55 protein-coding genes, 2 tRNA genes and 1 pseudogene (1 of these 58 only partly in view) are annotated in these 53,010 nt (G+C 36.3%); 15 read left to right on the top strand and 43 right to left on the bottom strand.

Annotated features, from left to right (window positions below; genetic code table 11):
- Positions 1–786, bottom strand: a pseudogene (locus tag WBG21_RS05245) (hypothetical protein); the annotation flags it as partial.
- A 287-nt stretch (positions 787–1,073) separates the two neighbouring features.
- Between WBG21_RS05245 and WBG21_RS05240 the strand changes: the two are divergent.
- Together WBG21_RS05240 and WBG21_RS05235 are read left to right on the top strand one after the other, a co-directional pair.
- Positions 1,074–1,146 (top strand) — tRNA-Gly (locus WBG21_RS05240).
- A gap of 159 nt (positions 1,147–1,305) precedes the next feature.
- Positions 1,306–2,058, top strand: a complete 753-nt coding sequence (locus WBG21_RS05235) for a carboxypeptidase-like regulatory domain-containing protein (protein WP_340075527.1) — start codon at positions 1,306–1,308, stop codon at positions 2,056–2,058.
- Positions 2,059–2,060: 2 nt separating this feature from the next.
- On the opposite strand, the gene WBG21_RS05230 is transcribed toward WBG21_RS05235, so the two are convergent.
- Positions 2,061–3,392, bottom strand: coding sequence for a sialidase family protein (locus WBG21_RS05230; protein WP_340075525.1), 1,332 nt, complete (start codon positions 3,390–3,392; stop codon positions 2,061–2,063).
- Here WBG21_RS05230 and WBG21_RS05225 point away from each other — a divergent pair.
- The 4 genes from WBG21_RS05225 (at position 3,384) to rpe (ending at position 8,132) form a co-directional block, all read left to right on the top strand.
- A complete protein-coding gene (locus WBG21_RS05225) occupies positions 3,384–3,935 on the top strand; it encodes a DUF6702 family protein (RefSeq protein ID WP_340075523.1) in 552 nt (183 codons plus the stop codon). The two genes, WBG21_RS05230 and WBG21_RS05225, sit on opposite strands and share 9 nt — an antisense overlap.
- A 71-nt stretch (positions 3,936–4,006) precedes the next feature.
- Positions 4,007–6,301: a M1 family metallopeptidase gene (locus tag WBG21_RS05220; RefSeq protein WP_340075521.1), complete on the top strand. Its 2,295-nt coding sequence runs from the start codon at positions 4,007–4,009 to the stop codon at positions 6,299–6,301.
- Positions 6,302–6,393: 92 nt separating this feature from the next.
- Positions 6,394–7,257, top strand: coding sequence for a sigma-70 family RNA polymerase sigma factor (locus WBG21_RS05215; protein ID WP_340075519.1), 864 nt, complete (start codon positions 6,394–6,396; stop codon positions 7,255–7,257).
- A 212-nt stretch (positions 7,258–7,469) separates the two neighbouring features.
- Positions 7,470–8,132, top strand: coding sequence for a ribulose-phosphate 3-epimerase (gene rpe, locus WBG21_RS05210; RefSeq protein ID WP_340075517.1), 663 nt, complete (start codon positions 7,470–7,472; stop codon positions 8,130–8,132).
- 90 nt (positions 8,133–8,222) lie between these two features.
- On the opposite strand, the gene WBG21_RS05205 is transcribed toward rpe, so the two are convergent.
- The 8 genes from WBG21_RS05205 to WBG21_RS05170 all read right to left on the bottom strand — a co-directional run bounded on the left by WBG21_RS05205 (position 8,223) and on the right by WBG21_RS05170 (position 15,876).
- Positions 8,223–8,636, bottom strand: a complete 414-nt coding sequence (locus tag WBG21_RS05205; RefSeq protein WP_340075515.1) for a CBS domain-containing protein — start codon at positions 8,634–8,636, stop codon at positions 8,223–8,225.
- 89 nt (positions 8,637–8,725) lie between these two features.
- A complete protein-coding gene (locus WBG21_RS05200) occupies positions 8,726–10,003 on the bottom strand; it encodes a cryptochrome/photolyase family protein (protein ID WP_340075513.1) in 1,278 nt (425 codons plus the stop codon).
- 11 nt (positions 10,004–10,014) lie between these two features.
- The gene (locus tag WBG21_RS05195) at positions 10,015–11,430 is read right to left on the bottom strand and encodes an SDR family oxidoreductase (protein WP_340075511.1); all 1,416 of its coding nucleotides are present in this window, start codon (positions 11,428–11,430) and stop codon (positions 10,015–10,017) included.
- A gap of 134 nt (positions 11,431–11,564) precedes the next feature.
- On the bottom strand, positions 11,565–11,987 hold the full coding sequence (locus WBG21_RS05190) for an SRPBCC family protein (RefSeq protein ID WP_340075509.1): 423 nt from the start codon (positions 11,985–11,987) through the stop codon (positions 11,565–11,567).
- A gap of 67 nt (positions 11,988–12,054) precedes the next feature.
- Positions 12,055–12,345 carry a DUF1272 domain-containing protein gene (locus WBG21_RS05185; RefSeq protein WP_340075507.1) on the bottom strand — a complete coding sequence of 97 codons (291 nt, stop codon included), beginning with the start codon at positions 12,343–12,345 and terminating at the stop codon, positions 12,055–12,057.
- Positions 12,346–12,350: 5 nt separating this feature from the next.
- Positions 12,351–13,187 carry a hypothetical protein gene (locus tag WBG21_RS05180; protein WP_340075505.1) on the bottom strand — a complete coding sequence of 279 codons (837 nt, stop codon included), beginning with the start codon at positions 13,185–13,187 and terminating at the stop codon, positions 12,351–12,353.
- A gap of 690 nt (positions 13,188–13,877) precedes the next feature.
- Positions 13,878–14,807, bottom strand: coding sequence for a hypothetical protein (locus WBG21_RS05175; protein WP_340075503.1), 930 nt, complete (start codon positions 14,805–14,807; stop codon positions 13,878–13,880).
- A 364-nt stretch (positions 14,808–15,171) separates the two neighbouring features.
- Positions 15,172–15,876, bottom strand: a complete 705-nt coding sequence (locus tag WBG21_RS05170; RefSeq protein ID WP_340075501.1) for a hypothetical protein — start codon at positions 15,874–15,876, stop codon at positions 15,172–15,174.
- Positions 15,877–16,019: 143 nt separating this feature from the next.
- Between WBG21_RS05170 and WBG21_RS05165 the strand changes: the two genes are divergently transcribed.
- Genes WBG21_RS05165 through WBG21_RS05155 form a run of 3 tightly spaced genes read left to right on the top strand, consistent with a single transcriptional unit; the run spans position 16,020 to position 17,224 of the window.
- Positions 16,020–16,634 (top strand): hypothetical protein, encoded by a 615-nt coding sequence (locus WBG21_RS05165; RefSeq protein WP_340075499.1) that lies wholly within the window; start codon positions 16,020–16,022, stop codon positions 16,632–16,634.
- Positions 16,621–16,842 carry a hypothetical protein gene (locus tag WBG21_RS05160; RefSeq protein ID WP_340075497.1) on the top strand — a complete coding sequence of 74 codons (222 nt, stop codon included), beginning with the start codon at positions 16,621–16,623 and terminating at the stop codon, positions 16,840–16,842. Before WBG21_RS05165 ends, WBG21_RS05160 begins: the two co-directional genes overlap by 14 nt.
- A gap of 1 nt (position 16,843) precedes the next feature.
- Positions 16,844–17,224: a protein-export chaperone SecB gene (locus tag WBG21_RS05155; RefSeq protein WP_340075495.1), complete on the top strand. Its 381-nt coding sequence runs from the start codon at positions 16,844–16,846 to the stop codon at positions 17,222–17,224.
- Positions 17,225–17,727: 503 nt separating this feature from the next.
- On the opposite strand, the gene WBG21_RS05150 is transcribed toward WBG21_RS05155, so the two are convergent.
- The 16 genes from WBG21_RS05150 to mraZ form a co-directional block, all read right to left on the bottom strand.
- Positions 17,728–17,801 (bottom strand) — tRNA-Arg (locus WBG21_RS05150).
- Positions 17,779–17,970 carry a GIY-YIG nuclease family protein gene (locus WBG21_RS05145; RefSeq protein WP_340075493.1) on the bottom strand — a complete coding sequence of 64 codons (192 nt, stop codon included), beginning with the start codon at positions 17,968–17,970 and terminating at the stop codon, positions 17,779–17,781. The genes WBG21_RS05150 and WBG21_RS05145 overlap by 23 nt, the downstream gene beginning before the upstream one ends.
- 176 nt (positions 17,971–18,146) lie before the next feature.
- A complete protein-coding gene (locus WBG21_RS05140; RefSeq protein ID WP_340075491.1) occupies positions 18,147–18,596 on the bottom strand; it encodes a GatB/YqeY domain-containing protein in 450 nt (149 codons plus the stop codon).
- 115 nt (positions 18,597–18,711) lie between these two features.
- Positions 18,712–20,622, bottom strand: coding sequence for a cell division protein FtsZ (gene ftsZ, locus WBG21_RS05135; RefSeq protein ID WP_340075489.1), 1,911 nt, complete (start codon positions 20,620–20,622; stop codon positions 18,712–18,714).
- Positions 20,623–20,645: 23 nt separating this feature from the next.
- Entirely contained in the window at positions 20,646–21,971 is a 1,326-nt protein-coding gene (gene ftsA / locus WBG21_RS05130; protein ID WP_340075487.1) for a cell division protein FtsA, read from the bottom strand.
- Between the two features lie 3 nt (positions 21,972–21,974).
- A complete protein-coding gene (locus WBG21_RS05125; protein WP_340075485.1) occupies positions 21,975–22,691 on the bottom strand; it encodes a cell division protein FtsQ/DivIB in 717 nt (238 codons plus the stop codon).
- Positions 22,681–24,033, bottom strand: a complete 1,353-nt coding sequence (gene murC / locus WBG21_RS05120; protein WP_340075483.1) for a UDP-N-acetylmuramate--L-alanine ligase — start codon at positions 24,031–24,033, stop codon at positions 22,681–22,683. The genes WBG21_RS05125 and murC overlap by 11 nt, the downstream gene beginning before the upstream one ends.
- Before the next feature lies 1 nt (position 24,034).
- Positions 24,035–25,120: an undecaprenyldiphospho-muramoylpentapeptide beta-N-acetylglucosaminyltransferase gene (murG, locus tag WBG21_RS05115; protein WP_340075481.1), complete on the bottom strand. Its 1,086-nt coding sequence runs from the start codon at positions 25,118–25,120 to the stop codon at positions 24,035–24,037.
- Positions 25,107–26,309 (bottom strand): FtsW/RodA/SpoVE family cell cycle protein, encoded by a 1,203-nt coding sequence (locus tag WBG21_RS05110; protein ID WP_340075479.1) that lies wholly within the window; start codon positions 26,307–26,309, stop codon positions 25,107–25,109. Before WBG21_RS05110 ends, murG begins: the two co-directional genes overlap by 14 nt.
- A gap of 16 nt (positions 26,310–26,325) precedes the next feature.
- Positions 26,326–27,684 (bottom strand): UDP-N-acetylmuramoyl-L-alanine--D-glutamate ligase, encoded by a 1,359-nt coding sequence (gene murD / locus WBG21_RS05105; RefSeq protein ID WP_340075478.1) that lies wholly within the window; start codon positions 27,682–27,684, stop codon positions 26,326–26,328.
- 9 nt (positions 27,685–27,693) lie between these two features.
- Positions 27,694–28,929 (bottom strand): phospho-N-acetylmuramoyl-pentapeptide-transferase, encoded by a 1,236-nt coding sequence (mraY, locus tag WBG21_RS05100; protein ID WP_340075476.1) that lies wholly within the window; start codon positions 28,927–28,929, stop codon positions 27,694–27,696.
- Between the two features lie 10 nt (positions 28,930–28,939).
- Positions 28,940–30,403: a UDP-N-acetylmuramoyl-L-alanyl-D-glutamate--2,6-diaminopimelate ligase gene (locus WBG21_RS05095; protein WP_340075474.1), complete on the bottom strand. Its 1,464-nt coding sequence runs from the start codon at positions 30,401–30,403 to the stop codon at positions 28,940–28,942.
- Positions 30,400–32,412, bottom strand: a complete 2,013-nt coding sequence (locus tag WBG21_RS05090) for a penicillin-binding protein (RefSeq protein ID WP_340075472.1) — start codon at positions 32,410–32,412, stop codon at positions 30,400–30,402. Before WBG21_RS05090 ends, WBG21_RS05095 begins: the two co-directional genes overlap by 4 nt.
- A 7-nt stretch (positions 32,413–32,419) precedes the next feature.
- Positions 32,420–32,737 carry an FtsL-like putative cell division protein gene (locus WBG21_RS05085; RefSeq protein WP_340075470.1) on the bottom strand — a complete coding sequence of 106 codons (318 nt, stop codon included), beginning with the start codon at positions 32,735–32,737 and terminating at the stop codon, positions 32,420–32,422.
- The gene (gene rsmH, locus WBG21_RS05080; RefSeq protein WP_340075468.1) at positions 32,734–33,639 is read right to left on the bottom strand and encodes a 16S rRNA (cytosine(1402)-N(4))-methyltransferase RsmH; all 906 of its coding nucleotides are present in this window, start codon (positions 33,637–33,639) and stop codon (positions 32,734–32,736) included. Before rsmH ends, WBG21_RS05085 begins: the two co-directional genes overlap by 4 nt.
- Complete coding sequence (gene mraZ, locus WBG21_RS05075) at positions 33,617–34,084, bottom strand: division/cell wall cluster transcriptional repressor MraZ (protein ID WP_340075466.1); 468 nt, start codon at positions 34,082–34,084, stop codon at positions 33,617–33,619. Before mraZ ends, rsmH begins: the two co-directional genes overlap by 23 nt.
- Positions 34,085–34,356: 272 nt before the next feature.
- Between mraZ and WBG21_RS05070 the strand changes: the two genes are divergently transcribed.
- Positions 34,357–35,121 carry an alpha/beta fold hydrolase gene (locus WBG21_RS05070; RefSeq protein WP_340075464.1) on the top strand — a complete coding sequence of 255 codons (765 nt, stop codon included), beginning with the start codon at positions 34,357–34,359 and terminating at the stop codon, positions 35,119–35,121.
- Positions 35,122–35,131: 10 nt separating this feature from the next.
- Positions 35,132–35,743 carry a ribosome biogenesis GTP-binding protein YihA/YsxC gene (gene yihA, locus WBG21_RS05065; RefSeq protein ID WP_340075462.1) on the top strand — a complete coding sequence of 204 codons (612 nt, stop codon included), beginning with the start codon at positions 35,132–35,134 and terminating at the stop codon, positions 35,741–35,743.
- A 141-nt stretch (positions 35,744–35,884) separates the two neighbouring features.
- Here yihA and WBG21_RS05060 read toward each other — a convergent pair whose 3' ends face one another.
- Both WBG21_RS05060 and WBG21_RS05055 read right to left on the bottom strand, forming a co-directional pair.
- Positions 35,885–36,196, bottom strand: coding sequence for a hypothetical protein (locus WBG21_RS05060; RefSeq protein WP_340074309.1), 312 nt, complete (start codon positions 36,194–36,196; stop codon positions 35,885–35,887).
- 313 nt (positions 36,197–36,509) lie between these two features.
- Complete coding sequence (locus WBG21_RS05055) at positions 36,510–36,695, bottom strand: hypothetical protein (RefSeq protein ID WP_340075460.1); 186 nt, start codon at positions 36,693–36,695, stop codon at positions 36,510–36,512.
- Between the two features lie 108 nt (positions 36,696–36,803).
- Between WBG21_RS05055 and WBG21_RS05050 the strand changes: the two genes are divergently transcribed.
- Positions 36,804–37,283, top strand: coding sequence for a helix-turn-helix domain-containing protein (locus WBG21_RS05050; RefSeq protein WP_340075458.1), 480 nt, complete (start codon positions 36,804–36,806; stop codon positions 37,281–37,283).
- Positions 37,284–37,295: 12 nt separating this feature from the next.
- Here the strand turns inward: WBG21_RS05050 and WBG21_RS05045 are convergent, their stop codons facing one another.
- From WBG21_RS05045 to gldB, 5 genes are all read right to left on the bottom strand, one after another.
- On the bottom strand, positions 37,296–37,508 hold the full coding sequence (locus WBG21_RS05045; RefSeq protein ID WP_340075456.1) for a hypothetical protein: 213 nt from the start codon (positions 37,506–37,508) through the stop codon (positions 37,296–37,298).
- Complete coding sequence (locus tag WBG21_RS05040) at positions 37,501–38,082, bottom strand: hypothetical protein (protein ID WP_340075454.1); 582 nt, start codon at positions 38,080–38,082, stop codon at positions 37,501–37,503. Before WBG21_RS05040 ends, WBG21_RS05045 begins: the two co-directional genes overlap by 8 nt.
- Before the next feature lie 385 nt (positions 38,083–38,467).
- On the bottom strand, positions 38,468–38,614 hold the full coding sequence (locus WBG21_RS05035) for a hypothetical protein (RefSeq protein WP_340075452.1): 147 nt from the start codon (positions 38,612–38,614) through the stop codon (positions 38,468–38,470).
- 366 nt (positions 38,615–38,980) lie between these two features.
- Complete coding sequence (gldC, locus tag WBG21_RS05030; protein WP_340075450.1) at positions 38,981–39,316, bottom strand: gliding motility protein GldC; 336 nt, start codon at positions 39,314–39,316, stop codon at positions 38,981–38,983.
- Positions 39,316–40,275, bottom strand: coding sequence for a gliding motility lipoprotein GldB (gene gldB / locus WBG21_RS05025; RefSeq protein ID WP_340075448.1), 960 nt, complete (start codon positions 40,273–40,275; stop codon positions 39,316–39,318). Before gldB ends, gldC begins: the two co-directional genes overlap by 1 nt.
- 114 nt (positions 40,276–40,389) lie before the next feature.
- Here gldB and nadE point away from each other — a divergent pair, with 114 nt between their 5' ends.
- Both nadE and WBG21_RS05015 read left to right on the top strand, forming a co-directional pair.
- Positions 40,390–41,181: an NAD(+) synthase gene (gene nadE, locus WBG21_RS05020; RefSeq protein ID WP_340075446.1), complete on the top strand. Its 792-nt coding sequence runs from the start codon at positions 40,390–40,392 to the stop codon at positions 41,179–41,181.
- 156 nt (positions 41,182–41,337) lie between these two features.
- Positions 41,338–41,970, top strand: coding sequence for a response regulator transcription factor (locus WBG21_RS05015; protein ID WP_340075444.1), 633 nt, complete (start codon positions 41,338–41,340; stop codon positions 41,968–41,970).
- Between the two features lies 1 nt (position 41,971).
- On the opposite strand, the gene dnaG is transcribed toward WBG21_RS05015, so the two are convergent.
- The 8 genes from dnaG to rsgA all read right to left on the bottom strand — a co-directional run bounded on the left by dnaG (position 41,972) and on the right by rsgA (position 50,445).
- Entirely contained in the window at positions 41,972–43,948 is a 1,977-nt protein-coding gene (gene dnaG, locus WBG21_RS05010; RefSeq protein ID WP_340075443.1) for a DNA primase, read from the bottom strand.
- Between the two features lie 66 nt (positions 43,949–44,014).
- Positions 44,015–44,992, bottom strand: a complete 978-nt coding sequence (locus WBG21_RS05005; protein ID WP_340075441.1) for a polyprenyl synthetase family protein — start codon at positions 44,990–44,992, stop codon at positions 44,015–44,017.
- Positions 44,993–45,027: 35 nt separating this feature from the next.
- Positions 45,028–46,071, bottom strand: coding sequence for a dual-specificity RNA methyltransferase RlmN (gene rlmN, locus WBG21_RS05000; protein ID WP_340075439.1), 1,044 nt, complete (start codon positions 46,069–46,071; stop codon positions 45,028–45,030).
- A gap of 86 nt (positions 46,072–46,157) precedes the next feature.
- Positions 46,158–47,207 (bottom strand): tRNA preQ1(34) S-adenosylmethionine ribosyltransferase-isomerase QueA, encoded by a 1,050-nt coding sequence (gene queA / locus WBG21_RS04995; RefSeq protein WP_340075437.1) that lies wholly within the window; start codon positions 47,205–47,207, stop codon positions 46,158–46,160.
- 92 nt (positions 47,208–47,299) lie between these two features.
- On the bottom strand, positions 47,300–48,535 hold the full coding sequence (locus tag WBG21_RS04990; RefSeq protein WP_340075435.1) for a 3-phosphoshikimate 1-carboxyvinyltransferase: 1,236 nt from the start codon (positions 48,533–48,535) through the stop codon (positions 47,300–47,302).
- Positions 48,536–48,641: 106 nt separating this feature from the next.
- On the bottom strand, positions 48,642–48,968 hold the full coding sequence (locus WBG21_RS04985; protein ID WP_340075433.1) for a nucleotide pyrophosphohydrolase: 327 nt from the start codon (positions 48,966–48,968) through the stop codon (positions 48,642–48,644).
- A 16-nt stretch (positions 48,969–48,984) separates the two neighbouring features.
- Positions 48,985–49,437, bottom strand: a complete 453-nt coding sequence (gene dtd, locus WBG21_RS04980; protein ID WP_340075431.1) for a D-aminoacyl-tRNA deacylase — start codon at positions 49,435–49,437, stop codon at positions 48,985–48,987.
- A 54-nt stretch (positions 49,438–49,491) separates the two neighbouring features.
- Positions 49,492–50,445 (bottom strand): ribosome small subunit-dependent GTPase A, encoded by a 954-nt coding sequence (gene rsgA, locus WBG21_RS04975; protein WP_340075429.1) that lies wholly within the window; start codon positions 50,443–50,445, stop codon positions 49,492–49,494.
- 99 nt (positions 50,446–50,544) lie between these two features.
- On the opposite strand from rsgA, the gene WBG21_RS04970 reads away from it, so the two are divergent.
- Positions 50,545–50,997 carry a hypothetical protein gene (locus WBG21_RS04970; RefSeq protein ID WP_340075427.1) on the top strand — a complete coding sequence of 151 codons (453 nt, stop codon included), beginning with the start codon at positions 50,545–50,547 and terminating at the stop codon, positions 50,995–50,997.
- Between the two features lie 100 nt (positions 50,998–51,097).
- On the opposite strand, the gene WBG21_RS04965 is transcribed toward WBG21_RS04970, so the two are convergent.
- Complete coding sequence (locus tag WBG21_RS04965) at positions 51,098–52,180, bottom strand: bifunctional 3-deoxy-7-phosphoheptulonate synthase/chorismate mutase type II (protein WP_340075425.1); 1,083 nt, start codon at positions 52,178–52,180, stop codon at positions 51,098–51,100.
- Between the two features lie 14 nt (positions 52,181–52,194).
- A protein-coding gene (locus WBG21_RS04960) for a prephenate dehydrogenase (protein ID WP_340075423.1) crosses the window boundary here: on the bottom strand, positions 52,195–53,010 show its 3' portion. 45 nt of this gene lie beyond the right edge of the window; only the last 816 of its 861 coding nucleotides appear in the window; the start codon falls outside the window, past its right edge; the stop codon is at positions 52,195–52,197.

The following is a 53,010-nucleotide window of genomic DNA, read 5'->3' as shown; positions in this document are numbered from 1 at the left end:
CTGAGGACCAGTTTCACCTTGGGGACCTTGCGGACCTGTTTCTCCTTGTGGGCCTTGGGGACCTGTCAATCCTATCGGACCCTGAGGGCCAGTTTCACCTTGGGGACCCTGGGGACCAGTCTCTCCTTGAAGACCTTGGGGGCCTGTTTCTCCCTGTGGGCCTGCTAATCCATTTACAATATTCTTAATACCCACTTCATCTGTATAGGTATAGGTACCGTCACCGTTATCTACTAATGAAGTAATCGTTTCCTCTACAGAACCACCTCCACTACTTAATGTTATTGTATTTCCTGATTTTGTTATGTACTGTAATTCATTCTTAGCATCATTATCAGCATCATTTATATCGAATGTAATATCGTTCCCATTCCCATTCGAAAATGTATATACGCCATTTTTATTGTCTGTGATAGACGCTTTATTGATGATTGTTTCGTTTCCTATTCCATCAATATATGAGAATGTACCATCAGTATTATCTACAACAAAGGCTTCATTGTTTGACACGATCAAGCCTTCGCATAATGATTGCCATTGTTGTCCATTATACTGGAAAACACACTTTTCATCTATGTTATAAACCATTGCACCGGCAAGTGGTGCGATAGCGTTCATTTCTATAGTAGATACCCTGGTAATAACCAACACTTTGTCGACACTCTCCAATTCTATAAGTGAATTGCTATTTATTATACTGGGATTGTCACCTACTTTGACTTGTGCAGCAGTAAAATTAACAGTCAAAAAAACGGTTACAATTGCTATTGCGTATTTTAGTTTCATAATAGATTAGGTTTAAATTCACTTCAAAATTTGGCAAATTTGCCGCAAATGTTAGTATTTTTCGGAGTTTTGCAGTTTTCTGTAGACGAATGGTAGGAGTTATTCGTTGAATTGAAATTTTAAATATTATGGGTTTACCGTAATTATATTATTTATTAACAATAGTTTTTTTGTATATTTTTTCTTTATTTATTGAAAATGAGTTTGTTGAAAATCATTTATAAATGACTTTTAAGTAAGAGTATGTTTTATTAATTATAGTTTTTATATTTGTTCTACCTAGTATTGCGGGAGTAGCTCAGTTGGTAGAGCGTCAGCCTTCCAAGCTGAATGTCGCGAGTTCGAACCTCGTCTCCCGCTCTTTATAATATCGGACAATTATTTATTGTCCGATATTTTTCTATAAAAACCTTGGGTTTTGTAGCTTTAAAAAACGCTTTTTTAGTAAATTTATAAGGAGGAAGTTGTGTTATACCATAAACTTTTAATTTCTTTACATATTGCTAAACTACATTTTTAATGAAAAGCCTTGTTATTTTACTCTTATTGCTAATAAGCCCTTTAGTGGCTGTTTCTCAGGAAACAGACCGTGTTATACTCAGAGGCCAGGTATTGTACCGCAACAATAATATTCCCAATGAAAATGTTATCAACGTTACAGCAGAAAAAGCAACTATTACTAATGATCGTGGCGAATTTGAAATTATGGTCAAATTAGGTGACGAACTTATTTTTTCAGCAGTAAACTACCAGATAAAATCGGTCATCATTACTGAAGCCATTCTAAAAGCACGACGATTGGTAGTAGAAGTAAATGAAAAGGTAACAGAATTGGATGAGGTAGTGGTAGGTCCTGAAAATAGGGAAAAATTCCTCGAATTAAAAGAAGAAGAGTTTAAACAGTACAATTATACCCAAGACCGTTCTACGCGGGTAGAGAATGCTGCATTGCCACAAAGTGTAACCGGCCTCAAGAATGGATTGAACGTAATTAATATTTTCAAAGCGTTATTTAAATCAAATCAGGAAAAAAATATACCGGAGGAAAAACAAATCAAGATGAGCGAAGTACTCCGCTATGTATATGAAGATACTTTTTTTACTGAAAGTTTGCATATCCCTCCGGGAAGAATTGACGAGTTTTTGTATTACTGCGATACAAAAATGCCTGCACAAAAACTCTTAAAAAAGGACAATGAATTTGAGTTAATTGATTTTTTAGTGACGCAAAGCAATACATATCTGAGTATTATCCAGCCTAAGGAAAAATAACTTTATTTATCTTCTATCAAGGCAGTCCAAACACTTAATTTCCCTTTTTCATAACGTGTCCATACAGGGCGCACGATGCCATCATATGCATAGATATTATTATAATCCCCAAAAAACACCCCCGATATTACAGGCGTAAATGGTTTTTCTGAAATTGTTTTAGAAACAAATGTTTCCCCTCCATCATAAGATACACTTAACACCACATCTGTCTGATTGTCCTTATACTTACTCCTGTCATAATAGACAATATATACATACCCTGTTTTGGGGTCAACACTCATCCATGTTAAAAATTGATGGGTTGTTGTATTATCTGTATTTACTCTAAGCGGATCACTCCAGGTAATCCCTCCGTCAGTAGATTTTGCTATAAAGACATCCGTATTGTTTTTTCCATTCCTTTGGTCTGCCCAATTCACATAAATAGTTCCTTTATATTCACTATTGCTTATATCTACAGCCGTTACCGGCATGCCATTGCTCCGTCCAAGCCCCGGAATGTCATGTGCCCATCCTTCAGGTTGTTCTGAGACAATGATATCTTCATCCAACCAGGTTTTCCCTCCATCAATACTCTTATCAAAGTAAATCATATTATTGTATGCCCATGCCACATATATAGACCCATCATCAGCTACGGCAGGGACTGCTCCCTCTACCGTTTGATCATCATCAATAGAATTCCCATCAAATTGGTTAATTGCTACAGGTGTTGTCCATGTAGCACCTTTATCTGAAGACAATGAAAACAGTATTCGGGTTTTGTCTTTAGGATCAGCACTGGCATATTGATCAAATTCTGTCCAAGTGACATATATTTCATTTGTTTCTGGGTTGATTGCCGCCCATTCTTTATCCTGTTCTTTGGCATTGTTTAACCCAACTCCGGCACCATCATTCCATGTTTTTCCTCCGTCATCAGAACGTTGTATTACAATCCGGTCCAATACATTTTCACTATGCCAATTGGTACCATCCGGATCAGATAAATGCAGGTAATAAAAATGCCCTTCATTATCTGCCACAATACAAGGGTCTCCCCAAACACCCATAGAAGAAACCAATCTATCTGTTTTCCAGGTTTTTCCTCCATCATTTGAATAATGAACATAATCGACTATAGAACCTGCAACTATATTTTCTGTATTAGTAGGGTTTATATAAATGCTAGGCTCACATGGACCTAACCCTTGGCCATTAGATTCATAAATTTTAACATTTTCATAAGTAGTTTTTTGGAATGCTTTTTGTTTACTTTGAACAAAATTAGGTTGCCCTTTACAAGCAACTATCACAAAAGCAACTAATAGTATTGAGATTCTATGAGTCATTTATCTATATTTTACGTCAAAAATAAGCTTCATATCCGACATCTGAAAAAAATAGGGTTTTTACTGCTTATCATTCCGCTTCTTTCTTTTACAATTTTGCATAAGTTTTATCTAAGTGTAACTCAAGTTGATTATTCCGAAAAAGACCGTGCCTTTCAAATGACATCCCGGATATTCATTGATGACCTCGAAAGATTGATTGAGGAGCGTTATGGAGTGCCTCCAAAGCTAGCCACTCCAAACGAACACAAAAGTGCTGATTTTTATATTGAGAAATACCTAGCTAGCAAAATGGTTATGAAAATAAACGGGCAACAAGTAAAATTGAATTATCTGGGAAAAGAATATGACAACGATGTTATAAAATGCTACGTAGAAGTTAATAATATTAGCTTAGATACCATTCAGGAGGTAACTATAACAAATAGCATATTGTTTGAACTTTTTGAAGAACAACAAAATATTATCCATTTCAAAATTAACAGTCTCCGAAAAAGTTTCATTCTTATCAAAGGAAATGATAAAGGAGTGTTAAATTTATGATTATCGTCCATTTAATATATAAAATTTACTTATTTTTCGCCATTAGTTAACCCCTTTTATACTTATATAATATGAAACTATTCAGATACTATTTATTAGCTAGTTTATTCCTATTTGCAGGCATTGTAAATGCACAGGAAAAAGAAAAACCGGAACGAAAACCGGGCCATTTAAATACCAGCAAGTTCAAGCAACTTTATGAGGAGTTTGCTACTCCCAATATGTACCGGACAGCATCCGGAGCTCCGGGTCCTGCGTACTATCAGCAAAAAGCAGATTATAAAATGAACATTGAGGTAGATGACAAAACCCAAAAGCTTTATGGTACCGAAACAATTACGTATACCAATAATTCTCCTGATGTTTTAGAATTTTTATGGGTTCAATTAGATCAAAATGTGCGAGCAAAAGACTCTAAATCCCCTCTAAGGGACAGTAATAGTATGCAATTGGCAGAAACACCTGAAGGGTTTGTTAATAATTACATGAAAGAGCCTTTTGATGGGGGGTTTAATATTGAATATGTAAAGGATGTCAATGGAAAGTCTTTACCATATACCATCAACCAGACGATGATGCGAGTGGATATTCCCCAACCTCTAAAGAGTGGTGAAAAAGTATCTTTCTCTATTAAATGGTGGTATAATATCAACGACCACACTACTAATAGAGGTAGGTCTGGTTATGAGTATTTCCCAAAAGATGGGAATTATGCCTATGTAATAGCACAGTTTTTCCCAAGAATGGCTGTTTATAGTGATGTAGAAGGATGGCAAAACCATCAGTTTTGGGGAAGAGGGGAATTTGCATTGCCCTTTGGAGATTATGAGGTAAGTATTACGGTTCCTAGTGATCACATTGTAGACGCTACCGGGGTATTAACCAATAGAAAGGAAGTATTTTCCCGTGAAATGATGCGCCGTTATGAAGCAGCTAAAAAATCATATGATAAGCCTGTTTTTATTGTTACACAAGAAGAGGCAGAAGTTGCAGAAAAATCTTTTTCTAATAAAAAGAAAACATGGAAGTTCAATGCTACCAATGTTCGTGACTTTGGTTTTACCTCTTCCCGAAAATACATATGGGACATGATGGCCGTGAAAATAAATAATAAAGATGTCATGGCTGTTTCCTTATATCCAAAAGAAGGCAATCCTCTTTGGGAAGAATATTCTACAAAAGCGGTAGCACATACATTAAAATCGTATTCTGCGCATACTTTTGATTATCCATACCATAAAGCTATATCGGTACATGCCAGACGCCAAGGGATGGAATATCCCATGATTTGCTGGAATTATGGACGTCCTGATGAGAATGGGAATTATTCTGACCGTACTAAATATGGAATGATCAGTGTAATTATTCACGAAGTAGGACATAACTTTTTCCCTATGATCGTAAACTCTGATGAGCGACAATGGGGCTGGATGGATGAAGGTTTGGATACTTTTATGCAATATATGGCCGAGCAAGAGTTTGGAGAAGCGTATCCCGAAGCCATTGCACCAAACACCAGCTACCCTTCCAGAAGGGGACCCGCAAGTAAAATAGTACCCTATATGGCCGGCGAGCAAGATTTTATAGCCCCTATTATGGCCAATCCGGAGAATGTTTTTTCATTAGGAGCAAATGCTTATGGAAAACCGGCAACAGGGTTAAACATTTTAAGGGAAACGATTATGGGAAAAGAATTATTTGACCATGCTTTTAAAACCTATGCACAACGTTGGAAATTTAAGCATCCTACTCCTGAAGATTTTTTCAGGACTATGGAAGATGCTTCGGCAGTTGATTTAGATTGGTTCTGGAGAGGATGGTTTTATTCTACTGATTATGTTGATATAGGTGTAAAAGAAGTTAAAAAATATTATGTTTCTACCAAACCAAGTGAAGAGATGCAACAATATATGGCTGAGCGAAACCTGACTGAAGCTGATATGCCTCCTCTGGTTTATTGGGAAAAAGAAACTATCGAAAATTCAAATAACACTAATACACCTGAGAATATTACTACACTACAGGAATATATGATGGATAATTTTTCTGTTGAAGAAAGATCCAGTTTAAAAACTCCTAAATACTTTTATGAAGTTACTTTTGAAAAGCCGGGAGGAATGCCAATGCCATTGATTGTTGAGTATAAGTATGCTGATGGAACTAGTGAAAAAATAACGTATCCTGCAGAAATATGGCGTAAAAACGATGCTGAATTTACACGTGTAATTGCTTCAGAGAAAATGTTGGAAGGCATTATAGTAGATCCCAATGAAGAAACTGCAGATATTGACACTACTAACAATTCTTGGCCCAAAAAAGAACAAGGAACAGACTTTGATAAGTTCAAAGAAAAAATAAAAGGATAAAAAAGTTTCCTTTTTTGTAACATTTTTGCAACACTGTACGTATAACTATATGCGTACAGTGTTTATTTTTTAACAAAAAAGACTTTCATTAAATGAGACAGCTCAAAATTACAAAACAGGTAACCAATAGAGAAACTGCTTCCTTAGACAAGTATCTTCAAGAAATAGGGAAAGTGGACCTGATCACCGCAGATGAAGAAGTAGAGTTAGCACAGCGAATCAAAGCAGGTGATCAGCTTGCTTTGGAAAAATTAACAAAAGCCAATTTACGTTTTGTAGTTTCCGTAGCCAAGCAATACCAAAATCAAGGCTTAACGCTTCCTGACTTGATAAATGAAGGAAACTTAGGGCTTATTAAAGCTGCTCAACGGTTTGATGAAACCCGAGGGTTTAAGTTTATATCTTATGCGGTATGGTGGATCCGCCAATCTATTTTACAAGCATTGGCTGAGCAATCACGTATCGTGCGATTGCCCCTGAATAAAATTGGGTCTATCAATAAAATAAACAAGGCGTATGCTTTTCTAGAGCAAGCACATGAGCGCGTACCCTCTGCTGAAGAAATTGCTAAGGAACTGGACATGACGATTAATGATGTAAAGGAATCCATGAAAAATTCCGGACGACATGTATCTATGGATGCCCCATTAATAGACGGTGAAGATTCAAATATGTATGACGTGGTCAGAAGTGGTGAATCTCCAAATCCTGACAAGGACCTTTTGCATGAATCATTACGAGTTGAAATTGAACGGGCCTTAGAAACATTAACCCCCCGCGAAGCTGATGTGATCCGTTTGTATTTTGGATTAGGAGACCAACACCCTATGACATTAGAAGAAATCGGAGAAACATTCGACCTTACCCGGGAACGTGTCCGCCAGATAAAGGAAAAAGCAATCAGGAGGTTAAAGCATACCTCGAGAAGCAAAATATTAAAGACCTATTTAGGGTAATTTGACTTACCCAACTATAAAATTCATTTTTAGTATATTTGCTATGATGTTTTATAGTTAAACATTAACAACAGCCCCCCAACAATTGGGAAGATAACTGTTCGTTTTTTGATTGATGAATGACCCCGGCTGATTACCGGGGTTTTTTTATTCTATACTTCTAAAGGCATATCCGAAAAAGCTTTTCTATCTTTGTACAAAATCCATTACACATGCCTTCAAAATTAATTGCTCCTTCAATTCTGGCAGCTGATTTTGCCAATTTACAACGTGATATTGAAATGGTAAATGAAAGTGATGCTGATTGGTTCCATATTGATATCATGGATGGTGTATTTGTACCTAATATCTCTTTTGGAATGCCGGTACTTAAGGCTATTTCAAAACATGCTAAAAAAACAATCGATGTTCATTTAATGATTATTGATCCTGATAGGTATATCAAAACATTTGCAGAACTGGGAGCTAATATCCTCTCCGTTCATTATGAAGCCTGTACACATCTACACAGGACGTTACAGGCTATCAAAGCAGAAGGGATGAAAGCCGGTGTAGCCATAAACCCTCATACCAATATTGCATTGCTTGAAGACGTAATACAGGACATTGATTTGGTTTGTATAATGAGTGTAAACCCCGGTTTTGGGGGACAATCGTTTATTGAAAACACTTATAAAAAAATTACTGCCCTTAAAACGATTATTTCACGAAATAATGCCCCTACATTGATCGAAATTGATGGAGGTGTAAATGCTGACAATGCCAAAAAATTAATTGATGCAGGCGCTGATGTCCTTGTGGCCGGAAGTTTTGTTTTTAAAAGTGAAAACCCTTCACAAACTATCAAAAATCTGAAAAGTATCGTCGCATCATGACGGCTTACTAGTCTTTTTATTTTTTATAGCGTATGCCTGTCTTTATTATAAACCTATCCGGATATCATAAGTAATAACGTAACCCTATAATTAATACTGTTCTAATAAATATTTGATCAAATCAGTTGTGGTGACAATACCTACCAATTCTTCATCATCTACCACCGGAAGGGCATGAAATTCCCTTTCTGACAATATTTCTGCTACTTCCTTAATGGTTGTTTTAGAAGATACCACTTCAGGGGTTTTCGCCATTACTTGCTGAATGTCAAACATATCATATACAGTACTCTCTACAGTGTCATTGTCTGTAACATCGGCATAACTAATTCTTAAAAGGTCTGTATAACTCAAAATTCCCACGATTTTCTTTCCACTCACCACGGGAATATGACGAATATTATGTTTTTTAAACAGTTGCTCTGCTTTATAGAGGTTGTCAGAAGTATTTAATTGAACCATTTCGGTTGACATAATCATAGATACAGGTACACGTTGTTTCATAATTTTTATACTTTATAATTTATCTTTCTATAAAGTTCGTAGAAACAACTGGTATAAAAGATGATTTATGTCATAGGAGGAAACTCTTTTTATTCAATTCCTTTTTTATAGGTTTCCAAGGCTCTTTCTCGGGCATATTTGTGGTCTATAATGGGTGATGGATAGGTCAGCTCTTCATATTCAGGCACCCATTTTTTTACATAACGCAGGTCTTTATCAAATTTTTCCAATTGCGATGTGGGGTTAAATATCCTGAAATATGGCGCAGCATCACATCCGGTACCGGCAGCCCATTGCCAATTGCCATTGTTGGAAGAAAGTTCATAATCTAATAGCTTCTCAGCAAAATAGGCTTCCCCCCACCTCCAATCGATCAATAAGTGTTTACAAAGAAAACTGGCAACTACCATCCGAACACGATTGTGCATGTATCCCGTGGCATTCAATTGACGCATTCCGGCATCTACAAGTGGGTAACCAGTTTCACCTTTGCACCATTTTTTAAATTCTTCTTTATTGTTCCGCCATTGAATTGCGTCGTACTTGGCCTTAAAACTATGATTTACTACTTTAGGAAAGTGATAGAGTATTTGCATGAAAAACTCTCTCCAGATCAACTCACTTAAAAATGTCTCCTGAGCTGGTTTTAATTGTGCAATAACTTGTCGAACACTAATGGTCCCAAATCGCAAATGAGGGCTTAAATAGCTGGTAGTATCCGCTGCCGGAAAATCACGGGTTTCTTTGTAAGTATCCAATTGAGAGAAATCGTAGTCTCTTACTCGGATAGCTGATTTTTGGAAACCAATGGTAGTCAACTCAGGGAGTGCATATTTGCATTGATATAAATTAGTGTAATTTGTTTTTGCAGGGGTTATATGTTTTTTATCAAATTGCTTTAGCCATTTATTTTTATAAGGAGTATAAACCGTATAGGGCGTTCCATCGTCTTTTACAACGTCATTTTCTTCAAAAATGACCTGGTCTTTATATACTTTGAATGAGATATTATGGTGATGGAGCAACTCTTTAATTGCCGTATCCCTTTTTATGGCATAGGGTTCATAGTCTTTGTTGGTATAGACTTCAGCGATATCATACGTTGTAAGGAGCTCTTTCCATATACGTACCGGATCTCCTTTTAGGCATAATAATGAGCTTCCTTCTTTCTTTAACCGGCTATCAATGCTTTGTAGCTGTTTATGTATAAAATTGATCCGTGCATCATCTTTAGGCAAACTACTGATAATATGCTCATCAAAAATAAAGATTGGCAATATCGAATAATCAGATTGCATTGCATGCGACAATGCTATATTATCTTCAAGGCGTAAGTCTCTTCGAAACCAGTGAACTGCTATTTTCAATTTTTTACTAATTATACTGTTATTCGTTTTATCATTCCTTCGAAAATACGGTCATGAACAGGCCATAAAATATACCAATATAAACGTCCCCATAGCCCCTTAGGCCGAAAAGTAGCCGTTTGGTATAGGATGTCGTTTTTTATTTTAAACTCCAGCCATGCTTCACCGGGCAGTTTCATCTCTGCAAATAATAATAAGCGTCCTTCTCTCTTATTTGCATATAGCACACGCCAAAAATCAATGGCATCTCCCACATTTATTTCATAAGGGTGTGTTCGTCCTCTCCGTAAGCCTACACCTCCAACCAACTTATCGATATACCCCCTTATTTTCCATAATGATGTAGCGTAATACCACCCTGTGTTCCCTCCTATTCTCCATATGTTGTTTAATGTCCTCTTAATATCTTTTATATCATTTTCTCTGATATCTATAAGGCATCCATGTCTGGGCACATTGATGAATTCGGAAATATTTTGATCCATCCTACCGCTTATCCATGAATCTTTCCAACTTGAAACAATTTCGTTTTCTTCAATTTTCAATAAGGTTTTCTTTAGTGCTTCTTCGTATGGTAGAGGGGCAATTCCCAAAGCTTCACTTAACTGGCTATCTCTGCATATTACTTCTACTTTCATACTATTAACTAAACTAGTAGCTAGTTTGTATGATGTAGATGTTACAAAGTACAGCCAGTAAGAAGAAAGTTTTGGTGTCATTATAGGTACACTGATGATCCTTCTTTTTAAGCCTCTTACTTTTGCATATCCCAACAGCATTTGTTTATAAGACAATATATCTGGCCCTCCAATATCAAAATTATTATTATATGTTATGGGGTTAAACAAGGATTTTGTTAAGAAACTGATCACATCTCGAACAGCAATAGGTTGGCATTTTGTTTGTAACCATTTTGGGGCTATCATAATAGGCAGTTTTTCTACTAAGTCCCTTATAATTTCAAAAGAAGCACTCCCAGATCCTATTATAATCCCTGATCTTAATGTGGTGAGTTTATAATTTCCTTCACTCAATATTTCTTCTACTGCTTTTCTGGAGTTTAAATGTTTTGATAATGATTCATTGTTCACAATACCACTCAAATAGACTACATGATGCGCCTGTGTTTGATCAATAATCTTTTTAAAGTTTTTTGCCGAAATTTCCTCCAGTTTTTCATAATCGGATGATGAAGACATGGAATGCATTAAATAATAAGCTGCATCAATTGTATGTGGTATTTGTTCTAGTGATTCTTCTTTTAGAAAATCAACCTCAACGACAGTTACATTATTTCTTATTGATTCAGGTGGATTAAAGCGCTTTCTATCTCTTACACAACATACAACTTCATGTCCCATATCCACTAATGCAGGAAGTAATCGTTTCCCTATATATCCTGTTGCGCCTGTTAGAAGTATCCTCATGTGTTAAACAATCATTTTTTACACCCTCAATAAAGATACTTCTTTTTGGTACTATACTTTTATAACATTCGATGAATTAATTAAAAAAAGCCTATGTAAATACATAGACTTCATTAAACACTATTCATATTTTTTTAAGAAAAATGATTTTTTAGATCTTGTAAAAGCGCATGATATATGGGATTACAAAAATCAGCTACTCCGTCTTTTTTTGCTGCTTTCCAACTGGAAGTCCATAACACAAAAGCAGTGTTGTTGTTAGTTATCGGGAAAACAGTAACTTCTCCTATATAACCATCCACATTGTCTTTTGAGACAACATCAGGCCCATCGTCAATACTGTACGTAAATTTTTTGGCAGTATTATCAATGCTAAGAAGTGTTTCGTGGAAAGCATCGTTCAAGACTCTCTTTGCACCAACTTCATGTTGGTTTTTAGCTCCTATTTTTTCTACTTTATTTACTACAGTACTCCATGACAAGTCATGAAAATTTTTAAGTACACTCCACACCTCATCTGCAGAAGCATCTACTACAATTGAATTATAACAACCCATAACATATTTAGATTTAGATTAATTCCCGAATATAAGGATTGTCTTAACCGAATACAAATTTTACCGCCTACCGTTCTTCCGGCGCCTTATTTTTATTACTCTCCATCAACACTTCAAATTTTTTCATATCAACAGGCTTATAAATTTGCCCTTCTTTTGGTGGATATTTCTCTAATTGGCTTTTAGGCCTTATAGGTCGTTTTTCAAAACCACCGCCACAATTGGGGCATACATTCTGTAAAATAGTATTGACACATGTTCTGCAAAAGGTACATTCATAAGAACATATCATAGCTTTCGTACTAGTTACCGGTAAGGATGTCCCGCAATTTTCACAGTTTTGTCTAATCTCAAGCATTGCGTTTATTCTTTTTCTATACTTATTTTTTCTTTGTCAATAATGATAGCAGTTGTTTTATTTTCATTATAGTTCTCGACAACATACTTTATTTTTTTGTCATTAATGACAATTTCATCACTAACCGAAAAGTCAAACAAACAACTCTCTATCGGATATGTATTATATGTTATTAATAAATCTTCTGCATTGAATTCCAAAAAAACAAAACCTCTTTCTACCCCTGCGCCACAACGTCCCATTACATATTGGCGCGACGTATATTCGTATTCCAATATAATTTTTTTATCTGATGCTGCTACCATTGAAAAATTCCAAAACCTATTTCCCAATTCATGCAAATCAAACGTATTTTCCTTATCAAACATGAGGTATTCCATTCTTTTGAATATCTGTATATCTTTAGCATTAATTGAAACGGGCAATTTTTTATTTTCACCAAACCATGTCGCTCCTGAAGTTGAAATCAAAAACTTCTCTTTGTAATTTTTTAATCCTTTATAATAATCCACTTCTTCCCAATGACTGATTTTGGAAGCTTCAAAATTTAAAATAGCATTAGTAAGGGTTGCGTCATCAAAAGAATACAATACTAATTCCCCATCATAGATACCGACTAATGGAATTTTTGTCTTTACCTTATCATAATAATACCATCCTTCTACTGAATATGTCCCTGTATGATAGTTAGAATAATTCTTTTGCTTAAGGTATATGGTTATCGGATATTTTTCATCTATAGTCCCTTTTAGTATTCTATCTGAGATAATTACTTTAGCTACTTTTGGGAATTCAGATTGGGAATACAAAACCATGCCGGCCAATAAAAAAAATAGGCTCATTATACTTTTCGTTTGGTTGACCCTACTTTGTTTATCCATAAATATTATATTTTTCACAGCGTGGTTTTTTGAGGACGTTCATAAATATAAGAAAAAAGCAGGATGAAATATTTCATCCTGCTTTTTATTAATTTCTTGTGAACCCAAAAAAACAACTGTCAAACCCTTTTTTGATGAAAATTTTGAGAAATTATCCTGCCTGAGAGTGCTTAATATTAGGAAAACATGCTGATTTCCATATTTCAACAGCCTCGTGTATGGTGTCGTAGCTATGCCAAAGTGTCGTTATGCACTATCTATGTTATCGGAAATCGTTTTATTTTTTTGTTTGGCAATTCTAAAGATTTTCCTTCTGATAAAATTAAGTATTCTCAAATTTCATTTTGTTTATTAAATCTTTGAAATATTCCCGACTCCATATACTTAAAACTTCATCATTTTTAATAAACCTAACGACATCTTCTTTTATACTGTTAAAAGATACTGATTGTTAGCGAGAGTTGTTATAACTTCTTACGCACTAAGACAGCAAATATACTAAACCATTTTTAACGAGGTGTCAGTGACAGGTTGCCGTTAGCGTGGATTAGTACTAACTTTTGCAAGTACACGACAAGCTGAAAATTTCGCAGGAATTTTCAGAGTAATACTGTAATAGCAATTGTTTATAGCCAATGTTGTACACAGTTTTTATTCCTTTAATATCCAATTTATAAGGTCATTCTTATCTACAATAGCCCAACTATGAGGATGTCTTTCGCCATTCGCTCTATATCCCTTATTAATTGTCGGAATATATTCAACATTCTCATATCCTTTTTCGATTAGACTTTCAGATAGTTTTTTGATATAGAAAGCGTTCATTTGATCGTAATCAGCCATTCGATGTTCTTTCCACCAAAGAGTATCAGGTTCTGTATAAAGTCTAATTTTAGTCTTTTTCAATTTCTTCAAATTAGAAACATTGTCCGTGATATATGTGAACACAGATTTGACCTCGTATTTTTTGATATCATCTTTGGGGTTTCCGAAATTGTTGCCAAGAGTCTCTAAAAGCCAAGTACTTTCTTGAATTGATGGTTCTGAAAAATTTCGTTCTATATTTTTTTCTGAAGATTTGTACAATGCTGACAAGTCTATTGGTGAGTCAACAACAAATACGCCTTTCGGGTCAATGTAGAATTGTTTCATTCCGACTATGAAGTCACTAATTAAAAGGCTTACAACTCCACCACTTGAGAAGCCACCGATAAAAATATTATCAGTTGGTAATTGATTTTCTACAATTACATTTTGTAGTCTTTTTGCGAGTTCGTGTTTCTCACTTTCCTCAAGCCACAATTTTTGGTTAAAGTTGGATAGTATAACGCCAATATTATTTTTCCTTGCAGTATCGAGGATTTTGAATTCTCTTTTAATGTCTTCTGCAACTTCAGAATAACCTCCAAATAGAATTAAAACAGCTTTAACTTCTTTGTTTGGTTTATAAAGTTCGTAGTCTTCTTTTATGATTTCTGTAACTTCTAAAGTTTGAGAATTAGCGGCTCCTTTTTCCTGCTTGTTCTGTTTACAAGAAATGACTACTATTAAAATTAGGATTAAAATTGATGTTCTTATCATTCTTCAAATTGTGTACAACGATTTGTGTATGGTGCGTATCCCGCAGGGTATGCACTATACACCTTGTTAGCGGGAGTTGTTATAACTTCTCACGCACTAAGACAGCAAATATACTAAACCATTTTTAACGAGGTGTCAGTGACAGGTTGCCGTTAGTGTGGATTAGCACTTGGGGTGTTTTTGCTATGCAAAAATGCAAGTGCGTGACGAAGTCAATTCACGCTAACGGTTTTGTGTATGGCTAGTGCGGGTTGTTTAGATTGAGTTAGTTAGGATTAAGTTATTCAAATTTACCGTGGTTTTCAAACGGAGACGGATGTAGCATTAGTTATACCCAGTGTTAGGTGTTGGGCTTAGGGTACAATTAGCTTATTAGTTGGTTTATCTTTTTAAAATCCACCATTTTGAGCTTGTTTATATTTTTATTGTAATAAATATTATCTCCAGATTCTAAATCTTCTGTAAAGTCTACATAAATTCTTCTTCTATTATTATCACGACCTATGAGCCAATGTTGGTATTCTGGTTTTCTGGTAATGAAGAACGAATCACCAACTTTATTTTGGTTTACCATTATTCCTTCAACATTATGAAATCCTAGATTATCCATCCCTACTATAAGTAACTTGAAAATTTTGAAATCAATATTTTTTAGAATTAGGTATGTATGATTCAAATCAGATTTATATTTAAATTTTGTGTTCTTTAATTTGCTTGAGAATTCTTTATCCGATTCATCATTTTGTAATTCTTTAATTACCCCTTTTATTTTTTCAATATCATTTGTTTTACAAATAATTACATGCTGGTAATTCTTATTTGTAATTGAAAATTGTTTTGAGGTGTCTTCTAAATAGCTATAAAAAATATCTAGTTTGAAAATTTTGTTAAATAGCATAGCTAATAGCCAAATTGGGGATGATGCAATTTTCAGCCCTAAATGGGTGTTGTTTTTCATTCCTCTGAAAAAGGAAGTAATTGTACCGCGAACATCCCTTAAAAAATAATAAAGGAGAAGAATTATTAAGAAACCTAAAATGGTTAGTATAAATATATTAAACGGAGACATTTGTTTTTCCTAGGCCTTGCACCTAACGGTAAGTATATGGATAGTAGCGTGTAAATAATAATATACTTTTGCGACTAAAATAGTGTTAATAGATAAGTAATACAATTAGATAAACACTTTTTAGCTATTATTTATATACATCGTTGGCAGTAGTTTTATATTTTTGTCCGAAACGTATTTCAATGCTATTACAATTTAACGGCTATCACGGTACAAGTTTAGATGCTGCAAAAAAAATAGTAGGTGCTAATTATGAATCCTCAATTGGAGATGATGAATGGCTTGGAAATGGGGTTTATTTTTTCACAAAAGGAATTAGTTCAAAACCTGAAGAACAAGCTAAGAAATGGGCAATTGCTCAATCTTGGGATAATGAAAGACGAATTTATAAATATAAAGAATATTGTGTTATTGACTCCCTTATTGAGGTTGATGAGGATAATTTTTTAGACTTAACTAAAGAGGAAGGGGTTGAAGTATTGTCTTACCTTACTGAATGTTTTGAAAATAAGATAAGTAAACTAAAAAGAAGTTTAAAAGCAATAGATGGTTTACTTATTAACTTAGCAAGAGAAGAAGGTATATTGCCTATTGATGCTGTTAAAGGAAATTTTTATATTAAATTTGCCAAAGAAAGAATTAAAAATATTACTTTAAGAACATCTAACTGTACTGTTTGTACAGTATTTGAACCAACTAAAAACATAACTAATTCTAATATTTTAGAAATAGGAGATATAAAAGATGAAACTAAATAAAGAAATAAAAAATCGAATTGACCAGTATTTTGAAAACATAAGTCCTCAGGATTTGTATTTCAAAGCTTTAGGTTATGGTTTTAAAGACGACGTAGATTTTGAAATTGATAATCAATTATTTGAAAAAATCGATCCAAGTTTTTATTGTCCTAATTCAGACATTAGTTTAGATGCGAACGAAATGGATTCTTTATTATTAGCCGCCTAATATGAAAATTCAGTTAGATAATTGGAAAGTTATTAATGTCAATTTTTCTTCTTTAAAAGAAAAACCGCGGGATAAACATTCTTATGATTTATCCACAGGACATTTTTTCCCGAAAGATTTAGATAAAGTTTTTGGTGTTAGTTTTGAAATAGAAATTAATGATAAATTCTTTGATTTAACAGTTGAGGCTATTTTTATGTTTAGACTCGACGAAGAGATAACAGAAGAATTTAAGCTTTCCAATTTTCCTAAAATTAATGCCCCTGCAATAGCTTTCCCTTATTTAAGAGCATATATATCTAATTTCACATTACAATCAGGTTATGACCCTGTTATTTTGCCTTCAATAAATTTTGTGCAAATGGCAAAAGAAAAAGAGTAAATAGAGTCTCTAATTACTGCCAACGGCAACCTGTGTATGGCGAGCGAGGCGCAGCCTCGAGAGGTCGCCATCACTGCTGCGCCTCGTTGGTTATACACGTTGTTATCAGGAGTTGTTATAACTTCTCACGCACTAAGACAGCAAATATACTAAACCATTTTTAACGAGGCGTCAGTGACAGGTTGCCGTTAGCGTGGATTAGCACTTGGGGTGTTTTTGCTATGCAAAAATGCAAGTGCGTGACGAAGTCAATTCACGCTAACGTCCAAATATACACATTGCGGTTATTTTTATTTTAATTATGGCGGTTACCTAAATATCGTATAAATTTATAAATAACTGTAATTCAGTTCATTTATTTATATTAAAAAAGATACTGACTGACTATAGCCTTGCCAATAGGATTTTTAGGAAGGATTTTAAATTGTTCGCTTTCTTCAAAATAAAAAAGCAAGCCCTTTTATTTTGAACTTGCTTCGTTTCAACTTTTGTTGATTTATCTGTGACCGCGGGAGGATTCGAACCCCCAACCCTCAGAGCCGAAATCTGATATTCTATCCAGTTGAACTACGCGGCCTTATATTATCTTTTCTCCATCTTCTACCTGCTGCACTTTTTAAATATTTCTCCCTGTTCCTTGCTAGTTCAGCAGTATCGTAAACTTCTGTATGAACAATTTCCCATGGGATAAAAGCTTTAGTAGAGGTCGTTTTTCCTGCATTGTGTTGTTTCAAACGAACTTCCACATCCTGGGCATTCCAACATAATAGCGGGCAAATTTACTACTATATAATACATATACAAAATACATTTGCACCGAAATCTGATAATCCCTGCCCGAACGTACTATTCAGTACGGACGGGTATCCAGTTGAACCCCGCCTGATCAGTCGGGCAGGTACGCGGCCTTATATGTTAATATTTACCCTAATTTTTGTTTTACTATCGTAGAAATGGTTTTACCATCTGCTTTCCCTGCCAATGTTTTTGTAACTGCGCCCATTACTTTTCCCATATCTTTCATCCCTTCTGCACTTGTTTCAGCAATAACTTTAGTTACTATTTCAGCTATTTCTTCTTCACTTAATTGTTCAGGTAGAAATTTTTCTATAACGTTTGCTTGCGCTATCTCAGGAGCTGCTAAATCTTCCCGTCCTTGTTCTTCATATATAGCGGCACTGTCCTTTCTTTGTTTCACCAGTTTCTGAAGCAGTTTTATCTCTTCTTCTTTACTTAATTCTTCTTTGGCGCCAGTCTCTGTTTTTGCCAGAAGGATAGCCGATTTTATCGCTCGTAATGCTTCTAAGGCAACAGTATTTTTTGATCGCATTGCTGCCTTCATTTCTCCCATGATCTGTTCCTGTAAGCTCATTTCCTAATTTTTATTTTGGAATGCGAAGATACTAAATAACCCGAAACCTTTTATAGTTTCGGGTTAAAAAAGCATGTATCAGTAGGATTAGGTTGAATGGTCTTTTTTGTATTAATCAATCTACATTATCATGCAAAAAAGAATTGTTAGAACGCAATTGCATTTCATCATTACTGTCAGTTCCCAGCGATGTCCTGGAAGGATCATTCCCTTCTTTCTTATCCTCAAGCTCTATTCCCATCCTTTTATATGCAGGTTGTTTTTCTATCTCCTCTATTTTTGAGATGTTGTTCTGGAATTTATAATTAAACTCTTTCAGTTTTTTTCTTCTTTCTTCAGCCCTCATTAAGAGTGTTTCTTCTATTGAGCTAGTCATAGGATCTATCGCTTTTTCTTCTTCTATAGCTGGCTTGGTCTCAGCAACAATTTTCTTCTCAAAAACCAACGCTTCTTCTATCACTTCCGCTTTCTCTTTTTGAGTTTTTGTTCCGTCAGGGTCCTTTTTATCTTCCATGTAATCATCAAGGCTATATCTCCGCTCTCCTTCATCGGAATATTCGGTTACCGGAATAATCTCTACAGCATCTTTAACTTCATAATCATTTACATCGTCAGAAAGGTCAAATGAAACAGTATGTTCTTTCTCGTCCTCTTCATTTGTACTAATTGGCATATCAAAAGCCAACATGGTCTGGTTTTTGTCTTTTTCTATATCGATCGCTTCCGCATCTATTACTTCAATATCTTTTATTTTTGGTGTAGTGTCTACAATTATGAAATCGTCTTGTTCAGGCAATACCTCTTCATATACCACGCTAATCTCTTTAATTAATTCTGATGTGGGGATTAACACTAGCTCAGCAGTTTCTTCTACCAATGTATGCTTAATAATTGCTTCGGTATTTTCATTTAAAGCTCCTTCATCTTCTTCGAAGCTGACCAATCTTTTTGATTCAAGGGATAAGTCTTGCGTTGCTTTTTGCTCATCCTCTAGTGTATGGATTATTTTTTTAGCTTCTGTGTTCACTATTTCGTGTTGTTGTTCTGCATTAAACCCAGTAGCTATTACTGTAACGGAGATTGCATCTCCCAGTGCTTCATCTTCTCCCACTCCCATAATGATATTGGCCCCGTAGCCTGCCTCATCCTGAATGTGGTCATTGATCTCGCCTATTTCATCAATGGTGATCTCTTCTGTTCCGGAAACAATGAGCAGCAGCACATTTTTTGCGCCTGTTATTTTATTGTCATTGAGTAATGGAGAGTCCAATGCTTTCATAATAGCATCTTGCCCCCTATTGGCCCCTGATGCTGTTGCAGAACCCATAATAGCCGTGCCACTATTTGACAGTACTGTTTTTGCATCACGCAAATCAATATTTTGGGTATAATGGTGTGTTATAACTTCTGCAATACCTCGAGCTGCTGTAGCCAATACTTCATCAGCTTTGGAAAAGCCCGCTTTAAAACCTAAGTTTCCATATACTTCTCTTAATTTGTTATTATTGATAACAATCAATGAATCAACATGTGTTCGCAGGTTCTCCACGCCTTTTTCGGCTTGCCCAATACGCATCTTACCTTCAAACTGAAATGGAATAGTCACAATTCCTACAGTAAGGATATCCATGTCTTTAGCCATTTTTGCAAGGATCGGAGCAGCACCAGTACCTGTTCCCCCACCCATTCCGGCCGTTATAAACACCATTTTTGTATTGCTGTCGAGCATTGTTTTTATGTCTTCCAAACTTTCTATTGCTGCTTGTTCTCCTACATCAGGATTGGCCCCTGCACCCAGCCCTTCAGTAAGTGACACGCCCAATTGTATTTTATTTGGAATCGAACTGTTTTCAAGTGCCTGGGCATCTGTATTACATATTACAAAGTCAACTCCTTTTATACCTTGCTGGAACATATGGTTGATGGCATTGCTTCCACCACCACCAACTCCGATGACTTTAATTACATTGCTCTGGTTTTTGGGCAAATCAAATGAAATGTTTCCTAAATCTGCGTGACTACTCATAACTTTAATTTACTGGTTTTGTATTATTCTGCGTTATCTAAAAAATCTTTTAATTTTTCTGACCACTTTTCAAAAATAGATTTTCGTTCTTTTTTGGGGATTGTTGCGGTTTTACCTACTTGTTGTTCTCCTGAAACTGCCTCTTCAGAAGTTTCTTCATCGGTATTCGTATATTCGGTTTCCTTATGCTGCCTTTTAAAGGCATTCATTACTAACCCTACTGCTGTTGCATACATTGGGCTAGCAGTTTCTGTATCGGAATCGCCTGCTAAGTGTTCATTGGGATATCCAATACGTGTATCCATACCGGTTATATATTCTACCAATTGTTTTAAATGTTTTAACTGGCTTCCACCCCCCGTGAGCACAATTCCTGCAATTAATTTTTTCTTTTGCTCTTCATGCCCATAATTTTTGATTTCCATATATACCTGCTCAATAATCTCCACTACTCGGGCATGAATGACTTTTGAAAGGTTTTTTAATGTGATCTCTTTTGGTTCCCTCCCCCTGAGTCCTGGAATAGAAACAATTTCGTTGTCTTTGTTTTCTCCTGGCCATGCAGAACCAAACTTGATCTTCAGTAATTCTGCTTGTTTTTCTATAATGGAGCATCCTTCTTTAATGTCTTCCGTAATTACATTTCCGCCAAATGGAATAACTGCAGTATGCCGGATAATACCGTCTTTAAAAATAGCTAGGTCAGTAGTTCCTCCTCCTATATCTATCAATGCCACTCCTGCTTCTTTTTCTTCTTGGCTAAGTACTGCATTGGCTGAAGCCAATGGTTCCAATGTAATCCCTGCTAAATCTAAACCGGCACTTTTCACACATCTTCCTATGTTCCTTATAGAAGATACCTGCCCTACTACTACATGAAAGTTAGCTTCGAGCCGGCCTCCATACATTCCTATAGGTTCTTTTATTTCGGCTTGTCCATCTACTTTGTATTCTTGAGGCAATACATGAATGATTTCTTCTCCAGGAAGCATCACCAGCTTATACACCTGATTGCAAAGTTTGTCAACGTCATCTTCATTAATTACCTCATCAGAGTTGGGCCTTGTAATGTAATCACTATGCTGAAGGCTCCGTATATGTTGCCCGGCAATCCCTACTACCACATCATGTATTTTATGCCCGGACACATTTTCTGCTTCTTGCACAGCTTGCTGTATAGATTGTATTGTTTGTGTAATGTTATTGACAACCCCTCTATGTACACCAAGGCTTTTCGATTTTCCTATTCCAAGGATTTCTATTTTCCCATACTCATTTTGTCGGCCAATCATAGCCACTATTTTAGTGGTTCCTATATCTAAGCCTACTGCATATTGATTGTGTTCCATAATTTACTTTTTAGTGCACACTACCTGGTTGTTATATTGTAAATTCACAGTATTGTATATATCCAGCGTTCCATCTTTTAATGCTTTTTGATAAAAGGCTTTAAAGTTTTTAAATTTCTCATCTATGTTAGCCGCCTTTCCAAAATTTATAATAAAGCTATCTGCCCTTAACCTTAATTCAAATTGGTCTTTTGACCGATGAATCCCAATCACATTTTTATTTAAAAAAGGATCTTCATAAATGTACTTAGCCAATTTATAAACATTGTCTATATTGTCTTTTTCATATTTTCCTGTTACCAATGGGACCCTCGCCGAAAAAACAGGCGATAATGGCATTGCTCCACCTTTTATATCTATGTAATAAGGTGTTTCCCCACCTACACGTGCAATAGGTGTCCGTTGTTTTACAGTAGCTCCGAGTTCCCCGTTTATAGTATAATAAACATGGGCTTCCTGGATCATTTGGTTAGCATTTAGGGCAGCTTCTAACTTATTCAAAACTACTTTTTCTTTGGTTATGCTCGTAACAGTATCGTCATTTTGTATTAACAATTTATTAACTGCGGGATAAGTAATGAACAAGTCATTTTTATCTAAAAATGCTATATTTATTTTAGACACTATGCGTCCTTCATTTCTTTCATTTGCGAATGAATATAGGAACACAATAATTATAAGGAGTGCCCCTCCTTTTATATAATTCCATTTAAACTTCATGTGTCCATGCTTTTTTTATAGTTTCCACTTCTTCTCCTATATCGCCCGCCCCAATGGTCAGTATAATTTGAGCTTCTGTCTCTGCAACAATTTTTGGCAATGCTTCCTTGGATAATAGTTTTTTGCTGTTATTCTTTATTTTTTCCAATAACCATGTTGCACTAACCCCTTCTATAGGCAGTTCCCTGGCCGGGTAAATGTCCAAGAGGATCACTTCATCAAATTTAGAAAGGCTCTGTGCAAACTCATCTGCAAAATCACGGGTCCTGCTATATAAATGCGGCTGGAAAATAGCAAGTGTTTTCTTTTCAGGGTGCATTTCTTTAATAGCTGTATATACTGCATCTATTTCTGTAGGGTGATGTGCATAATCATCAATTAATATCTTTTCCTCGGTTTGAAGGTGATATGAAAAACGGCGCTTCACACCTTTAAATGTTTTTAGTGCTTCAGCGAGACGGCCAGTTGAATTGCCTAACTGTGCCGCCATCGCAAAAGCTACTAAACTGTTTAACAAGTTATGATGTCCTGGCTTGTTAAACTCAACGTCCCGAACAATTGTTTCGGGCGTTACCACATCAAAAACGTAGGTCGCATTTTTGATCTTCAAATTCTTTATACAGTAGTCGGAACCGTCTTCGATTCCATATGTAATGCCTTTTATGGGCAACCCTTTTCTTATGAATAATTTTCCTTTTGGTTTCAGCTTATTGGCAAATTCCTGAAAGGATTGTTCTAATGCCGATTTTTCTCCATAGATGTCCAAATGGTCTGCATCCATTGAGGTAATACATGCTATATCGGGCGATAATTGGAGAAAAGAACGATCATATTCATCTGCTTCCACAACGGTTACCTCCTCTCCTTCAAAAAGGAAATTGCTATTAAAATTTTCAGACACACCACCCAAGAACGCTGTTAAGGGAGTTCCTGTCTCATTGAGTATGTGTGCCAAAATGGACGAAGTTGTTGTTTTTCCGTGTGTTCCGGCTACAGCAAAGCAAAAAGAGTTTTTGGTGATGGCTCCCAGAACTTCTGAGCGTTTATAGATTTTGTAACCATTGTTTATGAAGTATGTTAACTCGGAATGACTAGAAGGTATCGCAGGCGTATAAACTACAATGCTATTTTCCGGATCTTTGTACATGGAAGGAACCAAGCTTATATCGTCTTGAAAATGGATAGGAATGCCCAATTTTATAAGTTCGGAAGTAATGGTGGTGGCCGTACGGTCATAACCGGCCACATTCTTGTTCATTTGCTTGAAATAACGTGCCAAGGCAGACATTCCGATACCTCCAATGCCTATAAAATAAATATTATGTACGTTTTTCAAGTTCAATTTATAATAGTTTTTCTATTTCGTCTACAATATGTTTGGTAGCTTCCGGCAGAGCCAGCTTCTTAATGTTTTCTCCTAATTTTTCTTGCATTTCTTCTGACTGAATTAATTTTGAGAATACGGGCTCAAAAGAAGTTTCTAGGTCTGGTTCTTTAATAAGCATCGCTGCTTGCTTATCTTCAATTGCTTTTGCATTTTTTGTTTGATGGTCTTCCGCGACATTGGGCGACGGAATAAAAATGACCGGCTTCCCTACAATACACAACTCAGAAACTGCACCGGCCCCTGCCCGCGATATGATAATATCCGCTGCGGCATATGCTAAGTCCATTTGATTGATAAACTGGTGTACATGTACCTGCTCTTTATTGTATTTTTTATAATCATTGTAATACAGCTCTCCACATTGCCAAATCAGTTGTGTATTGTATGTTTCAAAAAAATTCAACTCTTTCGCTATCAATTGATTTATCCTTCTGGCACCTTGACTTCCACCTATTACCAATACTGTCTTTTTATGTTTGTCTAAATCGAAATATGTTTTGGCTTCTTCAGTTTTTGATGCTATTTCTAAAAGGCTTGCACGAACCGGGTTTCCGGTTTTAACAATTTTATCTGCCGGAAAATACCGTTCCAACCCATCATATGCCACACATATTTTCTTTGCTTTCTTAGCAAGCATCTTGTTAGTAATACCGGGATAGGAATTCTGCTCTTGCAATACACATGAAATGTTTTTCTTAGCCGCTTTGTACAACAATGGCCCACTGGCATATCCACCTGTACCAATAACTATGCTTGGGTTTTCTCTGGTTATTATTTTCCGGGCTTTCCACAGGCTGCTTATCAGTTTGAACGGAAAAGAAAGGTTTTTTAGGGTGAGCTTACGTTGGATCCCTGATATCCAAAGACCTTCAATAGCATATCCGGCCTGAGGAACTTTCTCCATTTCCATCTTTCCTTTTGCTCCTACAAATAGAATCTCTGCTTTTGGAAAACGGAGTTTTAACTCATTGGCAATAGCTATGGCCGGGTAAATATGCCCGCCTGTTCCACCTCCTGATATTATGAATTTATAATTGCTCACTTAAAATATCTAATGGATGTATTTCTTGTGTTTCGTTTTCAGTTTCTTCTATTACTTCTTGTCGTTTGGCACTTACACTAAGTACAATTCCCAATGCCATACAGGTCATCCATATGGAAGTTCCTCCACTGCTTATCAGTGGTAATGTTTGGCCGGTAACAGGAAACAATTCTACAGCAACTGCCATATTGATAAGTGCCTGAAAAACAATGGGAAGTCCAACACCTATAACCAACAATTTCCCAAATACTGTCTCAGCCTTATGTGCCACAACGATTATCCGGAAAAGCAATAATGCATATAAGAACATTAAAATTAATCCTCCTGCCAACCCATATTCTTCTACAATTATGGCATAGATAAAATCAGAAGAACTTTGTGGTAGGAAATTCTTCATCACACTCTTTCCTGCCCCTAAACCTACTACTCCGCCGGTAGCAATGGCTATTTTGGCTTTTTCTACCTGATAATCTGCTTCAGTGTCTTCTTTATCTACAAAATTTTCTATCCGGCTCACCCAGGTATCCACTCGATTGGGAAATACCCCTGGAAGCGCCTTAGCTGTAAGCACAAACATTATTAATGTCAACAACCCTATACCTACTATGCTCATTATGTATTTTAAAGGATAACTTCCTATAAAACAAAGCATTAATACCATAGCAAAAATGATGGCAGTTGTAGAAAAATTTGCAGGTAATATTAATGCCAATACAATGAACACAGGAGTCCATAATGGCAAAATGGTTTCTTTAAATGTTACATCACGATCTTTTATTTTTGACAAGTACCTTGCTACATATATTAGTAATACTACAGAGGCTAGTGTAGATGTTTGGAAGGTAACGCCTACAAAAGGAACGCGGATCCATCTGCTGGCATTGGCACCATTGATAACGGTTCCTTGTGCCAAGGTATAAATCAATAAAAACAATACTACAGGCAATGCTATAATGGACAATCCACTGAAGTAACGATAGGGTATTTTATGTACGGCATAAATGATCGTAAACCCTAACAACAATAACATACCGTGTTTTAACAAGTGCCCAATGGTTGTTCCATTTCCTACTACATATACCAAATTAGTACTGGCGCTATACACCGGCAAAAAGGAAAATACAGCAAGTAGCGCTACTACAGCCCAGATAGCCTTGTCTCCTTTTATATTTTTAAAAATGGTATTCATGCAGTATTTGTGTAAATTATAATTTCCTTATTGCTTCCTTGAACTGTTGCCCCCTGTCCTCATAATTCTTAAAAAGGTCAAAGCTGGCACATGCAGGGGATAATAGCACATTATCTCCCTTTTCAGCTATATTGTAAGCTACTTTTACAGCTTCTTCCATGGAGAAGGTTTCTATCATGAGGTCTGTAATGTTTCCAAAAGCTTCTATTATTTTTGAATTATCCAGTCCCAAACAAATAATCGCTTTTACTTTTTCTCGTACCAATGGCATTAATGAGGTATAGTCGTTCCCTTTATCTTCACCACCAACAATCCACACTGTAGGGCGGGTCATACTATCCAATGCATAATAAGTTGCATTCACGTTTGTTGCTTTGGAATCGTTAATATACTGCACCTTATTGATCTTAAATGTTTTTTCTAAACGGTGTTCAGCTCCTTGAAAATTCTCAAGGCTTTCGCGAATGGTTTGTTTCCTTATTCTCAATATATGTGCTACTGCTGATGCCGCCATCGCATTTTTAATGTTGTGCTTGCCTTCTAAGGCTATTGTTTCTGTTGCCATTGTATAGGGTTTCTCTGAAATCTTTACTATTATGTTTTTATTTTCTAAATAAATCCCTCTTTCTAACTTTTTGTTAATTGAAAAAGGAATGTGTACTGCTTTTGTTTTATGATCGGCCAACCATTCGGTTATTACGTCATCATCTGCATCATAGATAAGGTAGTCTTCCGCTGTCTGGTTCATTGTTATTCTAAATTTTGAGTTGATATAATTCTCAAAATTATTGTCGTACCTGTCTAGGTGATCGGGAGTGATATTGGTGATTACGGCAATATGGGGCTTAAAATTTATAGTCCCGTCCAGTTGAAAGCTGCTTACCTCAAGCACATAGTTCTCTTTGGCTGTTTCAGCTACCATTTGGGCAAAACTATCTCCTATATTCCCAGCCATTCCAACATCCAGGCCTGCTTGTTCCAGTATATGGTACGTGAGCATGGTAGTTGTTGTTTTTCCATTACTTCCTGTTATTCCTATAAGGAGGGCATCCGTGTATTGTGATGCAAATTCTATCTCAGAAATCACAGGGACACCTCTTTTATGTAACTCTTCTACTAAAGGTATAGTATCAGGTATTCCGGGGCTCTTCATCACTATATCGGCATTGAATATCTTTTCTTTTGTATGATGCCCTTCTTCCCAATCAATCTCAAAATGTTTAAGAACGTTTTTATATTTCTCTGTTATGTTTCCTTTGTCAGAAACGAATACTTCATACTCTTTTTTCTTTCCTAATATGGCTGTCCCTACACCACTTTCTCCTGCTCCTAAGATTACCAGTCTTTTTTTTCTCTCGGGACCATTGTTCTCCATAATCCTTTTTTAGCGCAATTTTAATGTTACAATTGTGAATATGGCCAGCATAATCCCTACAATCCAAAACCGGGTAACGATCTTACTTTCGTGATATCCTTTTTTCTGATAATGATGGTGCAATGGTGACATTAAAAATACCCGCCTGCCTTCTCCGTACTTTTTCTTTGTGTGTTTGAAATAGCTCACCTGTATCATTACAGATAGTACTTCAGCTAAAAAAATCCCGCATAAAAGTGGTATTAGCAATTCTTTCCTAACAGCCACTGCTATTACTGCTATGATACCTCCTATCGTAAGGCTCCCTGTATCTCCCATAAATACTTGTGCCGGATACGTATTGTACCATAAGAATCCTACCAACGCCCCAACAAATGCGCTGATATATATTGTCATTTCTCCTACTCTTGGGATGTACATAATATTGAGGTAATTAGAGAAAATGATATTACCAGATACCCATGCGAAAATCCCTAATGTGAGTACAATAATTGCAGATGATCCTGCAGCCAGCCCATCGACGCCGTCGGTGAGGTTTGCCCCATTTGATACGGCTGTTACAATGAGTATTACTAAGGGGATGAATATGAGCCATGCATATTTTTTGTACTCATCTCCCATCCATGATATGATTGTTGTATAATCAAACTCATTATTCTTGGTGAATGGAATGGTTGTTTTGGTTGATTTTTCTTCAGGAGCAAATTCTCTTTTGTCCACTGTATTCATAATCACTTCCCGTTGCGTATCTGTAGAAGGGAGTTCCTCTCTAACAGTAACTCCAGGGTGGAAATAAAGGGTTGTCCCAACAATGACCCCAAGTCCTATCTGTCCTAAAACCTTAAACTTCCCCTTAAGACCTTCTTTATCTTTTTTGAATATTTTAATGTAATCATCTATAAAACCAATAGCTCCCATCCAAAGGGTAGAAACTATAAGTAAAAGGATATATACGTTGTCAAGTTTTGCAAATAACAATACTGGTATTAAGGTTGCTAGGATAATAATGATCCCTCCCATGGTAGGGGTTCCGGCTTTTTCGTTTTGTCCTTTTAATCCAAGTTCTCGAATGGTTTCACCTACTTGCTTTTTTCTTAAAAAGTTTATAATCCTTTTTCCATAGATAATGGCAATGAGTAATGACAGAATTGCCGACATGGCCGCACGGAAAGATATAAACTGGAACAGTCCGGCTCCCGGGAACTGGTAATATTTTTCTATATATTCAAATAAATAATATAGCATCGCTTTATTTTCATTTATTTAGTTGGGCCAATGTTTCTTTTACTATTTTGTAATCGTCAAAATCTATGCGTTTTCCGTTTGTTTCCTGATAGGTCTCGTGCCCTTTACCGGCAATGAGAATAATGTCTTTATTATTTGCTAACTGACATGCCGTTTTTATCGCTTGTTTCCTATCGATCACAGCCATGGTTTTTTTATAGTTCTGAGGTGCCACACCTGCTTCCATATCATCAATAATGGCCTGGGCATCTTCGGTCCTTGGGTTGTCAGAGGTAAAAATGGCTTTAGTGCTTAATGTAGCAGCAATATTTGCCATTACAGGACGCTTTGTTTTATCCCTGTCACCGCCACATCCTACAACGGTAATAAGTTCTTCGTTCCCTGTTCGGATATTGTTAATGGTTTCCAATACATTTTTCAAAGCATCAGGGGTATGGGCATAATCAACAATAGCGGTTATTTTTTCTTTTGAGACGAAGTATTGAAAACGACCTGCTACGCTATCCAGCTCACTTATATAGCGAAGGGTTTCTAGAACATCCAACCCTAAAATGTTGGCAGTAGCATAAATGCATAGAATGTTATATGCATTGAAGCTCCCAATAAGTTTTGTCCATATTTCATGCTCCCTTATTTTTAACAGCAATCCGTCAAATTGATTTTCCAGGACTTGTCCTTTAAAATCTGCATACGATTTTAACGCATAGCTATATATTTTGGCTTTGGTGTTCTGCACCATAAACAACCCGTTCTTATCATCTATATTCGTCAGGGCAAAAGCTGTTTTCGGAAGTTGGTCAAAAAATGTTTTTTTGACATCTCTGTAGGCTGCAAATGTTTTATGGTAATCTAAATGATCCTGTGTAATGTTTGTAAATATCCCACCGGAAAAATGCAATCCTTCCGTTCTTTTTTGATGAATGCCATGTGAACTCACTTCCATAAAACAATAGCTCACCCCTGCATCATTCATCATTTTCAGGTATTTATTTATAGCAAGCGAGTCAGGAGTCGTATGTGTTGCTTCGTATGCTGTATCATCTATATAAATCCTTACTGTTGATAAAAGCCCTACTTTAAACCCTACTTTTCTGAACAATTGGTACAACAACGTGGCAACAGTAGTTTTTCCATTGGTGCCTGTTATTCCAATAAGCTGTATAGTATCAGATGGGTTCTCATAATAGTTGGCTGCCATTATAGCTAAGGCAGTTTGACTGTCTGCTACCTCAATATAGGTGACCCCATTAATAATGTCATTAGGAAGTTGCTCACAGATAATTGCTTTCGCCCCTAATTCAATAGCTTTTTTTATGTACTGATGCCCGTCTGTTATAGTTCCTTTTATTGCAACAAACACATCATCTGATGAAACCTTTCGAGAATCAAAATGAAGTCCGTTTACATATACGTTTGTACTGCCTGCTACAGCATTAATGCTCACTTTATATAATATGTCTTTTAAAAACATCATGATAATTCCAGTACAATTGTTTTATTGGGTGTAATTTTTTCTCCTGCTTCTAACGATTGTTTTTTTACTTTCCCATTCCCTCCTTTTATACTTACTTTCAATCCTAAATTTTCTAATAAAGAAACTGCATCCATTCCGCTCATCCCTTTCACATTGGGAACTGCCCGATATTCTTTCTGAATCCTTGTATAGTATTGCTCATAATCTTTATCAGTTTTAATATTCCGGGTTTCTAATTTTTCAATAACATCAACAGCGGGTGTTGTTATGTATATTTTTTGGGCAATGCTTTTAAATACAGGACCGGACACATCTGCACCATAATACCCTTTACTTTTATCAGGTTCGTGGATAACTACTATACAAGAATATTTAGGGTTATCGGCCGGGAAATATCCAACGAATGAAGAGATGTATTTTAATTTGTCTGAGTCTCTGCTCGCATAGTCTTTTTGTGCAGTTCCTGTTTTTCCGGCAATTGGAAAATTTTGCACATTCAGGTCATTTCCGGTTCCATGTTTTTTTTCCACTACATTTCGCAAAAGTTGTTTTGCCTTAGCTAGCGTTTCTTGTGAACATATCGATGGGTTCAGCACTTCTCTATCAAAACGCATTACCGGTTTGTCCCATTCTTTTACTTCTTTTATCAATCGGGGCTTCACCATTTCCCCGTCATTGGCCACGGCATTGTAGAAGGTCAATATCTGTAGTGGTGTAAGGGATACTCCGTACCCGTATGCCATCCATTGTAAGGAGATGCCGCTCCAGTTTTTCTTATCGTTCGGATGTGGTATATATGGCTTTCCTTCTCCTTTTATAGAAAGTCCTAATTGTTCGTTAAGCCCCATATTATAAAGGCGATCAACAAACTTTTTTGGGTTTTCACCATAGAATTCGTCAATGATTTTTACGATTCCTACATTTGAAGATACCTCAAAGGCTTCTGATGCTGAAATAACCCCATATCCTCCTTTTTTAGAATCACGGACTTTTTTGCCATAAAAAGAAATTTCTCCCTTTTCAGTGTCCACTGTATAGCTAGTGTCTATTACTTTATCTTCCAGCGCAGCAATCAAACTCATCAGTTTAAAGGTAGAACCTGGCTCCCCTGATTCCCCCACGGCATAATTTAATCGTTCGTAATAATTTCCGTCTTTTGCTTTTCCAAGGTTAGAGATCGCTTTTATTTCCCCTGTCTTTACTTCCATCACTACTACAGACCCATGGTCAGCTTCATACTTTTGCAACTGCTCCATCAGGGCGTGGTGTGTAATGTCTTGGATATTTATATTAATGGTAGAAACAACATCATATCCATCTTTAGGCTCTATCTCATTGTCATCATTAATCGGTTTCCATTGGCCTTTTGCAATTTTTTGTTTCAATTGCTGACCTTCCTTTCCTTTTAAATAATCACTAAATGCCCCCTCAAGGCCTACACTGATCACTTCTCCTTTTTCGTTGTAACGTTCATATCCTACGCTACGTTCTGCTATATCTCCCAACGGGTGTTCCCTCACTGTTCGTTGCTCTGTAATAAGCCCTCCTTTATAGGTTCCTAAATTGAATAAAGGGAATTTTTTCAACCGCACATATTCCGTATAGCTAAGGTTTTTGGTAATGGCCAAATAGCGGTTCTTGGTAACACGTGCTTTTGTAAATATATTCCGGTAGTATGAAGATGGTTTGCCCAGCATTTTTGATAGTGAGTCAGATAGCCCCCGTAGTTGTTCCTTAAAATCATTATCCTTAGGGGCTACTGCGTCAAAACGGATATCATACCGGGTTACGGAAGTTGCCAAAAGACTGCCATCATCAGCATACAAATTGCCTCTGTTAGCAGGTATTACAAAGTTTTTGATCGTCCGCTCTTCTGCTAGCTTTTTATACTTACTCCCTTCTGCTATTTGAATATATATAAGCTTTCCGGCTACTGCAATCACAAATAGGAACATACAGCCTGCTATAAAATACAACCTGTTTAATATGTTCTTTTCTGTTGTTGGCATGTAACTTTTATTTCTGTTGAACGATTTTTATTTTCTTAGGTGGCGTTGATGAAGGTGACAAACCTTTTTCTCTCACCCTTTCTGCAACAGTTGATTCTAATTTTAATTTTTGTAAAGCCGAACGGACATCTACAAACTCACTTTTCAATTCTTTTACCTCATTATTTAAATTGGCTATTTGCATTACTTTTTTGTCCACACTATGGGCACTGGCAATCATTATTACTGCCAATACAGAAGCAAAAAGGATAAAACGCCAATTTTTTATTGCATCTTCGCTCACAAGAAACCTGCCTTTTAATATGTCCATGAAGTTTCTTTTCATAACCTTTCCGCGATTCTTAATTTGGCGCTCCGCGCCCTATTGTTTTCTTGTATCTCTATTTCAGATGGTGTTATCAGTTTGCCTATTTTTTTAAAAGGTACTTCCACATTTCCATAAAGGTCTTTTTCCGGTGTGCCTTCAAACATTCCATCACGTATAAACCGCTTTACTAAGCGGTCTTCTAAAGAATGATAGCTTATTATTGCCAACCTTCCTCCTTTTTTAAGCACTTCAGGGGTTTGCTCTAAAAATGTTTTTAATGCTGTTATTTCTTGATTGACTTCAATTCGAATAGCTTGATAGACTTGTGCCAGCACCTTATACTCCCTGTGTTTTGGCAACAGGTGATTTATGGCTTCCCTTAGTTCTGTGGACGTTTTTATAGGGGCAGCACCTCTCTTTTTTATAATAGCACCGGCCAGTGCATTAGCATTCTTAAGTTCGCCATAGGTATAAAAAATAGTTTTTAGGTGCTTTTCTTCATAGTCATTGATCACATGGTAAGCGGAAAGCGCATTTTTTTGATCCATTCGCATATCCAGATCACCTTCAAAACGCGTTGAAAAACCTCTTTCTGCTACATCAAATTGGTGCGAAGACACCCCCAAATCTCCTAGGATTCCGTCTACTTTTGTTACACCATAGAATTTCAAATACTGTTTCATAAACCTGAAATTCTCATTTATAAGCTTAAACCGGTTATCATCTATTGCATTCACCTGTGCATCTTTGTCTTGGTCAAAGGCAAACAATTTGCCCTCTTTGCCCAATCGGTTTAATATTTCTCTGGAATGGCCCCCGCCGCCAAAAGTCACATCTACATATATGCCGTCTTCTCTAATGGCCAATCCATCAACTGACTCTTTTAACAATACAGGGTTATGATAATTCGTCTGTATCATCGCCTCCCATTACTTCTTCGGCTAAATCCGCAAAATCAACCGCAGCATCATCAATAGCCTGTTCATAATTGTTCTTATCCCATATCTCAATGATGTTGATAGCAGAAGAAACCACAATTTCTTTTCGGATCCCTGCAAAATCAACCAAATCTTTCGGAATGAGCAATCGTCCTGCAGCATCTACTTCCACCACTTTTACACCTGCCGTAAACCTTCTGATAAAATCATTGTTCTTCTTTTTAAACCGGTTGAGTTTGTTTACCTTTTCCATCAGCACATTCCATTCATCCATAGGATATAGTTCCAAACATGGCTGAAACACCGCCCGCTTCATTACAAAGCCTTTCTGTAGCATGGGCACAAGCTGGTTTTTCAAAGCCACAGGAATCATGATCCGCCCTTTCGCATCTGCTTTGCATTCATATGTGCCTATAAAAGTATTCACCTGTTTTTGTTCGGTTTACGATATCCGTTTTTCAAATATATGGAAATATTTACCACATTTTACCACATTTTACCACTTTGTTGATAAAATTTAACTTTTAAAGGTTAACCTGCATTAAAACACTCATTTTGAGATGTTAAAAACTTCATCAAAAAAAATTTGAGAAAGAAATTCCGTAAGTCAAAACCCTTTTTTAGTGTATTTTAAAAACAGTGGATGATATAATACTGAAATCCCTATATTTGTTTCCTTAGAATTGTAACTGGCCTGAAATGCTCAATAGGATTAAGAAAGAAAAAAAGTTTAGTTACCTGGAAGTTGGCGAAGGCATCCCTATGATTATTTTGCATGGGCTTATGGGGGGGTTGAGCAATTTTGAAGAAGTTTCCGACCACTTCTCTAAAAAAGGCTACAAAGTCCTTATTCCTGAACTGCCTGTTTATGGTATGTCCCTATTAAAAACAAATGTAAAGAGCTTTGCTGTTTTTCTTGAACGGTTTATTGAACACAAGGGTTTAGATCAGGTTATTCTACTGGGAAACTCTCTCGGCGGGCATATCGGTCTGCTCCACACAAAATTATACCCCGATAAGGTAAAAGCCCTCGTTATTACCGGAAGTTCCGGGCTTTATGAAAGTGCTATGGGAGATGGTTACCCTAAAAGAAGTGACTATGAATTCATCAAGAAAAAAAGTCAGGATGTCTTTTATGATCCGGAGGTAGCCACCAAAGAAATTGTAGATGAGGTATATACTACCGTAAATGACCGGAATAAATTGATAAAAACACTTGCCATTGCCAAAAGTGCCATACGGCACAATATGGCAAAGGACCTGCCGAGTATGCACACTCCTACCTGTATTATATGGGGCAGGAATGACACGGTAACTCCTCCTAATGTAGCAGAAGAGTTTCATCAACTGTTACCTGACTCTGAATTGTTTTGGATTGATAAGTGTGGACATGCCCCTATGATGGAACATCCTAAGGAGTTTAATCAGCTATTGGATGCATGGTTGACCAAGAGAGGTTTGTAATTCACTTTTCATGAAAATTAAATCTGCGGAATTTATTATCAGTAATTCTGATGTGGACAAATGCCCTAAAGAGCATATTCCGGAATATGCTTTCATTGGAAGGTCAAATGTTGGCAAATCATCCTTAATTAATATGCTTACCGAGCGGAAGCACCTGGCAAAAACATCCGGCCGGCCGGGAAAAACACAACTGATCAACCATTTTAAAATAAATAATGAATGGTTTCTAGTAGACCTACCCGGATATGGATATGCACGTGTTTCAAAAACTGCCAAAAAAACATTTCAAAAACTTATCACGACATATTTTGAAAAACGCAAGCAATTGGCCGCTGCTTTTGTATTGATCGATTTACGGCATGCCCCACAAAAAACCGACCTGGAATTTATGCAATGGCTTGGCGAAAACCATATCCCTTTTTCTATTGTTTTTACAAAAGCCGATAAATTAAAGCCCGGGGCCATTGAACGGAACCTCCAACAGTATACTTCAAAAATGTTAGAACACTGGGAAGAAATGCCAAACCATTTCATTACCTCTTCATTAAACAAAAATGGAAGGGATGAACTCCTGGCATATATTGACCAGATAAATACCGAATTGAAGAAAGAGGGTGCCTGAAAAATCATAAAAACTCTAAATATGTCATATTGAGCGTCCCGATAGCTATCGGGACGAAATATTTGATTCTCAATTGCGTATGATTCTCGACTGCGCTCGAATTGACAGAAAAACATGTTTTTTGGATACCCTCTTTATAACCTATGCAACTAAGCCCATCTTTTCCATAGCAAAAGCCTCCAAAGCTTCGTCTAAGGAGTAGCCCTCATATTTAAGTCGGTATTTTACCGTAACCTCAGGTGTCCTTTTCATTTCCTCATAAAGGTATTCTTTGTACTTCCATGGAAGGCTCTTGAAAGGGCGCCTGCGCTTGCCATCTACCCATACCAAACGTTGCTTGTCCTCTTCATAAAGAATCTCTACAGGCTTGGGCTCTCGCAGCTTCCTGGCCATCATTTCATACATACGCTGTTCGTTTTTAATTTCCGGGGTGTGATTGATGCGGAGTATCATTGTTGTTAGTTTTTAGTTAAAAGGTTTTATAGTTTTATAGTTTAATTGTTTAGGGTTTAGTTGTTCTGTTTACTCGTCCCTTCTCACTATTTCCTATTCACTTGTCCAGTTTATAGTCTATTCGTTTAAAAGTTTAGGGGTTAAATAGTTCTTTTTTCTTTTCGCTAATCGCACTTTCCTTTTCATTCTTCGCTAGTTCACAGTTGACAGCTTTAAGCTGAAAGTTTTTTCTTTGATTAGTCTTTAACTTTACTATTCGCTCTTTCCTTTCCCCTCTTTCCTCATTCTAATTTGCAACTCCCCAATTCGTAATTCATAATTTACTTTCAATTATTTCTATTAATTCTTGGTAAATTTTTTTTGCTTTTTCTGTATTTACATTTCGCTTTCCTTTTATAATAAGCCGTACATATTGCCCGCTACATTGATGCTTTCTTCCTACCCAATCTCCATACCCGTAAAGTATTTTTTGTGCTTCTTCGGTAAAGTTGGCTATCATTTTGCTAAATTTGTTTGGATTGTGAGATAAAAATATTTCATTTGGAATTATTATGCAAGTATTTTGCTTAAAATTTTATCATTTTACTTTAACTTATTGCTTTATTAAATGAAAATGAACACTATAGGGGAGCGATTGTCTTTCCTTATCCATAGAAAAGGTGTAAAAGCATATCGGGTAGCTAGCGAAACAGGGATTTCCCAGGCTACCATAAGTAGAATTATAAATAAAAACCAAAAGCCCAATATTGCTACCACAAAAGTTTTATGTGCCTATTTTGGGGTTACGGAAGATTGGTTGTTGACAGGGAGAGGAAATACATATAAAAATGAGCACCCCTCTGAGCAAAATATAATAAAAGAAGAAACTGTACAATACTATACAAATATAAAAGACAAGTTTATTGAAATAACCCCACTGGATATTGTGATCTATATTATGGGAAATAAAAAGCAATTATTAAAAAATGACGATTTTAAATTGCTTATAGAAAATCTTGGCAAACAAGTATTTGAAGAAAAATACACTCAAAAAATTGAATACCTTGAAAACCTTGTAGAAACACTTGTTAAAAAAACAGGAAAATAACCTGTATTTCTGCTATTGTAGAAGGTAGGTATGCATTGAAAAGTTAAGTTTTTTACTTTTCTTTTTTAATATTTCGGCGCGAGCAACTAATTTCTCCATATTAATTTCACGCATCTGATTTTCTTCTTCAAGTTGTTCTCTCATTATTTTTAATAACCTTTCTAGTGCTTTTTCTGAGAGAAGTCCTTCATATTTTTCTAATATGTACGCTTGCTCGTTATTCAATACCTTTTTTTAATGTTTTATATGCATCTTCATCATACTCTTTCACATCTTCAGGGGCTACATATTTATCTCGTGCCTCCACTAAGATAAAATCTCCTAAAACCTTAACCATTTTCTTTAAGTTTCTTATCTGTAATGAGAAAAAGCGAAGCCCCTTCCGCAAAAAATAAATCATTACATAAAAGAAAATTATAAAAACTGCTGTATAATACCAGAAGTAATCTTTTTCAATTATACTTTCATCTCGCATTATATACATAAATTGAACAGAAAAAGCAGCTAAAGGAGAAAGATAACTCCATCGCTTAGGTTTAAAAAAGGTACTAAATAAAATCAGTATTGGAGAAATTGTTTGACTAATTGACCATATATAAGCATCTAAATCATAATAATAATCAGGAACATAACTAAAAGTGACATTAAAATAGTTAATGATCTTATCAGCATACAAGATCAACCCTGATAAGATCATTAATAATGTACCAAAAAAAGATTTAATCACCGTTGCCTGGTCTCCGGATCTTATATTTATCGGTTCCTTGTTCATATAAATTATCTTCTGTAGCTTGGTCATTAGTACATGCTATAAATGTTACCGAGCTTACGAATACGATAAATGCGACTAACAATACTTTTTTCATTTTAAGTTGGTTTTATTATTATACTTCACAAGTATAATTGATAAACCTACTTAGGGTTAGCGTATTATCGTATAGTTATCCTTATTTTACGAAGGCTAATATATAAAAAATTGAACCTCAAATTTAATTTGTTTGGATTATTTACAACTATAATATTTACAATAGTTTACAAATAAAAACAACGAAATAAAAAGCGCATATATATTATGGTTTTACAGTAGCTTTTATGAAAGTTTTTTCTTTAATTAAAGTATGCTTTATCATTTCGAAAAGATCCTGATGACAGTCAGGAGGATGTGAAAAGTCCAAAAAAAAAATTTAATCGCCTCCTCCTGGTCTTCTGACTTTAACAGTATCGGTTCCTTGTTCATATAAATTATTCTCTGTAGCTTGGTCATTGGTACATGCTGTAAATGTTACCGAGCTTACGAATACGATAAATGCGACTAACAATACTTTTTTCATTTTAAGTTGGTTTTATTATTATACTTCAGAAATATAATTTATAAACCCACTTATAATTAGCGTATTATCTTATAGTTACTATTATTTTATGAAGGCTAATATATAAAAAATAGAACCTTAAATATAATTTGTTTGAATTATTAACAACTACTTTATTTTCAATAACTTATAAATAATATATTGTTACACAGAATACGTTTTTTAATTATGGTTTTACAATAATTAAAATGAAAGTTTTTTCTTTATCATTTCGATTCCTTTGTAATGCAAAGGTGAAAAACCAATAAAAATTTCTTAAAAGATAAAATAAGATCTCTCTCCCGATAGCTATCGGGACGTTATCCTCCTTCAAAATGATTTGGGTAATTATTTATTCAATTCTAACTTTTCGGCAAAGTATTCACAGAAATCCTTCATGGTAGCGGTCATTTTTTCATCTTGGGTGGCTTTATAAAAGGTATCGCTCATTGTTAACAATGTCTGGTGAAAAAATTGTTTCATTTCATCAACAGGCATGTCCTTTGTCCACAGGTCTATACGTAGTGTTTCTTTATTGCTTCCATCCCATACAGAAAGTAGCATGGCTTTAGCTTCTTCTTCATTTATCCCTCCGTCTTGTGCACTCCATGTCAATTTTTCCGGCACCCTGTTTTCATCGAGTGCGACTGTAAGCTTTATATCTGAAACGTGTTTGGCAGCCATTATTTTTTTGGTTTGTATTGTGAATTTTCAAAGATGGCCCTCCCGGGTGTTGTTATCATTTTTTGTAAAGATACATCATTATTGCCCATATAAGCTGTTACAATCTGCCAGCCGATAAACCTTCCCAATTGCCCCGGGGATTCATTGTCCAATTCCAGATAAAACTTGGAAAAAGGAGCCGGGTTTATAAATCGGGGCTGTAGTTTTCTGTCTGTGGAAAACAACAGGCTTTGCTCAACAAAATACTGCCATATTTCACGTTCATTGGCCATGGCCCAATCCCATTCTTCAGGGGTATATCCCATAATTTCCGCATTGGATTTTTTGGGCAACAAAATGCTTTTTATATATAGCTGCTTGCCGTAATAGGTTATCTGTGATAAAAAATCACGTTCGGTAAGATAAGGCAATTGTTTCTCTGCAAAAGCTTCTGCTACACCCACTATGAGTTGCTCTTTTTTTAAATTTTTCCGCAAGTACTTCTGAATCCCTTCATAAAACCGGTGGTCTTCACCTAAATAATTATCTAAGGCAATCAACAAAAGACTATCGGTATAGATTACACTATTATTATAATCCACATCAGAAGTAACAGTAACTACCTTCGGAACTGCCTCTTCAGGAAAATAATATTTCACATGTTTAAAAAATGCTTCGAGTGCCGCTTTTTCTTTTTCAAAATCTGAAAATTTACTGTTCACTTCTTCAAAAAGCACCTTCTGTAATGAATCTTGCATACGGCCTGTCCATACACTATCGGGAAATTGCTCCGGAAACAGGTACGGATATTTGTTTTTCAAGCCGGGCAAGTCATCCGGGGATGCTTTGGCAAAGGCACGGTCAAATCGGTCAACAATAACTTCAACCTGTATTTTTGCTATTTCTTTTTCAATCTTTTTTTTATTGTTGCAACTTACTATTACCAACAATAGAAATAGTATTGACGTAAAATTCTTCATAATTCTGTTCTAAAAATATCTGGCCTTGTTTCTAAAAACGCCCATCATTTTCAATAATTATATGATAAGCCTTATTTTTGGCAAAAATAGCTTATAAAAAACAACCTTGATAAAATGGATACTAAAAGCGTAGTTGATCATATTGTAAAATGGCTGAAAGCATATAGTGAAAATGCTGGCACAAAAGGTTTTGTAGTCGGAATATCTGGGGGGATTGATTCTGCGGTTACCTCCACATTATGTGCGCGCACCGGTTTACCTGTATTGTGTATGGAAATGCCGATACATCAGGCCAAAGAACAAATAACCCGGGCATCAGAGCATATAAAGTGGTTAAAAAGCCACTATGCAAACGTGGCTTCTGAGCAAACAGACCTGACACCGGTTTTTGATAGTTTAGTGGCCTCTTTCCCTAAGGTTGAAAATGAAGAAGAGCGGTTTATGTCCCTAGCCAATACACGTGCACGGTTACGGATGACCACTTTATATTATTTCGCAGCATTAAAAGGGTATTTAGTTGCCGGAACGGGAAATAAGGTGGAAGATTTTGGGGTTGGTTTTTATACAAAATATGGTGATGGCGGTGTGGACCTAAGCCCTATTGCCGACCTGTTAAAAACAGAGGTCTATGAAATAGGGGCCTATTTAGGCATTAACAATGCTATTTTAGAAGCACCTCCCACAGATGGCCTTTGGGGGGACAATAGGACTGATGAAGACCAAATAGGTGCTACATACCCTGAATTGGAATGGGCCATGAGTATGGTGGATAAAGGTAAAAAAGTAACTGATTTTTCAGGAAGGGAAAGAGAAGTAATGAATATCTATCTGAAATTAAATACAATTAATAAGCATAAAATGCTACCTATCCCTGTATGTAAAGTTCCCGTTGATCTAAAAAAATAGGCAATAGAGCGAAAATATGTTAACTTTTTGTTGTAAGTAGATTTTTTAACTACTTTTACCTTTGATTCTATGTAATATAGAATTATTTTAACAGGGTTCTTCTGGCTCTGAGCTTTGTTAAAATTCAGTATAGATTAACAAAAAACCATTTTAATTATGATTAAAGTTCTTGTGGCTGATAGCCATCCTATTGTACAAGCAGGAGTTGCTGCTGTATTGAACAACTCTAAGGAAGTTCAGATCTCGGGAACTGTAAGTACTACGTCAGAACTATTCAGCTTTCTCGCTAAGAAAAAGCCGGATATAATTCTACTTGAAATGGATATTCCAGAAGTTAACGGGGTAACCGCACTTCGAAAAATCAAAAAAGAGTATCCTGAAGTTAAAGTATTAATGTACAGCGGTCAGCCAGAGGACGTATATGCTATCAGTACATTGCGTGCCGGTGCTTCAGGTTATTTGGCAAAAACTGCCGATACCGCTCTTATTGCCGACGCAATCAAAAAGATTGTAGGAGGTGGAGTATTCATTACTAATGAATTGGCCCAACGACTTGCTGTTGACGAAACAACTAACAAACCTCGAAGGTTCTTTAGGAAACTATCGACCCGTGAAATTGAGGTGTTAAAGCTTTTGGCAGCAGGAAAACGCAACAAACATGTTGCAGAGGAATTAGATCTCAACGAAAAAACAGTAAGTACTTACAAAGCTCGATTAATGCGCAAGCTTAATGTTGACAATTTAGTTGACTTATTACAGCAAGCCAAAGCCTTAGAATTGTTGCAGTAGTCTACAAAACCCTATTTAGTTTTTTAGATAACAACTTTTTTAATTGATGGTAATTCACGATTTCTTCCAAGACATCGTGATTACCATCTTTTTTTTCAATGGTCTTTTCTCCCAATGCTGCTACCCGTCTATCTATAAGAAAACAACGAAGATTTAGAATAGTTTCGTTAACTAATTGTGGAACCGTATAGTTTTTATCTTTCACATATATGTTTTTTCGTTCCCAATTATGGAGCATGTACTTTTCTTCATCCATTTGAATAGAAGCTATTTCTGAGGCTATTTCTGCCTGTACTTCCTTAATATAATCTTCTATAACAAATTTTTCGTCTTCATGAAGTTTTGAAATTAAGCCATAGTATATTTGTTTGAATACAGGGTTTGTAAGTTCTACTTCATCTTGTTGTAATTCCAAATATATTTTTTCAAATACTTTCATCCGATGTTGTTCCGGCTCCAGGGTCAACTCTCCTTTTTCATTCTCTTTTAAAATGAAATCATCAAAATCTTCTTCTTTATTGCCATAAAGCAGCAAAATCTGAATAATCTTTCGCTCCAATTCATTTTGGACATCTACCTTTTCTATTTGAGCTTCGTTCCTTACTACCTCAAAAGCTTTTCGCTGCTGCTTATAGCGTTTGTTTGCTTCTGTTATTTCACTGCGGTTAATTTGGGCAAGTGTGTTAAACAGTACTTCTTCCGAAATGTCCATTATTTTAGCACACTCTTGCAGGTAAACTTCTCGTTGGATCCTATCTGGTATTTTGGAAATACTCATCACAATATCCCGAATCGTCCCTGCTTTTTTTACCGGGTCATTTTGGGACTCCTCTACCAACAGCGATGCTTTGAATTGAATAAAATCTTTTGATTTTTCATCAAGGTACAGCACCAAGTCTTCATAAGTGTTCTTCCGTGCAAAACTATCCGGGTCATCTCCTTCCGGAAACGTACATACTTTCACGTTCATTCCCTGTTCTAAAATCAAGTCGATACCGCGTAGAGAAGCGCGTAGTCCTGCCGCATCCCCATCAAACAACACCGTAATGTTTTTTGTAAGACGGTTTATCAAACGTATCTGTTCGGGGGTCAGTGCCGTTCCACTTGAAGCAACTACATTTTGAATCCCTGTTTGATGAAATTGGATAACATCAGTATAGCCTTCTACCAAATAACAGTTATCTTCTTTGGCAATGGCTTGCTTGGCATGGTAAATACCATAAAGTATTTTACTTTTATGATAAATCTCACTTTCAGGGGAGTTCAGGTATTTAGCGGCTTTTTTGTCATTTTTCAAAATACGGCCACCAAATCCCAATACACGTCCACTCATGGAATGGATAGGGAATATGACACGTCCCTTAAAGCGGTCAAATTGTTTGTTTTGAGTATCAGGCCCTATGCCTTCTTTTACAATGGTAAGCCCTGTTCTTTCTAAAAATTCAAGGTTATACCCTTTTGAAAGGGCTTCTTTAGTAAAGGCTTCCCATTCATCTAAGGAATACCCTAACCCAAATTTTTTAATAGTTTGATCCGTAAACTCTCTTTCTTTAAAATAGGTTAAGCCTATTGCTTTTCCTTGCTCTGTGTTCCATAGGGTCTCTTCAAAATATTTTTGGGCATATTCAGAAACCAAGTACATACTTTCCCGCTCATTGGCTTTTTCTTTTTCTTCATTGGTCTGTTCGGTTTCTTCTATTTCAATATTGTATTTTTTAGCGAGGTGCTTTATGGCTTCCGGATAAGTGAAATGTTCATGTTCCATCAAAAATGCCACCACATTCCCTCCTTTTCCACTACTAAAGTCTTTCCATATTTGTTTTACCGGCGAAACTACAAAACTGGGGGTGCGTTCATCAGTGAAAGGGCTCAACCCTTTATAGTTTGCCCCCGTTTTTTTTAGCTGCACAAAGTCCCCTATTACTTCCTCCACACGGGCCGCATCAAATACTTTGTCTATGGTAGCTTTTGTAATCAATTATTTTGTTTTGTAATGAAGTAAAAATAATGAAATTTAGCTTTTAATCCCTTGTATTTATACTGTTTACTTTTTCCGCTCAATAACGTAGTTGACCATTGTTCGCAACGCTATTTTATGTTCGGAATCGGGGTATTCAGCAAGTAAACGGAGGGCTTCTTCTTGAAATGTGGCCATCTTTTTTTCAGCGTAATCCAACCCTCCACTGTCTTTAACAAATTTGATCACTTTTTTAACCCGTTTTTTATCCTTGTTATGGTTTTTTATGGAGTTAATGAGCCAGCTTTTTTCTTTTTTGTCACAATTATTGAGTGTATATATAAGCGGAAGTGTCATTTTCTGTTCTTTGATATCAATTCCTGTGGGTTTTCCTATAGGTCCATCGGTGTAATCAAACATATCATCTTTTATTTGAAAGGCCATTCCTATAAGTTCGCCAAACTTGCGCATCTTTTCTACTTCAGGCGAACCCGGTTTTACGGAACAAGCCCCCAAACTGCAACAAGCTGCTATAAGTGTCGCTGTTTTTTGACGGATAATTTCATAGTAAACCGCTTCTGTGATATCCAACCTTCGGGCTTTTTCTATTTGAAGCAATTCCCCTTCACTCATTTCACGAACTGCCACCGAGATAATTTTTAATAAGTCAAAGTCATTATTATCAATAGAGAGCAGTAAGCCTTTTGATAAGAGGTAATCACCAACTAAAACGGCAATTTTGTTTTTCCACAAGGCATTAATGGAAAAGAACCCCCTGCGACGGTTACTATCATCCACTACATCGTCATGTACCAAGGTCGCTGTGTGAATTAACTCAATGACCGAAGCTCCTCTGTATGTACGTTCATTTACTTTTCCTCCTGACACCATTTTTGCAACTAAAAACACAAACATGGGGCGCATTTGTTTTCCCTTTCTGTTAACGATGTAGTAGGTAATACGATTGAGGAGCGCTACTTTAGAAGACATGGATTCGTAGAACTTTTTCTCAAAAAGTTCCATTTCTTCATGTATAGGTGCTTTTATTTGTTCTACAAGCTTCATATAGGATTCAAAGATACGGTTTCAATTAAATAATATTAATTATGCTTATTGGCAAGCTGTCCGCATGCCGCATCTATGTCTTTTCCACGGGAACGACGAACAGTAACGGTGATATTGTGTTGTTCTAATTGTGTTATGTATTGATTAATTATACTTTCTTCTGCTTGCTGAAACATCCCATCATCTATAGGGTTATATTCTATAAGGTTTACTTTGGCAGGGGCAAATTTGCAAAAGGTAATGAGAGCCTCTATGTCTTCTTGCCTATCATTGATGCCTTTCCAAACAATATATTCATAAGTAATCTTGCTTTTAGTTTTACGGTACCAGTATTCCAATGCTTCCCGAAGTTCTCTTAATGAGAAATGCTCATTAAATGGCATAATAGATGTTCGAACCTCTTCTATAGCGGAATGCAATGAAACGGCAAGTTTAAACTTTACACTTTCATCTGCCATTTTTTTAATCATTTTAGGGACTCCAGATGTGGATACTGTAATGCGCCTGGGTGACATCCCCAATCCTTCTTTACCGGTAATTTTAGCAATGGCTTTTATAACATTATTGTAATTCATAAGCGGCTCACCCATTCCCATAAATACAATGTTGGAAAGCGGCCTATTATAATATAATTGGCTTTGGCGGTGAATGGCCATTACTTGATCGTATATTTCATCGGGGGTAAGGTTTCGCATTCGTTTTAAGCGGGCTGTTGCGCAAAATTTGCAGTCTAGACTACATCCTACTTGACTGGAGACACACGCTGTTGTTCGGGTGTCTGTGGGAATCAACACGGATTCAACTATCAAACCGTCATGTAACCGGACTGCATTTTTGATTGTGCCATCGCTGCTCCGTTGGAGCTTGTCTACATGAATGTGGTTGATTACAAAATGTGCTGAAAGGATCTCACGTGTTTTTAAAGACAAATTGGTCATTTCTTCAAAGGAATGCGCTCCTTTGTTCCACAACCATTCATACACTTGATCTCCTCGAAAAGCTTTGTCTTCATTTTGAACAAAAAACGTTCTGAGTTCCTCTTTAGCAAGTGCACGTATGTCTTTTTTGGCTTCCGTCATTATCCTGCAAAGATATAGGTTTTATGCATGATGGTTATAATAAAAAAGCCCTGCGAGAACAGGGCCATTATCTTCATCATATTACTTTATATAATAAGCATGGCATCGCCATATGAATAGAACTTATACTTTTCTTTAATGGCTTCATCATATGCTTTCTTGATAAGGTCATGTCCGGCAAAAGCAGATACCATCATCAAAAGTGTTGACTTCGGTGTATGGAAATTTGTAATCATACAATCAGCTATGTTAAAATCATACGGGGGGAAGATAAACTTATTGGTCCATCCTTCATATGGGTTTAACGTTTGTTCTGATGACACAGAGCTTTCTAGACCGCGCATTACAGTTGTACCTACTGCACATACGCGTTTTCTATCTACTTTGGCAGCATTTATAATTTCACATGCCCGTGTGTCTATAATCAGTTCCTCACTATCCATTTTATGTTTGGACAGGTCTTCTACTTCTACCGGGTTAAAGGTTCCTAATCCTACGTGGAGGGTTATTTCAGCAAGGTTAATACCTTTTATTTCTAATCTTTTTAGCAAGTGTTTGGAAAAATGCAACCCTGCAGTTGGTGCTGCTACAGCTCCTTCATATTTTGCATAAATAGTTTGATACCGTTCTTCATCTTCAGGTTCAACGTCTCTTTTTATGTATTTAGGAAGTGGTGTTTCCCCTAATTCGTTCAGTTTTCTTCTGAATTCTTCATACGATCCATCATATAAAAAACGAAGGGTACGCCCCCGGGAGGTTGTATTATCTATTACTTCAGCCACAAGGCTTTCATCTTCGCCAAAATACAATTTATTTCCAATCCTGATCTTACGGGCCGGGTCTACAAGCACATCCCATAGACGTTGTTCGATATTGAGTTCTCTTAACAAAAACACTTCTATACGAGCACCCGTTTTTTCTTTGTTTCCAAATAACCGGGCCGGAAATACTTTCGTATTGTTAAGCACCATAACATCTCCCTCTTCAAAATAATCAACAAGGTCCTTAAATAATTTATGTTCTATGGTTTTTTTAGCTCTGTCCACTACCATTAAGCGGGCTTCATCTCTGTTTTCTGATGGATATTCTGCAAGCAACTCTTTTGGCAGGTCAAAGTTAAAATGTGATAATTTCATAGGTTTTTTGTGGTTTTGTTTAAAGGCAGCAAATATACAACCTCAGTATAGGGGTTGTCAAGGAAATAAAGAAATATTTAGGTTTTTGGGCACTACGCTCTTTTTAAGTGCTCTATATTGAACTGTAATTTTTCCATGTCTTTCCAAAAATCAGGATATGATTTTGAAACAACTTCAGCATTTTTAATGATTATGGGCACTCGTATTGCCAACGGCGCAAAAGCCATTGCCATCCGATGGTCATTATAGGTGTCTATGGCAGCTTCACTTTTAATATTTTCCGAGGGCACTAAAGTCAATGCCTCATCAGTCACATTGATATTGGCTCCTAATTTCATAAGTTCTGTGTACAATGCTTCTAACCGGTCAGTTTCTTTAATTTTTAAGGTATGAAGCCCTGTGAGATGACAACCTATACCTAACCCATAGCAAGTTACTGCAATAGTTTGGGCAATGTCCGGAGCATTAACCAAATTTGTATGAAAGTTTTTTATAATTGGTTTTGCTTCCTTTGTGAGTATTATTTGGTTTTCATAAAATGTAGTTTTCACGCCAAAGTTTTCATATAATGTCGCTAAAACTCCGTCGCCTTGTATGCTGTTTTGCTTATAGGATGATAGTCCAATCTCTGTCCCTTCATCAGATAATGCAACAATACTATAGAAATAGGAAGCGGAGCTCCAATCAGATTCTACCGTTATTTGAACATCTGCTATATCATTTTTAGGGAATACCTTTATTTTGTTGGCTTTAAAATGTGTTTTTATCCCTAGCTCATTCAATAGCGAAAGGGTCATTTTTAAATAGGGCAATGAGGTGATGGTTCCTTTTAAGGTCAACTGCAACCCATTTTGCAGCTTTGGTGCAATCAACAACAAGGAGGATATGTATTGACTGCTAACATTCGCTTTGAGAATTACTTCATTTTTTGTAATATTCTTGCCTTTTATCCTTAATGGTGGATAGCCTTCATTTTCTTCATAATCAATGTCTGCACCTAATTGTCTTAATGCATCTATCAAAATTTCAATGGGCCGTTCTTTCATTCGTTTAGATCCTGTAAGTTGTATTTGGCTCCCTTCCTGTATGGCAAAATAGGATGCTAAAAAACGCATGGCCGTACCCGCATGATGAATGTCTATAACAGCAGCTTTTGATTGTAATGCTTGCTGCATTAATTGTGTATCGTCTGCATTAGATAGGTTTTCAATAGTGATATTGGGATATAACGCTTGCAACAGCAACACACGGTTACTCTCACTTTTCGACCCTGTGACTTTTATTTCAGCAGATATTTTTTTATGATTTGTCGCTATTCGAAGATCCACCTGGTTTTTATATAGAATTTGTATTTCTTAAGCTAGACTAAATAACCTTATCTGAGTTTGTCAATGTTTTTTTATCGTTTGTCAACCATCATAAAAACAGCAATGTTTATTTCAATTTTTTATTGCTGTGATGCCTGTCATGATCACGTTTTGTTTTTTTATCCATCCGTTTTTCAAATACCTCTTGAAGGTCTATCCCTGTTTGGTTGGCCAAGCATAAAACTACAAAAACAACATCGGCCAGTTCTTCACCTAGATCTTTTTCTTTGTCACTTTCTTTTTCACTTTGCTCCCCATACCGACGGGCAATAATACGGGCTACTTCTCCCACCTCTTCCGTAAGTTGTGCCATATTTGTGAGTTCGTTAAAATAACGGACTCCATGTTCTTTTATCCAATCATCAACCTGTTTTTGTGCATTTTTCAAGATCATTTGATATACTTTTTATTTATTCTTTTGATTTGGTATCTATTATAATTGTCACCGGACCATCATTTACTATAGATACTTTCATATCAGCACCAAAAATTCCGGTGCCTACTTTTTTCCCTAACTCTTTTTCTAGTTTTGCTACAAATTGTTCATATAAAAGAATCGCTATATCGGGCTTAGCTGCTTTAACATATGATGGCCGATTGCCTTTTTTGGTAGCTGCATGTAATGTAAATTGACTGACAACAATAGCATCGCCATTTTCATCTAACAACGAGTTGTTCATAACACCATTTTCATCATTAAAAATACGGAGTCGTGCAATTTTTTCGGAGAGCCATTTAATATCTTCCGGATTATCAAGATCTTCTATCCCCAATAAAATTAAAAGCCCTTTGCCAATGGACGCTGTTCTTTTTCCTTCCACGGTTACAGATGCTTGTGATACTCTTTGAATAACAGCACGCATTTTTTAGTTTTATTGTTTATTTATTGTTTATTTATTGTTTATTTATTGTTTCTTCTAGTCATCGGATTCATAAATATCCGTCCGATAGTTTTCTTCATCTCCTTCTAAGATTTGCCGGTAACTTTTATAACGGCTCCACGCAATTTTGCCATTTTCCAACGCTTGCTTCACTGCACATTTTGGTTCATCTATATGTAAACAATTATTGAATTTACATTGGCTTTTTATGGCTAGAAATTCTGGGAAATAATCACTAAGCTCTTCTTTCTCCATATCTACTAAACCAAATCCTTTTATGCCTGGCGTGTCTATTATTTTTGCGCTAAAACCTAAATCGTACATTTCTGCAAATGTAGTGGTGTGCTGGCCTTGCTTATGTTGTTTGGATAATGCCGCTGTCTTTAAGCTCATTTCAGGAGCTATCGTATTAATCAGCGTCGATTTTCCCACACCTGAATGACCGGCAAAGATATTTACTTTTCCTTCCATGAGTTTTTTTACCTTGTCAACATTTTGCCCAGTAAGCGCTGATATCCCAATACATTCATATCCTATTTTCCGGTACAATGCGGCCAGATACTTTATTTCTGCTAATTCATCCGCATTATAGACATCTATTTTATTAAACAAAATAACAACCTTAATGCTGTATGCTTCTGCCGTGACCAAGAAACGATCAATGAATATGGTATAGGTGGTAGGGTTGTTTAATGTAACCAATAAAAATGCCTGGTCTACATTAGCAGCAATGATATGGGTACGTTTGGACAGTTTTACCGATTTTCGGATAATATAGTTTTTTCTATCGTATATTTTTGTGATAATCCCCATAGTTTTCCCTCCTACATTTTCCAGCTTTATAGCCACTTCATCACCTACGGCTAACGGATTGGTACTTTTAATACCTTTTATACGGAATTTTCCTTTTATCCTGCTCTCATAAAAAGCTCCATCTGCTGCTTTTACAGTATACCAACTCCCTGTAGATCTATATATAATTCCCTTCATTTAGTTTCCAAAGATGAAATATTTACAAAGTAACGACTTTCTTTTTGAAGAGATGTAGTATATTGTGATGTTAAAAAATCCAATTAAAAACTTAACAACATGAGAAAAATTTTATTCACAATCGCCTTTGCTTTATTTAGCTTTATCGGAGCGGAAGCCCAACAGTATGAGTATAAAGTTATAACCAGTGTAGAATCTATTGTTCCAAATGGTTTGGGAAGATCTCGTCTTATTTCCGCTACAGAGGAACGGGATTATAAGGAATTTACTACTGTTCAATCTGAAGAAAGTAATGAGCGCAATAAATCCGACCGGGGGGATATCCGTGTAAAAGGATATGAGGAGACCAAGCTTCTTAACTTCTATAACCTTGGTGGCATCCGGTTTCAGAACATTGCTGCCAATGATGCTTTAATTACTTCAAAAATTAATACCATGATTGAAGAAGGTTGGGATCTTGCGTTTGTTGCGAGTGCTGTAGAAAGTGAAGGTGGAAAAGGTGATGGTAAAGGTATTTTTATTACCCGTTATATTTTTAAAAGGCCTAAATAATTTAAAGGTGATTGCTCCTTTAATGTCATGTTGAGCGAAGTCGAAATATCTTATTCACAAATATAGATTTCTCGACTTCGCTCGAAATGATAGCTAATATTTACGAATTGATGATTTTTTCCTGGTGGTTGATAGATTCTTGATGGATTGCTTTATATATTCTTAAGATAAATTCTTCACTCAGCCCCCTTTCTTCTCCTTCCAAAATCATTCTTCCTAATATCTCATTCCAACGTTTGCTCTGTAGCACTGCCACATTTCTTTCCTTTTTTAATTTTCCTATCTCATCAGCCGCTTTCATTCTTTTTCCTAAATTTTCCAACAATTGATGGTCTATAACGTCTATTTGCGTCCGCAGTGTGTTCAACTTATTGATGTATCCGGCCGCTGCATCTGTTTCTTTTCGTATTTTCAGGTCTTTCATTATTTGGATCAATGCAGCAGGCGTCACCTGTTGGGCAGCATCGCTCCATGCATTGTCAGGGTCAATATGTGTTTCTATCATCAAACCATCAAAATTAAGATCCAGTGCTATTTGCGAAATGTCAAAAATCATATCTCGTTTTCCTGAAATATGCGAAGGGTCACAAATCAATGGTAAGTCAGGGAATTTATTTTGTAACTCAATCGCCAATTGCCATTCCGGAATATTTCGGTATTTGGTTTTTTCATACGTGGAAAACCCTCGATGTATTACGCCCAGTTTTTCAATATTTGCTGTATGCAACCGTTCTATAGCCCCTAACCACAATGCTAGATCAGGGTTCACTGGGTTTTTTACCAAAACCACTTTATCGGTTCCTTCCAGCGCATTTGCAATTTCTTGTACAATAAAAGGGCTCACGGTTGACCGGGCACCAACCCATAATAAATCAACATCATGCTCCAGCGCCAATTCTACATGTGTAGCATTCGCCACTTCTATAGCTATCAGCATTCCGGTTTCTTCCTTGGCTTTTTGCAACCATTTAAGACCTATGGAACCTACCCCTTCAAAATTACCGGGTCGTGTCCGGGGTTTCCATATCCCAGCACGCAGATACGAAACATCTGTGCCTTTTAACCCATGGGCTGTTTTTAGCACTTGCTCTTCTGTTTCAGCACTACAAGGGCCTGCAATAACCAACGGATGGGAGAGTTTTAATTCATCCAACCAATTCCGCCATTCTTTTTTATTTTCCATAACAATCTGCTTTTCTATGTAGTTTTTAAAGTGATTCCGTTTAATATCTCTTTTATAGTGTTTGTCTGCTCCATCGCTCCATAAATTGCTTCAAAGTTATCTTGTAACATCCATTTTTTAAACTGTTCAAGATTTGCAATGTACTCTTCTAAAGTCTCCATTATGTTCTCTTTGTTTTGTTGAAAGATAGGAGCCCACATATCGGGGGAGCTTTTTGCCAACCGGACAGTACTTTCAAACCCACTACTGGCCATATCAAATATATCACGTTCGTTTTTTTCTTTCTCAATAACCGTCTTTCCCAACATAAAGGAACTTATATGTGATAAATGTGATACATATGCAATATGCTTGTCATGAGCTTTTGCATCCATATAACGGATGCGCATTCCCAATGCACTAAAAAGTTTCAAGGCTCTTTCCTGAAGTTTAAAAGCTGTTTTTTCTACTTCGCAAATAATGTTGGTCTTGTCTTTAAAGAGTCCTTCAACAGCTGCTTTAGGGCCGGAAAATTCGGTTCCGGAAATAGGGTGTGCTGCTAAAAAGTTCCTTCGCTTCGAATGATTTGCTACCGATTCACAAATCAATGATTTGGTTGACCCTACATCAAAAACCAATGTATCATCGTTTATATAGTCCAGAATGGCAGGAAGTGACATCACCGTGGCATTAACAGGAATGGCAACGATTACCACTTCTGCTGCCGTTAAATCTTTCAGTTCAGCTTTCTCATCAATTATCCCAAACTCCAAGGCTTGTTTTATATGGCTTTTATTGATATCAATCCCATAAACAGTGCTTTCAGGGTATGTGGACTTTATATCCAGTGC

Origin of the sequence: Leptobacterium meishanense, assembly GCF_037645805.1 — a bacterium.
In the GTDB taxonomy this organism is placed as follows: Bacteria; Bacteroidota; Bacteroidia; order Flavobacteriales; family Flavobacteriaceae; genus Leptobacterium_A; species Leptobacterium_A meishanense.
The sequence above is the reverse complement of the archived record's forward strand: the minus strand, read 5'-3'. Positions and strand labels throughout refer to the sequence as shown.

Coding starts and splice junctions, on each gene's coding strand:
- WBG21_RS05015 (WP_340075444.1), top strand. CDS start 41,338: ATGATTAAAGTTCTTGTGGCTGATAGCCATCCTATTGTACAAGCAGGA.
- WBG21_RS05050 (WP_340075458.1), top strand. CDS start 36,804: ATGAAAATGAACACTATAGGGGAGCGATTGTCTTTCCTTATCCATAGA.
- WBG21_RS05005 (WP_340075441.1), bottom strand. CDS start 44,992: ATGAAGCTTGTAGAACAAATAAAAGCACCTATACATGAAGAAATGGAA.
- WBG21_RS04985 (WP_340075433.1), bottom strand. CDS start 48,968: ATGATCTTGAAAAATGCACAAAAACAGGTTGATGATTGGATAAAAGAA.
- WBG21_RS05185 (WP_340075507.1), bottom strand. CDS start 12,345: ATGCTTGAGATTAGACAAAACTGTGAAAATTGCGGGACATCCTTACCG.
- rpe (WP_340075517.1), top strand. CDS start 7,470: ATGCCTTCAAAATTAATTGCTCCTTCAATTCTGGCAGCTGATTTTGCC.
- WBG21_RS05055 (WP_340075460.1), bottom strand. CDS start 36,695: ATGATAGCCAACTTTACCGAAGAAGCACAAAAAATACTTTACGGGTAT.
- WBG21_RS05215 (WP_340075519.1), top strand. CDS start 6,394: ATGAGACAGCTCAAAATTACAAAACAGGTAACCAATAGAGAAACTGCT.
- rsmH (WP_340075468.1), bottom strand. CDS start 33,639: ATGATACAGACGAATTATCATAACCCTGTATTGTTAAAAGAGTCAGTT.
- WBG21_RS05060 (WP_340074309.1), bottom strand. CDS start 36,196: ATGATACTCCGCATCAATCACACCCCGGAAATTAAAAACGAACAGCGT.
- WBG21_RS05035 (WP_340075452.1), bottom strand. CDS start 38,614: ATGAAAAAAGTATTGTTAGTCGCATTTATCGTATTCGTAAGCTCGGTA.
- rsgA (WP_340075429.1), bottom strand. CDS start 50,445: ATGAAGGGAATTATATATAGATCTACAGGGAGTTGGTATACTGTAAAA.
- WBG21_RS05090 (WP_340075472.1), bottom strand. CDS start 32,412: ATGCCAACAACAGAAAAGAACATATTAAACAGGTTGTATTTTATAGCA.
- WBG21_RS05230 (WP_340075525.1), bottom strand. CDS start 3,392: ATGACTCATAGAATCTCAATACTATTAGTTGCTTTTGTGATAGTTGCT.
- WBG21_RS05220 (WP_340075521.1), top strand. CDS start 4,007: ATGAAACTATTCAGATACTATTTATTAGCTAGTTTATTCCTATTTGCA.
- rlmN (WP_340075439.1), bottom strand. CDS start 46,071: ATGACGGAAGCCAAAAAAGACATACGTGCACTTGCTAAAGAGGAACTC.
- WBG21_RS05170 (WP_340075501.1), bottom strand. CDS start 15,876: ATGTCTCCGTTTAATATATTTATACTAACCATTTTAGGTTTCTTAATA.
- WBG21_RS05235 (WP_340075527.1), top strand. CDS start 1,306: ATGAAAAGCCTTGTTATTTTACTCTTATTGCTAATAAGCCCTTTAGTG.
- WBG21_RS05140 (WP_340075491.1), bottom strand. CDS start 18,596: ATGAGCTTACAGGAACAGATCATGGGAGAAATGAAGGCAGCAATGCGA.
- WBG21_RS05040 (WP_340075454.1), bottom strand. CDS start 38,082: ATGACCAAGCTACAGAAGATAATTTATATGAACAAGGAACCGATAAAT.
- WBG21_RS05195 (WP_340075511.1), bottom strand. CDS start 11,430: ATGAGGATACTTCTAACAGGCGCAACAGGATATATAGGGAAACGATTA.
- WBG21_RS05175 (WP_340075503.1), bottom strand. CDS start 14,807: ATGATAAGAACATCAATTTTAATCCTAATTTTAATAGTAGTCATTTCT.
- ftsA (WP_340075487.1), bottom strand. CDS start 21,971: ATGGAACACAATCAATATGCAGTAGGCTTAGATATAGGAACCACTAAA.
- WBG21_RS05205 (WP_340075515.1), bottom strand. CDS start 8,636: ATGAAACAACGTGTACCTGTATCTATGATTATGTCAACCGAAATGGTT.
- gldB (WP_340075448.1), bottom strand. CDS start 40,275: ATGAAGAATTTTACGTCAATACTATTTCTATTGTTGGTAATAGTAAGT.
- dtd (WP_340075431.1), bottom strand. CDS start 49,437: ATGCGTGCTGTTATTCAAAGAGTATCACAAGCATCTGTAACCGTGGAA.
- WBG21_RS05110 (WP_340075479.1), bottom strand. CDS start 26,309: ATGAATACCATTTTTAAAAATATAAAAGGAGACAAGGCTATCTGGGCT.
- queA (WP_340075437.1), bottom strand. CDS start 47,207: ATGAAATTATCACATTTTAACTTTGACCTGCCAAAAGAGTTGCTTGCA.
- yihA (WP_340075462.1), top strand. CDS start 35,132: ATGAAAATTAAATCTGCGGAATTTATTATCAGTAATTCTGATGTGGAC.
- ftsZ (WP_340075489.1), bottom strand. CDS start 20,622: ATGAGTAGTCACGCAGATTTAGGAAACATTTCATTTGATTTGCCCAAA.
- WBG21_RS05180 (WP_340075505.1), bottom strand. CDS start 13,187: ATGAGCCTATTTTTTTTATTGGCCGGCATGGTTTTGTATTCCCAATCT.
- nadE (WP_340075446.1), top strand. CDS start 40,390: ATGGATACTAAAAGCGTAGTTGATCATATTGTAAAATGGCTGAAAGCA.
- WBG21_RS04970 (WP_340075427.1), top strand. CDS start 50,545: ATGAGAAAAATTTTATTCACAATCGCCTTTGCTTTATTTAGCTTTATC.
- WBG21_RS05155 (WP_340075495.1), top strand. CDS start 16,844: ATGAAAATTCAGTTAGATAATTGGAAAGTTATTAATGTCAATTTTTCT.
- WBG21_RS05085 (WP_340075470.1), bottom strand. CDS start 32,737: ATGAAAAGAAACTTCATGGACATATTAAAAGGCAGGTTTCTTGTGAGC.
- mraY (WP_340075476.1), bottom strand. CDS start 28,929: ATGCTATATTATTTATTTGAATATATAGAAAAATATTACCAGTTCCCG.
- WBG21_RS05125 (WP_340075485.1), bottom strand. CDS start 22,691: ATGAAGTTTAAATGGAATTATATAAAAGGAGGGGCACTCCTTATAATT.
- WBG21_RS05070 (WP_340075464.1), top strand. CDS start 34,357: ATGCTCAATAGGATTAAGAAAGAAAAAAAGTTTAGTTACCTGGAAGTT.
- gldC (WP_340075450.1), bottom strand. CDS start 39,316: ATGGCTGCCAAACACGTTTCAGATATAAAGCTTACAGTCGCACTCGAT.
- WBG21_RS04965 (WP_340075425.1), bottom strand. CDS start 52,180: ATGGAAAATAAAAAAGAATGGCGGAATTGGTTGGATGAATTAAAACTC.
- WBG21_RS05225 (WP_340075523.1), top strand. CDS start 3,384: ATGAGTCATTTATCTATATTTTACGTCAAAAATAAGCTTCATATCCGA.
- WBG21_RS05190 (WP_340075509.1), bottom strand. CDS start 11,987: ATGGGTTGTTATAATTCAATTGTAGTAGATGCTTCTGCAGATGAGGTG.
- WBG21_RS05095 (WP_340075474.1), bottom strand. CDS start 30,403: ATGATGTTTTTAAAAGACATATTATATAAAGTGAGCATTAATGCTGTA.
- murD (WP_340075478.1), bottom strand. CDS start 27,684: ATGGAGAACAATGGTCCCGAGAGAAAAAAAAGACTGGTAATCTTAGGA.
- WBG21_RS05160 (WP_340075497.1), top strand. CDS start 16,621: ATGAAACTAAATAAAGAAATAAAAAATCGAATTGACCAGTATTTTGAA.